This window comes from Rhodococcus gannanensis (genome assembly GCF_042681175.1).
GTDB lineage: Bacteria > Actinomycetota > Actinomycetes > Mycobacteriales > Mycobacteriaceae > Rhodococcus_G > Rhodococcus_G gannanensis.
The window spans coordinates 57,150-101,671 of sequence record NZ_JBHUFB010000021.1 but is presented as its reverse complement, the minus strand read 5'-3'; the positions used below and the strand labels follow the sequence as shown (position 1 = coordinate 101,671).

The 44,522-nt window shown below is 70.0% G+C and carries 35 protein-coding genes, 1 tRNA gene and 1 rRNA gene (1 of these 37 only partly in view); 20 read left to right on the top strand and 17 right to left on the bottom strand.

Annotated features, from left to right (window positions below; genetic code table 11):
* The first annotated feature begins 165 nt into the window (after positions 1-165).
* A 5S ribosomal RNA gene (rrf, locus tag ACFSJG_RS25420) occupies positions 166-282 on the top strand.
* A 320-nt stretch (positions 283-602) separates the two neighbouring features.
* On the opposite strand, the gene ACFSJG_RS25415 is transcribed toward rrf, so the two are convergent.
* Both ACFSJG_RS25415 and ACFSJG_RS25410 read right to left on the bottom strand, forming a co-directional pair.
* Entirely contained in the window at positions 603-959 is a 357-nt protein-coding gene (locus ACFSJG_RS25415) for an MmcQ/YjbR family DNA-binding protein (protein ID WP_378488020.1), read from the bottom strand.
* Between the two features lie 60 nt (positions 960-1,019).
* The gene (locus ACFSJG_RS25410; RefSeq protein ID WP_378488019.1) at positions 1,020-2,579 is read right to left on the bottom strand and encodes an adenylate/guanylate cyclase domain-containing protein; all 1,560 of its coding nucleotides are present in this window, start codon (positions 2,577-2,579) and stop codon (positions 1,020-1,022) included.
* A gap of 58 nt (positions 2,580-2,637) precedes the next feature.
* Between ACFSJG_RS25410 and nucS the strand changes: the two genes are divergently transcribed.
* Together nucS and ACFSJG_RS25400 are read left to right on the top strand one after the other, a co-directional pair.
* Positions 2,638-3,312 carry an endonuclease NucS gene (nucS, locus tag ACFSJG_RS25405; protein ID WP_378488018.1) on the top strand — a complete coding sequence of 225 codons (675 nt, stop codon included), beginning with the start codon at positions 2,638-2,640 and terminating at the stop codon, positions 3,310-3,312.
* Between the two features lie 59 nt (positions 3,313-3,371).
* Entirely contained in the window at positions 3,372-3,674 is a 303-nt protein-coding gene (locus ACFSJG_RS25400; RefSeq protein WP_378488017.1) for an ATP/GTP-binding protein, read from the top strand.
* Here the strand turns inward: ACFSJG_RS25400 and ACFSJG_RS25395 are convergent.
* Together ACFSJG_RS25395 and mce are read right to left on the bottom strand one after the other, a co-directional pair.
* Positions 3,655-4,635, bottom strand: a complete 981-nt coding sequence (locus tag ACFSJG_RS25395; RefSeq protein ID WP_378488016.1) for a coiled-coil domain-containing protein — start codon at positions 4,633-4,635, stop codon at positions 3,655-3,657. The two genes, ACFSJG_RS25400 and ACFSJG_RS25395, sit on opposite strands and share 20 nt — an antisense overlap.
* 112 nt (positions 4,636-4,747) lie before the next feature.
* Positions 4,748-5,221 carry a methylmalonyl-CoA epimerase gene (gene mce / locus ACFSJG_RS25390; protein ID WP_378488015.1) on the bottom strand — a complete coding sequence of 158 codons (474 nt, stop codon included), beginning with the start codon at positions 5,219-5,221 and terminating at the stop codon, positions 4,748-4,750.
* A 92-nt stretch (positions 5,222-5,313) separates the two neighbouring features.
* On the opposite strand from mce, the gene ACFSJG_RS25385 reads away from it, so the two are divergent.
* From ACFSJG_RS25385 to ACFSJG_RS25375, 3 genes are all read left to right on the top strand, one after another.
* Positions 5,314-6,504 carry an acetyl-CoA C-acetyltransferase gene (locus ACFSJG_RS25385; protein WP_378488014.1) on the top strand — a complete coding sequence of 397 codons (1,191 nt, stop codon included), beginning with the start codon at positions 5,314-5,316 and terminating at the stop codon, positions 6,502-6,504.
* A 105-nt stretch (positions 6,505-6,609) separates the two neighbouring features.
* On the top strand, positions 6,610-6,993 hold the full coding sequence (locus ACFSJG_RS25380) for a DUF3817 domain-containing protein (RefSeq protein ID WP_378488029.1): 384 nt from the start codon (positions 6,610-6,612) through the stop codon (positions 6,991-6,993).
* Between the two features lie 134 nt (positions 6,994-7,127).
* Positions 7,128-8,021, top strand: coding sequence for a co-chaperone YbbN (locus ACFSJG_RS25375; RefSeq protein ID WP_378488028.1), 894 nt, complete (start codon positions 7,128-7,130; stop codon positions 8,019-8,021).
* Between the two features lie 29 nt (positions 8,022-8,050).
* Here ACFSJG_RS25375 and ACFSJG_RS25370 read toward each other — a convergent pair whose 3' ends face one another.
* The 3 genes from ACFSJG_RS25370 to ACFSJG_RS25360 are packed head-to-tail and all read right to left on the bottom strand — an operon-like array spanning position 8,051 to position 13,682.
* Entirely contained in the window at positions 8,051-9,481 is a 1,431-nt protein-coding gene (locus ACFSJG_RS25370) for a neutral zinc metallopeptidase (RefSeq protein WP_378488013.1), read from the bottom strand.
* A complete protein-coding gene (gene glgB / locus ACFSJG_RS25365) occupies positions 9,478-11,679 on the bottom strand; it encodes a 1,4-alpha-glucan branching protein GlgB (protein ID WP_378488012.1) in 2,202 nt (733 codons plus the stop codon). Before glgB ends, ACFSJG_RS25370 begins: the two co-directional genes overlap by 4 nt.
* Positions 11,676-13,682: a maltotransferase domain-containing protein gene (locus ACFSJG_RS25360; RefSeq protein ID WP_378488011.1), complete on the bottom strand. Its 2,007-nt coding sequence runs from the start codon at positions 13,680-13,682 to the stop codon at positions 11,676-11,678. The genes glgB and ACFSJG_RS25360 overlap by 4 nt, the downstream gene beginning before the upstream one ends.
* A 117-nt stretch (positions 13,683-13,799) precedes the next feature.
* Between ACFSJG_RS25360 and glgP the strand changes: the two genes are divergently transcribed.
* Positions 13,800-16,388 carry an alpha-glucan family phosphorylase gene (gene glgP, locus ACFSJG_RS25355; protein WP_378488010.1) on the top strand — a complete coding sequence of 863 codons (2,589 nt, stop codon included), beginning with the start codon at positions 13,800-13,802 and terminating at the stop codon, positions 16,386-16,388.
* A 19-nt stretch (positions 16,389-16,407) separates the two neighbouring features.
* Here the strand turns inward: glgP and ACFSJG_RS25350 are convergent, their stop codons facing one another.
* From ACFSJG_RS25350 to ACFSJG_RS25340, 3 genes are all read right to left on the bottom strand, one after another.
* Positions 16,408-17,835, bottom strand: a complete 1,428-nt coding sequence (locus ACFSJG_RS25350) for a phytoene desaturase family protein (protein ID WP_378488027.1) — start codon at positions 17,833-17,835, stop codon at positions 16,408-16,410.
* Between the two features lie 13 nt (positions 17,836-17,848).
* On the bottom strand, positions 17,849-19,882 hold the full coding sequence (locus ACFSJG_RS25345; protein WP_378488009.1) for an ATP-dependent DNA helicase: 2,034 nt from the start codon (positions 19,880-19,882) through the stop codon (positions 17,849-17,851).
* Between the two features lie 92 nt (positions 19,883-19,974).
* The gene (locus ACFSJG_RS25340; RefSeq protein WP_378488008.1) at positions 19,975-20,598 is read right to left on the bottom strand and encodes an isochorismatase family protein; all 624 of its coding nucleotides are present in this window, start codon (positions 20,596-20,598) and stop codon (positions 19,975-19,977) included.
* Between the two features lie 115 nt (positions 20,599-20,713).
* Between ACFSJG_RS25340 and ACFSJG_RS25335 the strand changes: the two genes are divergently transcribed.
* Positions 20,714-22,120, top strand: a complete 1,407-nt coding sequence (locus ACFSJG_RS25335) for a DHA2 family efflux MFS transporter permease subunit (RefSeq protein WP_378488007.1) — start codon at positions 20,714-20,716, stop codon at positions 22,118-22,120.
* Here the strand turns inward: ACFSJG_RS25335 and ACFSJG_RS25330 are convergent.
* A complete protein-coding gene (locus ACFSJG_RS25330) occupies positions 22,117-23,448 on the bottom strand; it encodes a nicotinate phosphoribosyltransferase (RefSeq protein ID WP_378488006.1) in 1,332 nt (443 codons plus the stop codon). The two genes, ACFSJG_RS25335 and ACFSJG_RS25330, sit on opposite strands and share 4 nt — an antisense overlap.
* A gap of 130 nt (positions 23,449-23,578) precedes the next feature.
* Between ACFSJG_RS25330 and clpS the strand changes: the two genes are divergently transcribed.
* The 7 genes from clpS to rdgB all read left to right on the top strand — a co-directional run bounded on the left by clpS (position 23,579) and on the right by rdgB (position 28,603).
* Positions 23,579-23,887, top strand: coding sequence for an ATP-dependent Clp protease adapter ClpS (clpS, locus tag ACFSJG_RS25325; protein WP_378488026.1), 309 nt, complete (start codon positions 23,579-23,581; stop codon positions 23,885-23,887).
* 67 nt (positions 23,888-23,954) lie between these two features.
* Positions 23,955-24,530 (top strand): oxidative stress transcriptional regulator AosR, encoded by a 576-nt coding sequence (gene aosR, locus ACFSJG_RS25320; protein WP_378488005.1) that lies wholly within the window; start codon positions 23,955-23,957, stop codon positions 24,528-24,530.
* Positions 24,527-25,597: a P1 family peptidase gene (locus ACFSJG_RS25315; protein WP_378488004.1), complete on the top strand. Its 1,071-nt coding sequence runs from the start codon at positions 24,527-24,529 to the stop codon at positions 25,595-25,597. Before aosR ends, ACFSJG_RS25315 begins: the two co-directional genes overlap by 4 nt.
* A gap of 44 nt (positions 25,598-25,641) precedes the next feature.
* Positions 25,642-26,280 carry a rhomboid family intramembrane serine protease gene (locus ACFSJG_RS25310; RefSeq protein ID WP_378488003.1) on the top strand — a complete coding sequence of 213 codons (639 nt, stop codon included), beginning with the start codon at positions 25,642-25,644 and terminating at the stop codon, positions 26,278-26,280.
* 130 nt (positions 26,281-26,410) lie between these two features.
* Positions 26,411-27,169 carry a cyclic nucleotide-degrading phosphodiesterase gene (locus tag ACFSJG_RS25305; protein WP_378488002.1) on the top strand — a complete coding sequence of 253 codons (759 nt, stop codon included), beginning with the start codon at positions 26,411-26,413 and terminating at the stop codon, positions 27,167-27,169.
* 38 nt (positions 27,170-27,207) lie between these two features.
* Complete coding sequence (gene rph / locus ACFSJG_RS25300; protein WP_378488001.1) at positions 27,208-27,990, top strand: ribonuclease PH; 783 nt, start codon at positions 27,208-27,210, stop codon at positions 27,988-27,990.
* A complete protein-coding gene (rdgB, locus tag ACFSJG_RS25295) occupies positions 27,983-28,603 on the top strand; it encodes an RdgB/HAM1 family non-canonical purine NTP pyrophosphatase (protein WP_378488000.1) in 621 nt (206 codons plus the stop codon). The genes rph and rdgB overlap by 8 nt, the downstream gene beginning before the upstream one ends.
* 245 nt (positions 28,604-28,848) lie before the next feature.
* Here rdgB and ACFSJG_RS25290 read toward each other — a convergent pair whose 3' ends face one another.
* The 3 genes from ACFSJG_RS25290 to ACFSJG_RS25280 form a co-directional block, all read right to left on the bottom strand.
* Entirely contained in the window at positions 28,849-29,208 is a 360-nt protein-coding gene (locus ACFSJG_RS25290; protein ID WP_378487999.1) for a DUF3817 domain-containing protein, read from the bottom strand.
* Positions 29,205-29,606, bottom strand: a complete 402-nt coding sequence (locus ACFSJG_RS25285; RefSeq protein WP_378487998.1) for a transcriptional regulator — start codon at positions 29,604-29,606, stop codon at positions 29,205-29,207. The genes ACFSJG_RS25290 and ACFSJG_RS25285 overlap by 4 nt, the downstream gene beginning before the upstream one ends.
* Positions 29,607-29,729: 123 nt before the next feature.
* Complete coding sequence (locus ACFSJG_RS25280) at positions 29,730-30,371, bottom strand: dihydrofolate reductase family protein (RefSeq protein ID WP_378487997.1); 642 nt, start codon at positions 30,369-30,371, stop codon at positions 29,730-29,732.
* Between the two features lie 187 nt (positions 30,372-30,558).
* Here ACFSJG_RS25280 and ACFSJG_RS25275 point away from each other — a divergent pair, with 187 nt between their 5' ends.
* Positions 30,559-30,915, top strand: a complete 357-nt coding sequence (locus ACFSJG_RS25275; RefSeq protein WP_378487996.1) for an iron chaperone — start codon at positions 30,559-30,561, stop codon at positions 30,913-30,915.
* A gap of 86 nt (positions 30,916-31,001) precedes the next feature.
* Here ACFSJG_RS25275 and ACFSJG_RS25270 read toward each other — a convergent pair.
* Positions 31,002-31,083: transfer RNA gene (locus ACFSJG_RS25270), tRNA-Leu, on the bottom strand.
* A 412-nt stretch (positions 31,084-31,495) separates the two neighbouring features.
* On the opposite strand from ACFSJG_RS25270, the gene ACFSJG_RS25265 reads away from it, so the two are divergent.
* Positions 31,496-40,792: a fatty acid synthase subunit beta domain-containing protein gene (locus tag ACFSJG_RS25265; RefSeq protein WP_378487995.1), complete on the top strand. Its 9,297-nt coding sequence runs from the start codon at positions 31,496-31,498 to the stop codon at positions 40,790-40,792.
* Positions 40,793-41,206, top strand: coding sequence for a holo-ACP synthase AcpS (acpS, locus tag ACFSJG_RS25260; protein WP_007528648.1), 414 nt, complete (start codon positions 40,793-40,795; stop codon positions 41,204-41,206).
* A gap of 89 nt (positions 41,207-41,295) precedes the next feature.
* Here the strand turns inward: acpS and ACFSJG_RS25255 are convergent, their stop codons facing one another.
* Both ACFSJG_RS25255 and ACFSJG_RS25250 read right to left on the bottom strand, forming a co-directional pair.
* Positions 41,296-41,958, bottom strand: coding sequence for a catalase family protein (locus ACFSJG_RS25255; RefSeq protein ID WP_378487994.1), 663 nt, complete (start codon positions 41,956-41,958; stop codon positions 41,296-41,298).
* Between the two features lie 41 nt (positions 41,959-41,999).
* Positions 42,000-42,710 carry a TetR/AcrR family transcriptional regulator gene (locus ACFSJG_RS25250; RefSeq protein WP_378487993.1) on the bottom strand — a complete coding sequence of 237 codons (711 nt, stop codon included), beginning with the start codon at positions 42,708-42,710 and terminating at the stop codon, positions 42,000-42,002.
* Between the two features lie 237 nt (positions 42,711-42,947).
* Here ACFSJG_RS25250 and ACFSJG_RS25245 point away from each other — a divergent pair, with 237 nt between their 5' ends.
* The gene (locus tag ACFSJG_RS25245) at positions 42,948-44,264 is read left to right on the top strand and encodes an SWIM zinc finger family protein (protein WP_378487992.1); all 1,317 of its coding nucleotides are present in this window, start codon (positions 42,948-42,950) and stop codon (positions 44,262-44,264) included.
* Positions 44,261-44,522, top strand: the beginning of a protein-coding gene (locus ACFSJG_RS25240) for a hypothetical protein (protein ID WP_378487991.1). Its footprint extends 3,068 nt past the window's final position; the window shows 262 of its 3,330 coding nt (coding positions 1-262); the start codon lies at positions 44,261-44,263; its stop codon lies beyond the right edge, outside the window. Before ACFSJG_RS25245 ends, ACFSJG_RS25240 begins: the two co-directional genes overlap by 4 nt.

The window sequence follows — 44,522 nt, the reverse complement described above, 5'->3', positions numbered from 1 at the left end:
ACTGGTGTAGGTGACTGGTACTAATAGGCCGAGGACTTACCACAAAGAAGCTACGCGTCCACTGTGCGGTATCTGAAACAACACACGTTGTATCGGATGGAGAATCCATCACATCTTTCGGGTGTGGATGGTTTTCTCTGAATCCGTGTGACAGTTTCACAGAGTTACGGCGGCCATAGCGGAGGGGAAACGCCCGGTCCCATTCCGAACCCGGAAGCTAAGCCCTCCAGCGCCGATGGTACTGCACTCGACAGGGTGTGGGAGAGTAGGACACCGCCGTACATAACATCAGGGGAAGCCCCGGAACCAGGAATGGTTCCGGGGCTTTCCTCGTTTCCGCCCCACCCATGCAGGCCGCGGCCGGACGGATCGGCTGAACGCCACTTTCGTCTCGTCCGCCCGTATGAACGGCACGTTCAGCCGGCAGCACGGCACCCCACCGGATCGCCGGCGGTTCGGGTCGGTGGTGGGTGACTCCGGCCGGCGGCCACCGGTCGGTTCGGCTGAACGTCACCTTCACCTCCTCCAACCGCGTGAACGCCACGTTCAGCCACACGCGACGAGGTGGGCTGTGGCAGGAGCAGGGACAGCAACGGCTACTTCTACTCCTCGTACAGGTACCCGTACTCGTGTGACTCGACCAGGTGGCGGGGAGCCGTCAGGCACCAGGCCTCGGTGACCAACTCGAGGAGCTCGTCGGCCTCGATGCCCTCCAGGTGCACGACCACCCACCCGAACTGGCCGGCAGTGAACTGAACCTCGAACACGTCGGGACGTTCGGCGACCAAGGCGGCCTGCTCGTCGAGCGTGGCCTTCAGGCCCACGGTCCGGGTCTTCTCCCACACGTAGCCGTAGCCCTTGCCGCCGACCTTGAGCGAGATCCACTGGCCCGCATCGACCTGCTGGGTCTCGGGCAATGTGTCCAACATCGACAGGAACTCGTCCACGGTCACGGCCATACGTCACGTCTACCACGAGGCGCCGACAACCGAGACGGGTCGGTACGTCGACCACCTTGGTCAGGCAGTCACCGCGGGGATGGGAGTTGCGAGCCGCGTCGGCGACGACCGCCCGCGCAGGACGATGGAGTCGCCGAGTTCCCACTGTCGCGACACCTCGGGCGCTGCGGCGGACATCGCGCGTTCGGAGGCGACCAGAGCGCCCGGCATGGACTTGGCGAGTTCGCACAGCCGCGCGGCCTCGTTCACGGGATCGCCGATCACGGTGTATTCGAAGCGATCGCGGGCACCGATGTTGCCTGCGACGGCAACTCCTGCAGCGACGCCGATCGCTGCGTTGCAGTCCGGCACCTCGAGAATCAGGCGGTCTCTGATGCGGCGGGCGGCGGCAAGGGCGCTGCCCTCGGGGTCCTCCACCTCTGCCGGTGCCCCGAACACGGCGAGTGCGGCGTCACCTTCGAACTTGTTGATCAGCCCGTCGTGCGCATCGACTTCGTCGACTACGACCGCGAAGAACCGGTTCAGAAGGTCGACCACCTCCTTCGGTGGCCGTGTCGCGGCGAGTTCCGTCGACCCGACGAGGTCGATGAAGAACACCGCGACCTCGCGTTCCTCGCCGCCGAGTTCGGGATTGCGGGCGATCGCGGCTGCTGCGACATCCCGCCCGACATGCCTGCCGAACAGTTCCTGGATGCGAGCGCGCTCTCGGAGGCCGTCGGCCATCCGGTTGAAGCCGCTCTGCAGCTCTCCGAGCTCCGTGCCGTCGTAGACGACCACTGATGCGTCCAGATCCCCGTGCTCGATGCGCGACATGCCGGCGCGGACCGCGCGGATCGGTGCAACGGTGGCGCTCAGTCCCAGGAGGGTCAACGCGAACCCGAACACGAGGGTGACACCGCCGAGCGCCAGCACCGACACGGCGACCTGAGTTGGCTGAACGTCCTCACGGATCAGGCTGAAGATCGCGACGAGAATGAGTCCGGTGACCGGCACACCTGTACCGAGCACCCAGGCCAGCAGGCCGCGTCCGGCAACGCCCGCGATCCGCACCCGGCGCGGGTCGCCGTATTCGAGCGCACGCGCGGCCGTCGGGCGCAGGGAGAACTCACTGAGCAGATAGCTGAAAGCACAGACGGTGACCGCGCCCATCGTGATCGTGAACGCCACCTTGGGGATCGTCTGCACGTCGACGAGTGCGTAGGCGGTGGTGAACACCACCAGGCCGCCCGACCACAGCACGATCTGGATGACGGTGAGTCGCCACGGCATGGACAGCGCCGCTGCGGCCTCGCGACGCGTCGGCACCCTGTCCTCGACCGCCCAGCGCAGGTCGCGAATGCCGACGACGGTTCCCCACGTGGCGCCGACCACGAGCGCGAGGCCGATGTAGAGGGGCGCGATCACCGCGTTGACGATCACGTAGTCCCATGTGATCACCTTGGGGCCGGGGATCACGACGATCAGGAGCGCTGCCACGACTCCGGCGCCGATCGCGTTCGACAGCAACAGCGAGGAGGTGAGCAGGACCTGTACCCGCACGCGGCGTAGCCGCGCGCTCTCATCCGGGCGGCCGAGGATCGGCGAACCGAGAGGCGAGGGCGTACGCGGCGATCCGTTCATGGTGTGCCTCACCCTAGCGGTGCCGTGCCGCCGAGCCCGGGTGCTCTAGGGTGGTCGGGTGCGCCTCGTGATTGCCAGCTGTCAGGTCGACTATGTAGGGCGACTCACCTCCCACCTGCCGAAAGCGCGCAGGTTGCTGCTGGTGAAGTCGGACGGGTCCGTCAGCATCCACGCTGACGACCGTGCCTACAAGCCGCTGAACTGGATGAGCCCGCCGTGCTGGCTGGTCGAGGAGGGACGCGACGACGGCACGACGCTGTGGGTGGTGACCAACAAGGCCGGCGAGGAACTGCGCATCACGATCGACGAGGTCGAGCACGACTCCTCACACGAACTCGGTGTCGATCCGGGACTCGTCAAGGATGGCGTCGAGGCGCACCTGCAGGAACTGCTCGCCGAGCACGTCGACACCCTGGGTGAGGGATACAGCCTCGTCCGGCGCGAGTACATGACCGCCATCGGTCCCGTCGACCTTCTGGTCAGGGACGGTTCGGGCGCAGCTGTCGCGGTGGAGATCAAGCGTCGCGGGGAGATCGACGGTGTCGAGCAGCTGACCCGGTACCTCGAGCTGCTCAATCGTGATCCGTTGCTCGCACCGGTGACCGGTGTCTTCGCGGCCCAGCAGATCAAGCCGCAGGCGCGGACGCTCGCCGAGGATCGCGGAATTCGGTGCCTCACCCTGGATTACGAGGCACTTCGCGGAATCGAGAGCACCGAGTTCCGCCTGTTCTGAGCGTCCCCGTGAACCCGGTGGCCCGATCGAGCCGCCAGGCCACGTCCTAGAGTGGAGCCATGCCCCGGCGCAACAACAAACGCAGTCCAGGCGCCCCGTCGCCGGTCGGCCTCGGCGGGCCGCGTGTCGAGTCAGGCCCCGCCGGATACGGCGACGAGCAGTACCTGGTGCGTCAGATTCCGGGCGCCCGGGCCACCAAGGCCTACCGCTGCCCAGGCTGCGACCACGAGATCCGGCCCGGTGTCGCGCACCTCGTGGCGTGGCCGGCCGACGGTCTCGGCGGCGCCGACGACCGCCGGCACTGGCACACCGGCTGTTGGAACGGTCGGGGATCGCGGAGCGTCACCCGACGTTGGTCGTGACCTGCTCCCCGGCGGACTCGTCGTCGATCGACTCGTCCTCCGGCAGTTCCTCGTCCGACGGCAGTTCGTCGTCCGTGCGATCGGTGCTCCGGCCGCGCTGTGACTCGGCCTTGCCGTCGAGGAGTTCGCCCTCGCGGTTGACCGAGGCGAGCATCGCCGGAACAGAGTCGAGCTGGCCGCGAATTCCGAGCAGCTGGGCCAGGATTCGCCCGCGCAGCACGCGCAGTTCCTCCGCGAGCTCCTTGGCGTGGGCGATCCGCTTGTCGGCCTGTTCGGTCGCGGTCTGGAGGCGGCGACGCGCCTCGTTGGTGGCGTCCGTCAGACGGCGCTCGGCCTCGGCCTTGCTCGACGCCTCGAGTTCCTCGACGGCGGCGACGACCTTGGTGCGACGCTCGCTCATGGTGATCTCGAAGTCCTGCTGGATGCTGGCGCGCTTGGCGTCCGACTCTGCCTCGAGGCGAGCGGCCTCCGATTGCGCGGCCTCGACGGTGCGTGCGGCCTCGGTGCGGGCGCGCGCCATCGTCTGCTCGTGCTCGGTTTCCATCGCGGAGCGGCGGTCGTTGGTTTCGGCCAGCTTGGCTTCGTACTTGCCGCGCAGCGCCGTGGCTTCCTGCTCGGCGATGGAGATCATCTCGGCAGCATCGGCCTGCGCCTTGGCGCGGACCTCCGACGACTCGTCGGACGCGAGGCGGAGCATGCGGGAGATGCGCTCGCTCATGCCTTCGGCGGTGGTCGGCGGCACCGACAGGCGATCGACGTCCTTGCGCAGCGAGTCGATCTCGTCGCGAGCGTCTTCGAGCTGATGGGCGAGGTCGCGGGCCTGCGCAGCAGCAGCGTCACGGTCGGTGGCGGTCACCCGCAATTCCGTGTCGAAGCGGTCGAAGTATCGCCGAACCTCGTCCTTGTCGTATCCCTTGCGGACGATGGTGAACGGCATCCCGCCGTCTTGCTCGTAGGCCATGCGTACCAATTTACCGCCGGTCGCGCCGCTGAGGGACTGCGCGTGTTGGTTGTGATATGCGACACCGTGCGCCCACCGAGGCGGGCGCACGGAGGAAGCGTCCTCGCGGTGTCTAGTGAGCCGGGTGCGCGGCGGGTTCGACCAGTTCGACGAGCACGCCGCCGGCATCCTTCGGGTGCATGAAGTTGATGCGGGAGTCCGCGGTGCCGCGCTTCGGGGCGTCGTACAGGAGGCGGACGCCACCGGCGCGCAGCCGTTCCGAGATCGCGTCGATGTCGGTGACGCGGTAAGCCATCTGCTGGATGCCGGGACCGTTGCGGTCGATGAACTTCGCGATGGTGGAGTTCTCGTTCAGCGGCGCGAGGAGCTGGATCGCCGGGGCGCCTGCCGGGCTGCCCGGAACGGAGAGCATCGCCTCACGGACGCCCTGCTCCTCGTTCACCTCCTCGTGGGTGGAAACGAGGCCGAGGTGCTCGGCGTACCACGCGATCGCGACGTCGAGGTCGGGAACGGCGATGCCGACGTGGTCGATCGCGACCACCAGGTCGGATGCCAGCGGTGATCCTGCAGGAGCGGAGTTCGTCATGGTCCGACGTTAGCGTTACCGTTTTCGTAGTTCTCTGTCGGCTGTGACTTCGATCGCCGCCGACGCCAGTACGTCATCGTTGGAGGCCAGTCGTGAGCACTTCTGTCATCGTTGCCGGAGCCCGTACCCCCATGGGTCGGCTGCAAGGATCACTGAAGGACTTCTCCGGGTCGGACCTCGGCGGCATCGCCATCAAGGGCGCCCTCGACAAAGCCGGCATCACCGGCGACCAGGTCGACTACGTCATCATGGGCCAGGTCCTCACCGCAGGCGCCGGCCAGATCCCCGCCCGCCAGGCCGCCGTCGCCGCCGGCATCCCCATGTCGGTACCAGCGTTGACCATCAACAAGGTGTGCCTGTCCGGCATCAACGCCATCGCCCTCGCCGACCAGATGATCCGCGCCGGCGAATTCGACATCGTCGTCGCCGGCGGCCAGGAATCGATGACCCAAGCCCCCCACATGCTCGAAAAGTCCCGCCAGGGCTTCAAGTACGGCGACGTCACCCTCCGCGACCACATGGCCTACGACGGACTCCACGACATCTTCACCGACCAGGCCATGGGCCTGCTCACCGAATCCGCCAACACCGACACCACGTTCGTCAGCAGGGAAGAGCAGGACGCATTCGCCGCCGCCTCCCACCAGAAGGCCGCCGCCGCCTGGAAGAACGGACTCTTCGACAACGAGGTCGTCCCCGTCCCGGTCCCGCAACGCAAGGGCGACCCCATCGACTTCCGCGAAGACGAAGGCATCCGCGCCGACACCACCACCGAATCCCTCGGAAAACTGCGCCCCGCATTCGCCAAGGACGGCACCGTCACCGCCGGATCCGCCTCCCAGATCTCCGACGGCGCCGCCGCCGTCATCGTCATGTCCAAGGCCACAGCCGAGCGGCTCGGCCTGACCTGGATCGCCGAGATCGGCGCCGCCGGGCAGGTCGCAGGCCCCGACTCCACCCTGCAGTCCCAGCCCGCGAACGCCATCGCCGCCGCCTGCGCCAAGGACGGCATCACCCCGGCCGATCTCGACCTCGTCGAGATCAACGAAGCCTTCGCCGCCGTCGGCATCGCGTCGACCCGAGAACTCGGCATCGACCCCGACAAGGTCAACGTCAACGGCGGCGCCATCGCCCTCGGCCACCCCCTCGGCATGTCCGGCGCCCGCATCGCCCTGCACCTCGCACTCGAACTGCAGCGCCGCGGCGGCGGCACCGGCGCCGCAGCCCTCTGCGGTGGCGGCGGCCAGGGCGACGCCCTGATCCTCCGCGTCCCCACCCCCTGACCCACGCCGACGGCTGTGTCATTACTCCGGTTGGGGTTGTGGCGCAGCGCGGCGGGTCGTGATGTCTCCCACACCAACGACGGATCGTCGTAGATGCCCGGCACAATGGCGGGCATGGCGAACATCTTCGATCTGAGCACTCCGGCCAAGCGTTTCCGATTTGTCGCGATTCTGGAGGCGTTCACCTGGGCCGGTCTGCTGATCGGCATGGCGTTCAAGTACATCCCCGAGAACGGCAACGAGATCGGCGTGAAGATCTTCGGCCCGTTCCACGGCGGCGTGTTCGTCCTCTTCGTGCTGATCTCGTTCCTCACCGCGCGGGCCCTGAAGTGGAACCTCGTCACTCTCGGCCTGGCCCTGATCTCCAGCATCCCGCCGTTCGCGACCGTGCTGTTCGAGTGGTGGGCCGCGCGCACCGGCAAGCTGGGCGAGCTGTCCGCCGGGACCGAACCCGCCGTCGCCGACGCCCGAACCGCCGACCTCGTCTGACGATCCCGACCACACGACGCCCTCGGGGAGCCACTGCTCCCTGAGGGCGTCGTCGTGTCTGTGACAAACTGGCAAACGTGACTCGACCAGGTTCCCGTCAGCCCGCACGCCCCTCCGCAGCGATGGCCGCAGCCATGTCCGGCGCGGTCGACCTGTCCGCGCTCAAGGATCGCCCGCAGGCGCCGCCCGCAGGCGCGGGACAGCCTGCGCCCGGAGGTTCGCCGTCCGGCTTGGCTCCGGTCGTCGAGGTGACCGAGGAGACCTTCGAGGCCGAGGTTCTCGAACGGTCGATGCAGGTTCCGGTGCTCGTGTACCTGTGGTCGCCCCGAAGCGAGGCGAGCGTCGCGTTCGCCGACGATCTCGAGCCGCTGGCCGCGGAAGGGGACGGGACCTGGGTGCTCGCCAAGGTCGACGTCGACGGCAACATGCGGATCGCCCAGGCGTTCGGTGTGCAGGGCATCCCGACCGTCGTCGCGGTCGCGGGCGGTCAGCCGCTCGCCGACTTCCAGGGTGTGCAGCCCGTCGATCAGGTTCGCGGCTGGTTGGGGCAGGTTCTCGCGGCAACCGCGGGCAAGCTGACGGGGCCGCCGCCCGTCGAGGGCGCCGAGCCGGAGCCCGAGGATCCGCGTTTCGTCGCAGCCGAGGACGCGCTCGCCGAGGGCGATCTCGACGGCGCGGAAGCCGCGTACCAGGCGATCCTGGATGCCGAGCCTGCGAACACGCAGGCATTGGCCGCGCTGCGGCAGGTGCGTTTCCTGGCGCGCGTGCAGTCCGTTGCTCCGGATGCCGTCGCCGTGGCCGCTGCCGATCAAGCCGATGTCGAGGCGCAGCTCGCAGCGGCGGACGCCCTGCTGTACACCCAACAGCCGGAGGAGGCGTTCGGTCTGCTGATCGACGCGATCAAGCGGTACGCGGGCGACGACAAGACGGCGGCGCGGACCCGACTGCTGGAACTGTTCGAGCTCTTCGACCCGGCAGACCCGATCGTGGTCTCGGCGCGTCGCAAGCTCGCGTCCGCCCTGTACTAGCAGCTGCGCTGCACAGGCGCCGGAACGCGTTATCCGTAGCGGTTGGTGCAGACGTCGGCGCCGCCGAGCACGCCCGCCTGAAACGCGTCGACGCGGGCGAACCCACTCGGGACGGTCTCTCCGTCGACGTCGCTGGCCATCAGCCCGTCAGTGAGCAGGCCGGACACGGCCTCGTCGAGGTCGCCCGGGGACAGGGCAGGGGTTCCGCCGGCGGCTGTTGCCGCCGTCCACACCCCGGTCAGGCACGCCGTGTGCAGCGCCGTCGACGGTTCCGTGAGCGGATATCCATCCTCCTGCTGGACCGCGAGGGCGTACCGGGACGCGACGAGGCCGAAGGCGCTGAAGTCACCCCGGATGTCCACCGCCAGCTCGTCGACGCCCTGGCCGGCCGCGCCCACGTCGTACGGTGTCCCGCGGTCGATCAGCTCCGGCATCGACACACCGATGGTCCGGGTGGCCGGGCAGTACGAGACGGGCTCGGTCGCCGTGACGTCCGGGCATCCCGTGTCCGCACCGGAGTACACCACGGTCGGTTGCTCCGGCAGTCCGAAAACCGAGTTCAGTGAGTCGACGATCATTCCGACGGACTGTTCGGTGACAGGCATGTCGCCGGACTCGCCGGACCGGGTGAACGCCTGCGGGAGCTGTTCCCGACGGCCGGCAACCTCCGCCTCGTCGATCGTGGTGCATCCGCGGGCTCCGAGGGTGAATCCGGTCTGGAACGCAGTGATCCGTTCGAAAGCGTTGCCGTGCACCGCCTCCGGATCATTGGGATCGGTGTCGCGGACGGCGACCATGGCCGCCATGACCGCGTTCAGACCGTTGGATGTGTTGAGTGTGAAGCGATTCGACCCACCGGCCGCGACGTGCCGCATGTACGCCCCGGCGAAGCAGTCCGCCTGCTGCTCGAGGACGAGAGTGGGGGAGTCGGCGCCCGCCAGCCCCGAGTCGTGCTGGATGGCGTGGCCGTACTCGTGGGCGATGACCATGACGACGGCCATCGGTCCGAAGGTGTCCGTCAGGGTCGGAAGCAGGATCGCGCGGTCCCACCCGATCGAGCCGTCGCGCGTGCAGTACGCCGCGTTGACCACGCCGTGGGTGCTCTCGCCGCAGAACCTGCCCGACCCGTCGACGTTCGGGTCCCAGGACGTCAGATCCGTCACCGGCCGGAAGTGGCCCGCGAACACCGCGGGGTACTCGGTCGACCAGAAGTCGGCGAGATCGGCGATCGCCGCGGAGGCAAGGGCATCGGCGTCGGAGCCGTCCGCGCCGTGAACGGACGGGATCGCGTGGGGGGCGTCCGGACGGGGACCGCTCGGGCCGTCGGTGGCGGGCAGCCCGGCGACTGCGAAGGGGTCGGCGTAGATCGACACCGCCTCGCCGGTGACCACCCGCGCACAGCCCGCGAGCGCCACAACCGCTGCCGCCGCGGCGACAGCTGCCCGGACCGTGCGCCTCACGTCGGCTCCAGGCGAAGCCAGATGGCGCTGTTCGCCGGCAAGGTCACCTCCGCGGAGGCGGGCCTGCCGTGCCACGGTGACGTCGTGGCGGTTACCTCGCCGAAGTTCCCGCGCCCCGACCCGTCGTAGTCGGTGGCGTCGGTGTTGAGGACCTCTCGCCACCGTCCCGGTTCCGGCAGTCCGACGCGGTACCGGTCGTGCGTCGTGCCCGCGAAGTTGAAGAGGCAGGCCACGATCGAGCCGTCGGTTCCGTATCGCAGGAAGCTCAGCACGTTGTTCTCGGTGTCGTTGGCGTCGATCCACGAGTAGCCGCCCGGGGACGCGTCGAGCGTCCACAGCGCGGGGGACTCTCGGTAGACCGCGTTCAGGTCGCGCACCATCGCCAGGATGCCACGCTGCAACGCGCCCGTGTCCGGATCGTCGAGCTGGCTCCAGTCGAGCCCACGCTCCTCGGACCACTCCGTGCGTTGACCGAACTCCTGACCCATGAACAACAACTGCTTACCCGGATGGGACCACATGTAGGCGAGAAGTGCCCGGACCCCCGCGGCCTTGGCGCCGTCGTCGCCCGGCATGCGGGTCCACAGGGTGCCCTTGCCGTGCACGACCTCGTCGTGGCTGATGGGGAGGAGGAAGTGCTCACTCCACGCGTACATCAGCGAGAAGGTGATCTCGTGGTGGTGGAAGCTGCGGTGCACGGGATCGTGCCCCAGATACCCGAGGGTGTCGTGCATCCAGCCCATGTTCCACTTCATCGAGAATCCGAGACCACCGACTGTGGTGGACCGGGTGACACCCGGCCAGGCCGTCGACTCCTCCGCGATGGTCACCACCCCGGGGTGATGCTTGTGCACGGTGGCGTTCATCTCCTGCAGGAAGGAGACGGCCTCGAGGTTCTCCCGGCCGCCGTGGATGTTCGGTGTCCACTCGCCTGCCGGCCGTGAGTAGTCCAGGTACAGCATCGAGGCGACGGCGTCGACGCGGAGCCCGTCGACGTGGAACTGGTCGATCCAGAACAGTGCGTTGGCGACGAGGAAGTTCCGCACCTCGGGACGTCCGAAGTCGAAAACGTACGTCCCCCAGTCGAGTTGCTCGCCACGGCGGGGATCGGCGTGTTCGTAGAGGGGCTCGCCGTCGAACCGCGCCAGCGCCCACTCGTCCTTGGGGAAGTGCGCGGGGACCCAGTCGACGATCACGCCGATCCCCGCGCCGTGCAGGTGGTCCACGAAGGCGCGGAAGTCGTCGGGCGATCCGAACCGCGCGGTCGGGGCGTAGTACGACGTGACCTGATAGCCCCACGAGCCGCCGTAAGGGTGCTCGGCCACGGGAAGCAGCTCGACGTGCGTGAAGCCGCACCCCAGGACGTGCTCCGTCAACTGCTCCGCGAGCTCGCGATAGTCGAGTCCGGGCCGCCACGAACCGAGGTGGACCTCGTAGACGCTCATCGGTTCCTGGTTCGGCTCGCGGCGTGCTCGTGCCGCGATCCACTCGGCATCGGTCCACACGTGTGAGGACCGCGCGACGCGAGACGCCGTCGCGGGTGGTACCTCGGTGGCGAACGCCATCGGATCAGCCTTGTCGCGCACCGACCCGTCTCGGCAGTGCACCCGGAACTTGTACAGGTCGCCGGGACCGATCCCGGGAACGAACACCTCCCACACCCCGGTGGACCCGAGCGCCCGCATCGGGGTCCGGCCTCCCCAGCCGTCGAAGTCGCCCATCACCGTGACCCCGAGTGCGTTCGGTGCCCACACGGCGAAGGAGGCACCCGTGACCTCACCGTCGGGTGTCGTGTAGCTGCGGGGGTGAGCGCCCAACACGTCCCACAGCCGCTCGTGTCGCCCCTCGCTCAGCAGATGCAGGTCGAGATCGCCGAGGGTGGGCAGGAATCGGTATCCGTCGGCGACGACCTCGGTGTGGCCGCCGGGGTACTCGACGACGAGTCGGTAGTCGACGAGGTCCTCGACGGGAACCACCCCGGCGAACACCCCGTCTCCGAGGTCGGTGAGCACGTGGTCGGTCGTGCCGACGCGGGCCGCGACCGACACCGCGTGCGGGCGCAGTGCGCGGATCACGGTCCCCCCGGGGTGGGCGTGCGCGCCGAGGATCGCGTGCGGGTCGTGATGGGTGCCCGCGACCAGACGGGCGAGATCGTCCGGGTCGGGGGACGCGCCGACGCGCGACGTTCGGGGGCTCACGAGGCCGGGGGGCGGTGCGCGAGATGCAGCCGCTCGGGGTAGGGGACGGGGGGAAGCGCGAGTACGTGTGCGACTGCGCGCCACGGCTCGAGGCGCACGAAATTGGTCTGCCCCCAGTCGTACTGCTCGCCGGAGACCTCGTCGAGGACGGTGATGCGGTCGTGCCAGTCGCGGCCGAGGGCGGGCATGTCCAGCCAGATGGTGCCGTCCTCGGCGCCGTACGGGTTGAGGTTCACGACGGTCAGAACCGCGTCGCCGGTCGCCGGGTCGAACTTCGAGTAGGCGATCATCGAGTCGTTGTCGACGTGATGGAAGGTGAGGTTGCGCAACTGTTGCAACGCCGGATGCGCCCGTCGGATCCGGTTGAGGAGGGTGATCCACGGTTCGAGCGACTCGCCGCGCGCGCGGGCGCCGTCGAAGTCGCGGGGGCGGAGCTGGTACTTCTCCGAGTCGAGGTACTCCTCGCTGCCGGTCCGCAACGGAACGTGTTCGTACAGTTCGTATCCCGAGTAGACGCCCCAGGTCGGGGCGAGCGTCGCGGCGAGCGCGGCCCGCAGTGCGAACATTCCGGGACCGCCGACCTGCAGGGACTCGTGCAGGATGTCCGGTGTGTTGACGAAGAGATTCGGCCGCGCCTCGTCCGCCTTCGCTGCGAGCTCGATCCCGAAGTCGATCAGCTCCTGCTTGTACACCCGCCACGTGAAGTACGTGTAGGACTGCGTGAATCCTCGCTTGGCCAGTCCGTACATCCGTGCGGGGCGGGTGAACGCCTCGGACAGGAACAGCACCTCCGGGTCGGTGGACTTGACCTCGGCGATCAGCCACTCCCAGAAGTCTGGCGGCTTGGTGTGCGGATTGTCGACGCGGAAGATCTTGACGCCCTTCGAGACCCAGAACCGGACCACCCGCAGGACCTCGGTGTAGATGCCGTCCCGGTCGTCGTCGAAGTTGACCGGGTAGATGTCCTGGTACTTCTTCGGTGGGTTCTCGGCGAACGCGATCGTCCCGTCCGGGAGGACCGTGAACCACTCCGGATGCGTTGCGGCCCAGGGATGGTCGGGAGCGCACTGCAGCGCGAGGTCGAGCGCGACTTCCATCCCGAGTTTGGCGGCGCGGGCGACGAACGCCCGGAAGTCCCGCATCGTTCCGAGTTCGGGATGGATCGCGTCGTGCCCGCCTTCGGCAGCGCCGATCGCCCACGGCGACCCCACGTCGTCCGGGCCAGGGGTGAGGGTGTTGTTCGGTCCCTTCCGGTTCACCCGGCCGATCGGGTGGATCGGCGGGAGGTATACGACGTCGAAACCCATCGCCGCGATCCGAGGCAGGTCGTTCGCCGCCGTCGCGAAGGTGCCGTGTCGCGGCCGCCCCTCCGCATCCCACCCCCCGGTCGACCTGGGGAAGAACTCGTACCAGGAGCCGAACAGTGCACGGCTGCGGTCGACGAGAACGGGCAGTGCGCGACCGCGGGTGACGAGGTCCCGGAGGGGGTGGGCGCGCAACAGCTCGCTCACCCCGGGTGCGAAGGCAGGGGCCACCCGCTCCGGCAGATGGGCACTGCTGCGCAGCGCCGCGGCGACGGCGAGGCAACGGGGCCGCTCGCCCCGCGGCACGGCGCGGGCCACCCGTTCGAACAGGCGGGCGCCGATCTCCAGATCGTTCGCCAGTTCGGCCGGACCCTGACCGGCCGCGAGCTTCGCTTCGACGGCCAGACGCCAGGTCGTGACCGGATCGCTCCACCCCTCGATCCGGTACGTCCAGGTGCCCGGGCACGTCGGGGTGAACACGGCGGCGAACGTGTCCGGCAGCGGGCCCGGCGCCATCGGAATGCGGATGCTGCGGGTGAAGCCGGGGCCCCGGACCGCGAGAGTGGCGGCGACGGCGTCGTGGCCCTCACGCCACACCGTGGCGGACACGGGGAACGTCTCGCCGACGACGGCTTTCGCCGGGTAGCGCCCTCCCGCGATCTCGGGGACGACGTCGTCGATACCAATCCGCCCGGTCATGTCCGAGACATTACGGGTATCCGCCGGTTGCGCGCTCGCGGTGCCGACGCCGCCGGGCCTCACGGCGGGGTCGCGCACGACAGGACCGAAAGCTTCGTGATCTGTAGTCTTCGCCGGGTGAAAGCCTTGCGTCGGTTCACCGTCCGCGCCCACCTGCCCGCCCGGCTGTCCGCACTCGGGCAGCTGTCGACCAATCTGCGCTGGTCCTGGCATCCGCCCACGCAGGACCTCTTCGCGCGCATCGACCCGGAACTGTGGTCGCTGGTGCGTCACGACCCCGTTCGGATGCTCGGTGAGGTGGCGCCGGGGCGTCTCGACGAGCTCGCGGGGGACGAGGATTTCGTCGCCGAGCTCGACCGCCTCGAAGCCGATCTCGGCGACTACCTGGACCGTCCGCGCTGGTACCAGAACCAGCAGGCCAAGGGCGTGGACCTGGCCAGTGGGATCGCGTACTTCTCAATGGAGTTCGGCGTGACCGAGGTGCTGCCGAACTACTCCGGCGGCCTCGGCATCCTCGCGGGCGACCACCTCAAGGCGGCGTCCGACCTGGGTGTGCCGCTGATCGGTGTCGGACTGCTCTACCGGTCCGGATACTTCCGCCAGTCGCTGACCGCGGACGGCTGGCAGGCCGAGCACTACCCGTCGCTGGACCCGCAGGGCCTGCCCCTGCGGTTGCTCACGGAACCCGAGTCGGGGGCGGCCGTCCTGCTGCACGTCGCGATGCCCGGTGACCGCGTGCTGCGGGCGCGGGTGTGGATCGCGCAGGTCGGCCGGGTGCCGCTGCTGCTGCTCGACTCCGACATCGCCGAGAACGACGCCGAGCTGCGCGGGGTCACCGACCGGCTCTACGGCGGCGACCAGGACCACCGCATCAAGCAGGAGATCCTGGCGGGGATCGGTGGGGTGCGAGCGGTCCGCGCCTACACCCGGTCGATGGGGCTCGCCGACCCCGAGGTCTTCCACATGAACGAGGGGCACGCGGGATTCCTCGGCGCCGAGCGCATCCGCGAACTGGTCACCGGAACGGGTCTGGACTTCGACGAGGCACTCGCCGCGGTACGTGCTGCGACCGTCTTCACCACCCACACTCCTGTCCCCGCAGGCATCGACCGCTTCCCGCTCGACCTGGTGAGGCACTACTTCGCCGGGCGCGACGGCGGGAACGACTCGGCGTTGCTGCCGGGCGTCGGAGTCGACCGCATCCTCGCCCTCGGAGGCGAGGCCGATCCGTCGGTGTTCAACATGGCGCACATGGGGCTGCGCCTCGGCCAGCGGGCGAACGGCGTCTCCCGGCTGCACGGCATCGTCAGTCGCGACATGTTCAACGGGCTGTGGCCGGGATTCGACGCGGACGAGGTTCCGATCGGGTCCGTGACGAACGGTGTGCACGCGCCGACGTGGGCGGCCCGCGAGTGGATGGACCTGGCGCGCCGCGCGGTCGGACCGGAGCTCGTCGAGGAGGCGCGCGGCTGGGAGCAGCTGCAGGACATCGGCGCCGACGAGCTGTGGGCCACCCGCAACGCGCTGCGGGCGCAACTCGTCGACGAGGTTCGCCGACGGGTGCGTGCGTCCTGGGTGGAACGTGGTGCCACCGAGGCCGAACTGGGTTGGACGGCGGAGGTTTTCGACCCGAACGTGCTGACCGTCGGGTTCGCGCGCCGTGTGCCGACCTACAAGCGGCTCACCCTCATGCTGCGTGACCCGCAGCGGCTCCGGGCGCTGCTGCTCGACGAGGAGCGGCCGGTGCAGCTGGTCGTGGCGGGGAAGAGTCACCCCGCGGACGAGGGCGGCAAGGCGCTGATCCAGCAGGTCGTGCGGTTCGCCGACGAGTACGACGTCCGGCACCGGATCGTGTTCCTGCCCGATTACGACATGTCGATGGCGCGGTACCTGTACTGGGGTTGCGACGTGTGGCTCAACAACCCGCTGCGTCCGCTGGAGGCGTGCGGCACGTCGGGGATGAAGTCGGCGCTCAACGGCGGCCTCAATCTGTCGATCCGCGACGGCTGGTGGGACGAGATGTTCGACGGCGAGAACGGCTGGGCCATCCCGACGGCCGACGGCGTGCAGGACGAGACGCGCCGCGACGACCTCGAGGCCAACGCCATGTACGACCTGTTGGAGCAGTCGGTGCTGCCGAAGTTCTACGGCCGCGGCGCCGACGGGGTGCCGGTGCGCTGGGTGGAGATGGTGCGCCACACGTTGCAGACCCTCGGTCCGAAGGTGCTGGCGTCCCGCATGGTTCGCGACTACGTCGTCGAGCTGTACGCGCCCGCCGCGGCGGCCGCGCGGACGGTGGTCGCGGACGGGTACGCGGGCGCGAAGCGGCTCGCGCTCTACCGTGCGCAGGTCGCGGCGAAGTGGCCGGGCGTGCAGGTGGTGCAGGTGGACAGTTCCGGCCTGCCCGACACCCCGGTGATCGGAGCCGAGCTGACGCTGCGCACCTACGTCCGGCTCGGTGGGCTCGACGCCTCCGAGGTGACCGTGCAGGCGGTGCTCGGCCGGGTCGGGCCCGAGGAGGACCTCACCGACGTGGTGACCGTCCCGATGACCCACGTCGGTTCCGACGAGCTCGGCGAGGAGTATGTCGTGGACACGGTGCTGCCGCTGTCGGGTGCGGTCGGCTACACGGTGCGGGTGCTCCCGCATCACGAGCTGCTCGCCGGGGACGCCGAACTCGGGTTGGTGGCGACGCCGGCGGGGTAGTGGGGGCACGACGGCGCCGTCACCCGGAGAAGCGTTCGCCCGACCGTAGTGCGGCCTCGGCGGCGTTGAAACCGCACATCCCGTGGACACCGCCGCCGGGAGGTGTCGACCCCGAGCACAGGTACACGCCGGGAACCCCGGTGCGATACGGATTCCACGCGGTCCGCGGCCGCACGAGCACCTGCATCGGGGAGTTGGCGCCGCCGAGGATGTCGCCGCCGACGTAGTTCACGTTCGACGCCGCCAACTCGGCCGGGCCGCGGACCGCGGTCGCGACCACACGGTCGCGGAACCCCGGCGCGAACCGTTCGATCCTGTCGGTGACGGCCGCCGTCGCGTCGCCCGAGAAACCATGGGGGACATGGGTGTACGAGTACACCGGATGCACGTTGCCCGACGAGCGGCCGGGGTCGGCGACGTACTGCTGACCGACCAGGACGAACGGGCGAGCCGGCATCCGGCCCGCGGTCACCGCGCGTTCCGCGGCGGCGATCTCCTCGAACGTCCCGCCCAGGTGCACCATCGCCGCGCGCTCGCACTCGGGGTCGAGCCACGGCACCCCGCCCTCGACCGCGAAGTCGACTTTGAACGCGCCGGGGCCGTGCCGGAAACGCCGCAGTGAACGCACGATCCGTGGCGGGACCCGATCGCCGAGGATGTCGACCGCCTGCGCCGGCGCGACGTCGAGCAGCACCACGTCGGCGGGCGGTACGTCGGCGACCGTGCGCACCCGGATGCCGGTGTCGACGGACCCGCCGAGGTCGGCGAGCATCGCGGCCAACGCGTCGGTGATCGCGCGCGACCCGCCCTCGGCGACCGGCCACCCGTACCGGTGCCCGGCCGCAGCGATGAGTAGCCCGACGGCCGAGGTCAGCGGGCGGTCGAGCCGGTGGTAGGCGTGCGCGGCGATCCCGCCGTACAGTGCGCGGGCGTGCTCCGTCCGGAACAGGCGTGCCGTGACGGTCGCAGGCAGTACGGCCCGGGCGCCGAAGGACCCCAGCCGCAGGGGATGTCGCGGAACCCGGCCGAGGGGGAGCATGACGTCGCCCGCCAGCTCGTCGAAGTGCGCTGCGAGGCCGCCGACCAGCCGGCGCCAGCGGTCGCCGTCGACGACACCGAGCCCCGCAGCTGTCACGTCCACCGACCGGTGCAGCAGGGCGGCCGGGCCGTCGTCCACCGGGTGCGCGCAGTCGATCGGCGCGCGGAGCCAGCGCAACCCGTACCGTTCGAGGTCCAGTTGCCGCCAGAACGGCGACCCGGCGCCCATCGGATGCAGGGCGGAGCACTCGTCGTGGAGCAGTCCCGGGATGGTGAGTTCCGACGAGCGGGTGCCGCCGCCGATCGAGTCCGCGGACTCGAGGACCTGCACGTGCACTCCGTGTCGGGCCAGGTGGACCGCGGCCGCGAGTCCGTTCGGGCCACTCCCGACGACAACCGCGGTCCGCACGGTCATGGCCCGGTCAGCCTGCCGCGAGACGTTCGAGTGCCTTGCGGGCCACGTCCGGGTTGGACGTCTCCCAGAACGGCGGAAGCGAGGCGCGCAGGTAGCCGCCGTACCGCGCGGTCGCCAGCCGCGAATCGAGCACAGCGACCACACCCTTGTCGTCGGTGCTGCGCAGCAGGCGCCCGACCCCCTGCGCGAGGAGCAGGGCGGCATGATTCGCCGCGACCGCGAGAAAGCCGTTGCCGCCGCGTGATTCGACCGCGCGCTGACGGGCCGCCAGCAGGGGGTCGTCGGGGCGGGGGAACGGAATCCGGTCCAGGATCACCAGCGACAGCGACGGGCCGGGGACATCCACGCCCTGCCACAGCGACAGCGTGCCGAACAGTGACGTCGCCTCGTCCTCCGCGAACTTGCGGACCAGCTGCCCCGTCGAGTCCTCGCCCTGGCACAGGATCGGGGTGTCGAGGCGCTGACGCATCTCGGCGGCCGCGGCCTTCGCCGCCCGGGTCGACGAGAACAGCCCGAGGGTGCGGCCGCCGGCGGCGCCGACCAAGGCCTCGATCTCGTCGAGGACCCGCGGCGTGAGGCCGTCGCGGCCCGGCGGCGGAAGGTGCTTGGCCACGTAGAGGATTCCGGACTTCGCATGGTCGAACGGCGATCCGACGTCGAGGGCGTTCCACTTGACGGTCGACTCGTCGGACGGTGCCTCGGTGCCGGTGGCCATCGCGGTGTCGCTACGGGAGGGAGCCTGCGCCGGCAGTCCCCAGTCCACGGCGAGCCCGTCGAACGAGCCGCCGACCGTCAGGGTCGCGGACGTCAGCACCACCGTCGACTCGTCGAACAGCCTGGACCGCAGCAGGCCGCCCACGGACAGCGGCGCGATCCGCACCAGCTTCCCGCGGCGCTCCTCGTCGGCGAGCCACACGACGTCCCGCCTCTTGGCCGGATCCGGCTCGTCGTAGGCCGTGAGCACCCGGACCGCGCTGTCGTGCACCTCGTCGACCGCTGCGAGTGCCGCGGTCCGGGCCGCCGCGGACTCGGGGTCCATCGTCGCCTGGCCCGGGCGGGACGGGCCGATCGCCGTACGGACCGCCCAGGCCGAGTCCCGGACCAGCGCCAGCGCCTGTCCCGCGCCGTCGGGGAGGTGCTCCCACCGTCCCGCGGGCAGTTCGTCGAGGACCGCGGTCCACGCCTCGGCGGATGCCTCCAGCCGGTCGACGTCCTGCTCCTCGACGAGCTTCACGCAGCGCCGGGCCGCGGCGCTGATCGTCGTGGGTGACAGCTCGGCCGTCGCGACACCGGTGACGCGGTCCACCAGTTCGTGGGCCTCGTCGATCACCACGACGTCGTGCTCGGGCAGCACCGCGATCCCCGAGATCGCGTCGATCGCCAGCAGGGCGTGATTGGTGACGACCACGTCGACACGGGCGGACTCGAGGCGTGCCCGTTCCGCGAAGCAGTCCTCGCCGACCGGGCAGCGGGCCTTGCCGAGGCACTCGCGGGCCGTGACGCTGACCTGCCGCCAGGCCTGGTCGCTGACACCGGGGACGACCTCGTCGCGGTCTCCGGTCTCGGTGTCGGACGACCACGCCGTCAGCCGCTTGACCTCCCGGCCGAGCCGCGACACCGCGAACGCGTCGAACAGCTCGGCATCCGCGGCAGGATCCTCCGCCATCCCGTTGTGCACCTTGTTCATGCACAGGTAGTTGTTGCGGCCCTTGAGGATCGCGAACTTCGGTTCCCGGCCGAGCGGCTTCTTCAGTGCCTTCGCCAGTCGCGGCAGGTCGCGGTCGACGAGCTGGCGCTGCAGCGCGATCGTCGCCGTCGAGATGACGACCGTGCGACCCGACTCCACCGCGTGCCGCACACTCGGCACCAGGTAGGCGAGGGACTTGCCGGTGCCGGTACCGGCCTGCACCGCGAGGTGTTCGCCCGACTCGATCGCATGCGCGACCGCCGACGCCATCGTCAGCTGGTTCCGCCGTTCGGCGCCGCCGAGGGAGCGCACCGCCTCGGACAGCAACTCGGGGACGGTGGGGAGTTCAGGCACCCGACAAGGCTACGCGGCGATCCGTCGTCCGAGCCGCCGACCTGCCGCATCCCGGGTCCGCCGGCGGTCGGGGCCCGCCGACACGGCCGTGGTCAGCGTCCGGTGCGCGGGCGACCGGCCGGTCGCCGCGGCATGGGCACTGCCGACGTACCGACGAGCGTGACCCCCACGTCCTGCATGGCGCCGAGGGCGGTGCGCACGGTGTCCGGCGACACCGCTGCGGTGTAGTCGAGCAGGACTCGGGTGTCGAAGCCCTCCCGCACCGCATCCATCGCGGTCGCGCGCACGCAGTGGTCGGTGGCGATGCCCACCACGTCGACCGCGTCGATGCCGTGGTCCTGCAGCCAGTCCGACAGCGTGTCGCCGTCCTCGGAGGCCCCCTCGAAACCCGAATACGCCGCGGCGAAGGCGCCCTTGCCGAACACCGCCTGCACCGACGACAGGTCGAGGTCCGGGTGGAAGTCGGTTCCGGGCGTCCCCACCACGCAGTGCGGCGGCCAGCTGTCCACGAAATCGGGCTTCTCCGAGAAGTGGGGGCCGGGGTCGATGTGCCGGTCGGCGGTCGCGACGATCGCCGCGTACCGCGGCCGGTGTGGCGATGCCAGATACTCCGTGATCGCCTCGGCGACCGCGGCGCCGCCCGACACCGCGAGCGATCCGCCCTCACAGAAGTCGTTCTGCACGTCCACGATCACCAGGGCCCTTTTTCCGGTCATACCACCCATACTCCCCTCGTCCCCGCCACTGCGGTGCCGCAGGTCCCCGGTTCGGTGCCGCCGACTCGTTCGCTGGTGCACGATGCACAGTCGTAGCCGTCTGTGAGGAGGCGTCATGACCGACACCACGACCGCGCCGGAGATCCCGCGGTCGGCGATCGTCACCGCGATGGTGCTGATCGTCGGCGGCCTGGCCGTGATCTTCGACGCGACGATCGTGAGCATCGCCCTGAACACGCTCGCCGAGGACCTCCGGGTGAGCGTGTCGACCATCCAGTGGGTCAGCACCGGCTACCTCCTCGCACTCGGCGTCACGATTCCGGTGGTCGGCTGGGCCCAGGCCAGGATCGGGGGCAAACGGCTCTGGATGATCGGGCTGATCGTCTTCCTCGTCACGTCCGTCGCGTGCAGCCTCGCGTGGAATGCCGCCAGCCTCATCACCTTTCGTGTGCTCCAGGGCGTCGGAGGCGGCGTGATGATGCCGCTCATGGCGACGCTGGCGATCCAGCAGGTGCCTGCCGGCGCGAACCTCGGACGGCTCATGGCCACCGTCAGCCTGCCCGCGGCGCTCGGGCCGATTCTCGGTCCGGTCGTCGGCGGCATCATCCTCACCTGGGGAAGCTGGCCCTGGCTCTTCTGGGTCAACGTGCCGTTCTGCCTCGTCGGACTCGCCCTCGCCTGGCGATTCCTGCCCGCAGACGGGCCTCCGAGTCGGGTGAAACTCGACACGGTCGGCCTGCTGCTGGCCTCACCGGGTCTCGTCGGGATCCTCTACGGCCTGTCCAACGTGAACAAGGACGGCGGATTCGCGCGCATCGACGTCTGGCTGCCCACCGTCGTGGGTGTCGTTCTCCTCGTCGCCTTCGCACTGTGGGCTCTGCGTCGCCCCGACACCGCGCTCGTCGACGTCAGTCTGCTCGGTCGCCGGGCGGTGGGGTCGTCGTCCGCGGTGCTGTTCCTGTCCGGCGCCTCGCTGTACGGCTCGATGCTGCTCCTGCCGTTGTTCTTCCAGGTGATCCACGGTTCCGATCCGCTCGGTGCGGCTCTCCTGCTGATCCCACAGGGTGTCGGGGCGTTGCTCAGTCGCACCGTGGCCGGTCGCTACACCGACCTGATCGGCGCCCGCATCGTCGCGATCGTCGGCTTCGTCGTCATGGGTCTCGCGACCGTGCCGTTCGCGCTGGCCGATGCCGATACCGGCACGGTGTGGCTGATGGTCGTACTGCTGATCCGCGGCCTCGGAATGGGTGCGGTGATGATCCCGGTGATGTCGGTCGCGTTCGTCGGTCTCGACCGCGCCGAGGTGCCGCACGCCAGCATCATCACGCGCCTGGCCCAGCAGGTCGGAGGTGCTTTCGGCACCGCCCTACTCGCGGTGATCCTCGAATCGTCGATCGGTGGGGCGTCCACGGTGGAGGGTCGGGTGCACGCCTTCGGCACGGCCTTCTGGTGGGCCGTGGGCTTCACCGTCGTCGCGACCGCGATCTGCTTCGCCCTGCCGTCCCGCAGATCGGTGAACTAGTCGACGAAACGGGTCGGTACGGCCGCCTCGCCGTTCGACAGCTTGAGGCCCTCCCACGGCAGGCTCACGAGGTTCGCGGCCAGCAGGTCCCGGGCGTCCGTCAGTCCCGGCAGATCGGGGGCGCGTTCGCCGCCGCGGACCATCGGGACCATCAGTGGTCTGCCCACGAGTTCGGCACTCTCCGGTGCGGGCGACCCCATCGGATGGACGACCTCCTCGACGATCGTCCCGGTGGGCCGCGCCAACCGGATCGCCGACTTCGTGCCACCGCGGGACGCCTTGTGGCTGCTGCGCTTCGCGACCGGTAGACCGTCGACCTCGACCAGCTTGTAGACCATGCCCGCAGTCGGGGCGCCCGACCCCGTGACCAGGGACGTGCCGACGCCGTAGGTGTCGACGGGTTCCGCACGGAGGGCCGCGATCGCGTACTCGTCGAGGTCGCCGGACACCACGATCTTCGTGTTCACCGCACCCAGCGAGTCGAGTTGCGCGCGCACCTGACGGGCCCACACCCCGAGATCACCCGAGTCGATGCGGACGCCGCCGAGTTCCGGACCGGCCACCTCGATCGCGGTTCGCACTCCCTCCGTGATGTCGTAGGTGTCCACGAGCAGCGTCGTCCCCACACCCAGGTGAGCGATCTGACCGCGGAACGCCGCGGCCTCGTCGGGTCCGGCCGCGGTGGTGTGCAGCAAGGTGTACGCGTGCGCGCTGGTGCCCGCGCCGGGGGCCCCGTAGCGGCGAACCGCCTCCAGATTCGACGTCGCGTCGAAGCCGGCGAGATAGGCCGCACGGGAGCAGGCCACCGCGGCCTCCTCGTGTGCCCGCCGTGACCCCATCTCGATCAGCTTCCGGCCACCCGCCGCGCCGACCATCCGGGCGGCCGCCGACGCGATCGCGCTGTCGTGATTGAGGATCGACAAGATCAGCGTCTCCAGCAGGACGCACTCCGCGAACGTTCCCCGGACCGAGAGGATCGGCGAGCCGGGGAAGTACAGCTCGCCTTCGCGATAGCCGTCGACGTCGCCACCGAACCGGTAGTCGCGCAGCCATGCGATCGTGTCGTCGTCGAGGAAGCGCGAGACGATCGCGAGTTCCGGCTCGCCGAAGCGGAAACGGGCGATCGCATCGAGTACACGCTCGACACCTGCGACGACGCCGTACCGTCGGCCGTTCGGGAGTTTGCGGGCGAACACCTCGAAGCTGCACCGGCGGTGACCGGACCCGTCCGCGAGCGCTGCTGCGAGCATCGTCAGCTCGTACTGGTCGGTCAGCAGGGCGGTGCTGGTCGCGGGTACGGACCACTCGGAGTTCGTCACCGCGCCCACACTACGAGCAGGCCCGCAGGTGGTGGTGTGTGCCGTCGTGGATTGACGACTCGGTGTTCAATTGGTCCGGATTGCGTCGTAGTCTGGAGGTATGGCTCCGCGTCCGTACACCACGCTGATGGCCGTGCCGATGGCAAGCATGCCGCTCCCGGCGCCGGCCGTCGTGCCCGAGCAGGCCGAGGTGACCGACGAGGACGAGGCGCTCAATCGTCCCTGGGTGACAGTGGTGTGGGACGACCCGGTCAACCTCATGCACTACGTGACGTTCATCTTCCAGAAGCTGTTCGGCTACAGCAAGGCCAAGGCCACGGACCTGATGATGCAGGTGCACAAGGAGGGCAAGGCAGTCGTGTCGTCCGGGTCGCGAGACAAGATGGAGCACGACGTCCAGCGTCTGCACGCCGCCGGTTTGTGGGCGACGATGCAACGGGACAGCTGACGGCGTCACCGGATCACGAGTCATCCCGAATCCCCGTCACGCAGGAAGGGCCACCAGGTAATTCGACGTGCGCACATGGAGCCGAAAGAACTCGTTGAGCGGAGTGAAGATCCGATCCGAGATGGACGGTCGTGAGGCCTCCGTCCTGCGTTCCCTGGTGACCTCGGTCCTCGGCCTTCTCGAAGACCGGTCCGCATCCGCGCCGACCGACGATCTCGCCGAACTCACCGGCCTGCGTACCGGGAACCCGACCGCGCCGACCGATGCGACCGTCGCGCGCCTTCTGCCCGACTTCTTCGGGTCCGGCCGCGACGCCGTCGATCCCGATTCCCGCGACGCGAACGACAACGGGGCGCTCCGCAGCCTCTACGAGCCCGACATCATCGACGCCAAGGTCGCGGCGGGCTCGACGATCCTGCGGACCGTCCCCGTCGAGGGCGGCAAGATTGTGCTCACCCCCGAACAGGCCGAGCAGTGGCTGTACGGCCTCAACGACATCCGGCTCGCGCTCGGCACCACGATCGGCATCGACGCGGACACCCCGGAGGAGCTCGACCCGGACGATCGACGCGCGCCCCACCTCGACGTCTACCACTGGCTGACCTGGATGCAGGACTCGCTCGTGCAGGTCCTCCTGCCGTGAGCACGGCCAGCCGGCACCGCGGCGCACTCACCGACGTCGCCGGCCTTTTCGTCGGCCACCATCACGAACTCGACGACGACGCCGCCCTCGGAAAGGGACGCGCGACCGGATGCACGGTCGTCCTGGCACCCGGCGGAGCCACCGCGGCCGTCGACGTCCGTGGCGGTGGACCGGGCACCCGCGAGACCGACCTGCTGGACCCGAGTCACAGCGTGCAGAAGGTCGACGCAGTTCTCCTGACCGGTGGCAGCGCGTACGGGCTCGCGGCCGCGGACGGCGTGATGCGGTGGCTCGAGGAGCGCGGCCGCGGCATCCCGATGGACACGGACGGCCACGTCGTACCGATCGTGCCGGGTGCCGTGATCTTCGACCTCCCGGTCGGCGACTGGTCGGTGCGTCCGACGGCCGACCACGGTTATCTGGCCGCCGACGCCGCCGGCGTGGACGTGGCGCGCGGATCGGTCGGAGCGGGCACCGGTGCCCGCGCAGGAGTCCTCAAGGGCGGCGTCGGAACGGCGAGCGTCGTCCTGGGCGCGGGACCGGCCGCGGGCGCGACCGTTGCCGCCCTGGTCGTCGCCAACCCCGTCGGATCGGTGTTCGACCCCGCCACGGGACTGCCGTGGGGGATCGGGGAATCCGACGCGGCCCGGTGGGGGCTCCGACGACCCGACGCCGCAGAACTCACTGCCGCACGTGCCCTGGGCGACAAGGGCACGGTCCTCAACACGACGATCGGGGTCGTCGCAACCGACGCGCCACTCGGGAAGGCCGCCTGCCGTCGTGTCGCCGTCGCCGGCCACGACGGGATGGCGCGCGCAATTCGTCCCGCGCACTCGCCGCTCGACGGCGACACGCTCTTCGCGCTCTCGACGGGCACCCGCGCGCTCACTCCGCCCGAATCTCCGGTACCCGAGGCTTTTCCACCCGACCTGCCCGCCCTCGCCGCGCTCTGCGAGGCGGCCGCCGACATCGTGGCGAGCGCGATCGTGGACGCCGTGCTCTCTGCGACGACCGTCGCCGGGATACCCGGCTACCGCGACCTGTTCCCGTCGGCGTTCGACGTCTGACCGAGCGCCCGCCGCGTGTCCGTCGCGCTGGGTACGCTCGGGACATGACCCGCCCGTCCCTCCCGGTCCCCGGCTCGTCGAACGTCCCGGCCACCACCGGCCGCCCGCAGTGGCAGCAGGCGGCGATCGCGATCAGCGCGTTCGTCGTCGGACTGTACGTCCTCGAGTTCGTCGACATGATCCTGGGGAACAGGCTGGACGGGGGCGGTGTGGAACCGCGGACCCTCGACGGGTTGTGGGGCGTGGCCTTCGCCCCGGTCCTCCACTACGGCTGGGGACATCTCGTCGCGAACACCATTCCGCTGTTGGTGCTCGGCTTCTTCGTGATGCTCTCCGGAATCGGGCGTGGCCTCGCCGCGACGGGCATCATCTGGGTCGTCGGCGGACTGGGAGTCTGGCTCACCGGTGGCAGCGGCACCCTCCATCTCGGTGCGTCCGTCCTGATCTTCGGCTGGCTCACGTATCTGATCACCCGAGGCCTGTTCACCCGGCACTTCGGGCAGTTGGCGCTCGGAGTCGTGGTGCTCTTCTTCTACGGAGGGATGCTCTGGGGCGTGCTCCCGAGCCAGCCTGGTGTGTCGTGGGAGGGCCACCTCTTCGGTGCCGTAGGCGGTGTCCTGGCGGCGTGGGTACTCGCGTCCGATGTCCGTTCGGCGCGCGCCGCGAAAGTGGTGACGCAGTAGCCCCGACAGTGCCGCCGCGGACACTTCGGCCCAGGGTGTGATAGCAGGCGCACCGCCTCCGACGCTGCGGCTTCGTCTCGAATCGGGCTGACCCTTTTTCGAGACCGGTCGGTCGTGGCAGCATGACCCTATGCGCATGACCGTCCTGGGCTGTTCGGGCAGTGTCGGTGGACCCGACTCGCCCGCATCGGGCTACCTGCTCACCGCACCGGACACACCGCCGGTCGTCATCGACTTCGGTCCCGGCGTGCTCGGTGCACTCCAGCGGTACGAGGACCCGGGATCGGTGTCGATCTTCCTGACCCACCTGCACGCCGACCACTGCCTCGACCTGCCTGGTCTGCTGGTGTGGCGTCGGTACCACCCGAATCCGCCGACCGGCCGCGCGATCATCTACGGCCCCACCGACAGCCATCACCGGATCGGCGTCGCCTCGGCCGAGTGCGCAGGCGACCTCGACGACATCTCCGACACCATCGACTTGCGCACGTTCGCCGACGGCCAGGTCATCGAGTACGGCACGCTGACCGTGAAGTCGGTGCGCGTCTTCCACCCACCGGAGGCGTACGGGCTGCGGTTCACCGACCCGGACGGGCGCACCCTCGTCTACACCGGCGACACCGGCATGTGCGACCAGGTCGTCGAACTGGCACGGGACGCCGACGTCCTGCTCTCCGAGGCGTCGTGGACCCATTCCCCGGATCGACCCGAGGGAATTCACCTGTCCGGCACCGAGGCGGGCCAGATCGCCACCCGCGCCGGAGTGAAGGAACTGCTCCTGACCCACATTCCGCCGTGGACGTCCAGGGAGGACGTCATCGCCGAGGCGAAGGCCGCGTTCGCCGGCCCCGTGCACGCCGTCAGCGCCGGAGACGTCTTCGACATCTGAGCGGCTGCGCCGTCCGGCGGCCGACTAGGCTCACCCGGGTGAGCAGACGACTGGACGGCAGGGCGGACGACGAGCTCCGCGAAGTGAAGATCACCCGAGGGTTCACCAGCCACCCGGCGGGATCGGTGCTCGTCGAATTCGGGAACACCCGGGTGATGTGTACTGCCAGCGTCGAGGAGGGGGTCCCGCGCTGGCGTAAGGGCTCCGGTCTCGGCTGGCTGACCGCCGAGTACGCGATGCTGCCCGCAGCCACCCACACCCGCAGCGGCCGCGAGTCGGTCAAGGGCAAGGTCGGTGGCCGCACCCAGGAGATCAGCCGCCTCGTCGGCCGGTCCCTGCGGGCATGCATCGACCTCGCCGCGATCGGCGAGAACACCATCGCCATCGACTGCGACGTCCTACAGGCCGACGGCGGCACCCGCACCGCGGCCATCACCGGTGCCTATGTCTCCCTCGTGGATGCCGTGACCTACCTCCGGGCGGCCGAGTTGCTGTCCGATCCGCAGCCGATCTCGTGCGCGATCGCCGCCGTGAGCGTGGGCGTCGTCGACGGGCGCGTCCGGCTCGACCTGCCCTACGAGGAGGATTCGCGGGCGGAGGTCGACATGAACGTCGTCGCCACCGACACCGGGACCCTCGTGGAGATCCAGGGCACCGGCGAGGGCGCCACATTCCCGCGCACCACCCTCGACAAGATGCTCGACTCGGCGCTCGCCGGCTGTGAGCAGCTGTTCGCGATCCAGAAGACGGCGCTCGACCTGCCGTACCCGGGTGAGCTGCCCGAACCGAAGGCGCCCGAGAAGAAGAAGTTCGGTGGCTGACCCGGCCGTCGTGCGCGTTCTCGTCGCCTCCCGCAACGCCAAGAAGCTCAAGGAATTGCGGCGCGTCCTGGAGTCGGCGGGGGTCGAGGGCATCGAACTCGTCGGGTTGAACGAGGTCCCGGAGTTTCCCGAGACCCCGGAGACGGGCGCGACCTTCGAGGAGAACGCGCTCGTCAAGGCTCGTGACGGCGCCGCCGCGACCGGACTGCCGTGCGTGGCCGACGATTCGGGTCTCGAAGTGGACGCGCTCAACGCCATGCCCGGTGTCCTGTCGGCTCGGTGGGCAGGCAGTCACGGTGACGACGCCGCGAACACGGCGCTGGTGTTGGCCCAGCTGTCGGACACTCCGGACGGCCGTCGTGGTGCCGCGTTCGTGTCGGCATGCGCGCTGGTCGTCCCCGGCGGGGTGGAGCGGGTGGTCCGTGGCACCTGGCCCGGGTCGATCGCCCGTGCTCCGCGTGGTGACGGCGGCTTCGGCTACGACCCCGTGTTCGTGCCCGAGGGTGACGACCGTTCGGCCGCTGAACTGACTCCGGAGGAGAAGGACGCGGCCTCGCATCGAGGTCGTGCGCTCGCGCAGTTGGTGCCCGACATCGCGGCGCTGGTTTCCTGACCACGTCCCGGCGACGACCGGGTTGTGGCACGATCGCCGCGACCGCCACAGCAAGGTGGCTCCACAGGAGAGGTGAGCGAATGTCGCCGATGATGGTTCCGCAGACACCGTGCCAATGGCTGACCTACATCGTCGCGATGATCACCGGGCAGCCGGTGATCATGGGCGGCGGCACCGGGTCCTGACGAACTGACAAGGATCGGCCCCCGCAGTGCGGGGGCCGATTCTGTGGGCGGGCCGCGGTGTCAGACCCCGAAGTCGCGCTTGACCTGCTGCGTCCGCTGGTGCTCGACGAAGAACGACAGGAACGGAATCGTGCCCGCGAGCAGCGTTCCGACGGTCCGGCCGACGGGCCAGCGCACCTTCACCGCGAGGTCCATCGTGAGGATCAGGTACACGAAGTACACCCAGCCGTGGACGATCGCGATCCAGCTGGGCAGGTCCTCGACCTTGAAGATGTACTTGGCGACCATCTCGGCCGTCAGCACAAGCAGCCAGATGCCGGTCGCGTAGGCGAGCACGCGGTACCGCAGCAGCGCGCCCGCGATCTTCTTGGTGTCGCGGGCGGGGACGGTGGTGGCGGTGTCGTCGGGGGCCGTGCTCACGTGCTGCTCCTATCGGCCTCGCCGGCTCGGAGCTGCGCGAGGTAGTTGTTGTACGCCTGGTGGGCCTCGTCGCCCGGATCGTCGGCGTCGAGGGATTCGGCGACGGCAGTGGTGCGTTGCGGCAGCAGGTCCGCCGGGATCTCGCGCTGCTCCTCGCCGTGGACGATCCGCTGCTGGTCCTCGGGGTCGGAGTCCTCGAGCTGCACGAAGCGGCGGTACGCGTAGACGACGAAGGCTGCGAACAGTGGCCACTGGAACGCGTAGCCGAGATTCTGCCCGTTTCCGCCGACGGCTTCGAAACGTGTCCACTGCCAGTAGCCCAGCGCCAGGCATGCGGCCGCCGCGACGATGACGAACACGATCAGTGCTGGTCGACGGCGAGAGGATGTACGGGCCACACCACGACGGTACCGGAGTAGGGGTGGTGTGAAACCGCCGGTAGGGGAGTCGGCGGTCACAATCGGACGACCGCAGGACCTGCGTCGTGAGCCTGCTCGGCGGCGCCGAGCAGGCCCACGAGGTCACCGTCGCCAGAAGAGATGGTGCGTCACCCCGCTCGGGCTGGGTACGACGTCGAGATGGAACCTGTCGAGGAGCTCGTCGGGTGAGTCCCAGAGCCGCAGCCCGGATCCGAACCGCACCGGTGACACCGCCACGTGCATGGTGTCGACGAGGTCTGCGTCGAGGAACTGCCGGATGGTCGTGACGCCGCCACCGAGGCGGACATCCTTGCCGGCGGCCGCCGCCCGGGCCTGCTGGAGGACGGTGGCGGGGTCGCCCTCGACGAAGTGGAAGGTGGTGTCGGAGAGGGCGAAGGACGGACGCGCGTGGTGGGTCATCACGAACACCGGAGTCCGGAACGGGGGCTCGTCGCCCCACCAACCGCGCCATTCGTGGTCGTCCCACGGCCCGCGGTGAGGGCCGAACTTGTTGCGCCCCATGATCTCGGCTCCGATGTTGCGGGCATAGTCGCGCGTCAGGTAGTCGTCGAGTCCGCGACTGCCGCCGGGGTCGGTGCGCATGGGCCAGCTGGCGGTGGCGCCCGCCCAGGTGAACATGGCACCGGGGTCGAGTCCGAACGGGCGTTCCAGGCTCTGGTGCTCTCCGGCGCCGATCCCGTCGCTCGAGACGTTGAAGTTCTGGACTCTCAGCAGCTGTTCCACTCGGTTCTCCCCATTGTCGCGACGGCTGATGCAGAAGTGCAGACCGAGAACGGCCCGGAAACTCATCGCCGCGGCGAGTCACGATCGGGTGGTGGCCACCGCGACGATGACGACGACGAGTGGTCCCGTCGGCGGGGATGATGGCAGTCCCCGCCCCTGATCGTCCCGAAGCAAGCGAGGTGCCACCATGACGACGATTACCGACCACTCCGCCTACATCACCGCGGCGCCCGAACCCTTCAGGCCTTCGCTGGACCGGTTGCGCGCACTGCTGACCCGCGCCCTCCCGGACGCGACCGAGATCGTGGCGTACAACATGCCGGGGTTCCGGATCGGCGACGCGGTCGTCGCGAGCTATGCGGCGTTCAGCAAGCAGTGCGGTCTGTACCTCCAGCCGGGCGCCATCTCCGAGCATGCCGAAGAGATCGCGGCGGCGGGCCTGAAAGCGACCAAGACCGGGATCACCTTCACTCCGCGGTCACCGATCCCCGACGACCTCGTCGAGCGATTGGCGCGTGCGTCTCGGAAGGATGCCGGAGTCTGACGACTGCGCGGGCGCCGGACCGGAGGCGCTTGGACGAGAACGGCCCCGACCCGAGAGTTCCCCAGGTCGGGGCCGCTGCTGTGTTGTGCGCGAGGGGGGACTCGAACCCCCACGTCCGAAGACACCAGGACCTAAACCTGACGCGGCTGCCAATTACGCCACTCGCGCGTGCCGGATCAGAGTACGCCACGCGGTCGATACCGGCGGCACTGCCGACCGTCCGTGCGACCCGATCGGTTCCGGCTGCCTCGAAGGTAAAGCCGCCGGCGCGCCCGACCACAGTAGATAACGGATTCATAACGATCAACGTGAGGGATTCCTCAGGTTTCCTACTCGTGAGTACTCGGCACTGCCAGCGCATTTCTTCCTTACCGAAAAGTCACTTGGACGACCGTATTGTGAGCGACGTCACGCCTACTACCTGGTAGGACATCGCACCTGGACAGTAAACGTGAGGAACCCCTCATGATTGTGTGCGACTCTGGTGCCACCCCCGAAGGAACCATCCGCGGGCGCAGCGGCGCGCTCGACGGTGAGTTTGTGACGTCGGCGGGTTCCGACCAGGAGAGGACCATCCAGCGTGACGATCGACGAGAGCACACCTCTGGGCAGTGGCGACGGAGCCGGTGGATCCCGCTTCGCGCAGACTCGGGCGGACGCCGCGAAGTCGCCCCTGCGTGACCGCATCGCCGCCGGCGAACCGTACGCACTCGCATTCGGCGGACAGGGTGCCGCCTGGCTCGACTCCCTCGAAGAGCTGATCCGCGACAACGGCCTCGAGCCCGACCTCACCGCGCTGGTCAACGAGGCCGCCGCGCTGGTCGCCCCCGTGGCGCAGGACCTCCTCGTGGTCCGGTCCATGGGCTTCGACCCGATCGGCTGGATTCTCGAGCGCGACGTCGCCGACGAGGACGCCACCGACGCCGGACCTACCGCCGAGGCGCTGACGTCCGCCTCCGTGTCGATGCCCGGTGTGCTGCTGACGCAGCTCGCCGCGCTCCGCGCACTCCGACTCCAGGGTCTCGACCCCGCGCAGGTCGCCCCCGTCAAGGTCATCGGACACTCCCAGGGCGTCGTCGCGGCGGACTCCGTCGCCGACGGCGGCGACTCCGACGGCGAGCTGCTGGCCATCGCGCAGCTCATCGGTGCGGCCGCGGTGCTGGTCGGTCGTCGCCGCGGCATCATCGGCAGCGGCGAGCGCACGCCGATGCTCGCCGTCTCCGACGTCGACCCCGCCCGCATGCAGGCCGTCGTCGACGAGATCGCAGGCGCAGTGGCACCCGAGAGCGCCCCCGTCATGGCGATTCGCAACGGCCGCCGCCGCGTAGTCGTCTCCGGACCGCCGGCGCAGCTCGCCCGCGTCCAGCAGCGCGCCGAGCAGATCGCCGCCGAGGAATCGGCCGAGCGTGAGGCGAAGAAGCGCGGCGGCGACGTGTTCTCCCCGATCTTCGAGCCGGTCTCCGTCGAGGTCGGCTTCCACCACCCGGCCTTCGCGGACGCCGTCGACACCGTCGGTGCCTGGGCCGCTCGCTGCGGCCTCGACGTCGAGCGCGCAGCCCGCCTGGCCCGCGCCTGCCTGACCGACCCCGTCGACTGGGTCGCCGAGGTGGATGCCGCGGTCGCCGCTGGTGCCTCCTGGATCCTCGACCTCGGACCCGGTGAGCTGCTCACCCGCATGACCACCGGACCGCTGCGCGGCAGCGGCGTCGGCATCGTCGCCGCATCGACCCGCGCAGGCCAGCGCAGCCTGCTCACGCCGGGCGCCGCGCCCGAGCGCCCCACTCCGTGGACCGCCTTCCGCCCGACGCTGGTCACCCTGCCCGACGGCAAGGTCGCGGTGGAAACCTCGTTCACCAAGCTGACCGGCCGCTCGCCGATTCTGCTCGCGGGCATGACCCCGACGACCGTCGACCCGAAGATCGTCGCCGCGGCCGCGAACGCAGGCCACTGGGCCGAGCTCGCCGGCGGCGGCCAGGTCACCGAGAAGATCTTCGCCGACCACGTCGCCGAGCTGTCGACGCTGCTCGAGCCCGGTCGCGCGGTGCAGTTCAACTCGATGTTCCTCGACCCGTACCTGTGGAAGCTGCACGTCGGCGGGAAGCGACTGGTCCCGAAGGCCCGCGCCGCCGGTGCGCCATTCGACGGTGTCGTCGTCACGGCAGGCATCCCCGAGCTCGAGGAAGCCGTCACGATCATCGGCGACCTGCAGGACGCCGGGATCACGCACGTCGCGTTCAAGCCGGGCACCGTCGCGCAGATCAAGTCGGTCATCCGGATCGCCGCCGAGGTTCCCGACTTCCCGGTCATCGCCCACATCGAGGGCGGTCGCGCCGGTGGCCACCATTCGTGGGAGGACCTCGACGACCTGCTGCTCGCCACCTACGCCGAGCTCCGGACCCGCCCCAACCTCGTGGTGTGTGTCGGTGGCGGCATCGGAACGCCCGAGCGGGCCGCCGACTACCTGACGGGCCGCTGGTCCGAGCAGCTCGGTTACCCGGCGATGCCGGTGGACGGCATCCTCGTCGGCACCGCCGCGATGGCGACCCTCGAGGCGACCACCTCGGCAGACGTCAAGCAAATGCTCGTCGACACCCCCGGCACCCCCGACTGGGTCGCCGCGGGCACCGCGACGGGCGGCATGGCCTCCGGCCGCAGCCAGCTCGGCGCCGACATCCACGAGATCGACAACGCGGCCTCCCGCACGGGCCGCCTGCTCGACGAGGTCGCCGGTGACGAGAAGGCCGTCGCGAAGCGTCGCGACGAGATCGTCGCCGCCCTCGACGTCACCGCGAAGCCCTATTTCGGCGACGTCGCCACCATGACCTACGAGCGCTGGCTGCGCCGGTACCTCGAGCTGGCCGTCGGCATCGACTCCGCGAAGGAGTTCGACTGCGGCACCGACTGGGCGCAGGCGTACGCCGACGCCACCGAGTCGGTGTGGCTCGACATCACCTGGCGGGACCGATTCGCGCAGATGCTGCAGCGTGCCGAGGCTCGTCTGCACCGCAACGACCGCGGCCCGATCGTCACCCAGTTCGCGGACGAGCTCATCCTCGAACGTCCCGAGGCCGCGCTGTGCACCCTTGCCGCGTGCTTCCCGGACGCCGCGACCACCGTCCTGCACCCGGCCGACGTCGCGTTCTTCGTCGCGCTGTGCAAGACGCCGGGCAAGCCGGTGAACTTCGTGCCCGTCGTCGACAAGGACGTGCGTCGCTGGTGGCGGTCCGACTCGCTGTGGCAGGCGCACGACCCGCGTTACTCCGCGGACCAGGTCTGCATCATCCCCGGTACGGTCGCCGTCGCGGGGATCACCCGCGCCGACGAGCCCGTCGGTGACCTGCTCGACCGCTTCGAGAAGGCGACCACCGACGAGCTGCTCGCCGCCGGAACCGCGCCGGTCGCGGTCGCGGGTCGTCGCCGCGCCGACGCCGATGGACTGTTCGGTGTCGTGCTCGCCGCCCCGGACGTGCTCTGGGCCGGCCGGATGACCCGCAACCCGGTCCACCGCCTCGGTGACGTGGACGCCTGGACCGTCTCCGCAACCGACGCCGCGCACGCCACCACCGGCGCGACCCTGCGGCTGCTCGACGGCGACCGGGTCGAGCTCCGGGTGCCGCTGACCGGTGATCGTGCGGTCACCATCGCGCTCACCGTTCCCTCGTCCACTCGGGACGGCGGCGCACCCGTCGTCACCGCCGGGGACGCCGAGGCCGCCATGTCGGCGCTGCTCGGAGTCGCGGCGGGTCAGGATCTGCCGACCGTCAAGGACGGAACCGCCCGCCTCAACGTCGCCTGGATCCCCGATCTGGTCGCCGACCACTCGGGCGTCACCGCGTCCGGTCTGCCGGTGTCGCTGATGCCGGGTGTCACCGCCGTGCCCGACGTCCTCGTCGGCGCCTGCTGGCCCGCGGTGTTCGCGGTGCTCGGCGCCGCTCAGACCGCGACCGGCATCCACGCCATCGAGGGCATGCTCGATCTCGTCCACCTCGACCACGCCGCCCAGCTGGTCGACGCCATCCCGGCGGACGCCGCGGTCCTCACGGTCAAGGCCGAGGGCGGCGCTGTCGTCGACACCGATCTCGGTCGTGTCGTCGAGGTCCGGGTCGAGGTCGGCGCGATGCGCGGCGAGCAGGGCGCCAACGCCCCCGTGTTCGCCACGATGGTCGAGCGGTTCGCGATCCGCGGCCGCACCGGCACCGCCGAGCTGGCCGATCCGGAGCGCGCCGGTGGCTCGCTCACCGACGCCGCGGTGGACACCCCCCGCCGCCGTCGCCGCCAGACCACGATCGTCGCGCCGCGGCACATGGCCGCGTTCGCACAGGTCTCGGGCGACCACAACCCGATCCACACCTCCGACAACGCTGCGTTGCTCGCCGGTTTGGGCAGCCCGATCGTGCACGGAATGTGGCTCTCCGCCGCCGCCCAGCAGGTCGTCATCGCCGTCGATCCCGAGGCCACGGTCCCGGCACGCCGCCTGACGGCGTGGACGGCCCGCTTCCTCGGCATGGTCCGCCCGGGTGCGCTGATCGACGTCCGCGTCGACCGGGTCGCACACGACGCCGGTGCCGAGATCGTCGAGGTCGGCTGCCGCGTCGACGGTGAGCTGGTGATGGTCGCGACCGGCCGCACCGCAGCGCCGAAGACGGTGTACGCGTTCCCCGGTCAGGGCATCCAGCGTCCTGGCATGGGCCTCGACGCCCGCGCCCGGTCGAAGGCCGCCCGCGACATCTGGGATCGCGCCGACAAGCACACCCGCGAGGCGCTCGGCTTCTCGATCCTCGCGGTGGTCCGGGACAACCCGACCGTCGTCAAGGCTCGCGGCGTCACCCACAAGCACCCGGACGGCGTGCTGCACCTGACCCAGTTCACCCAGGTCGCGATGGCGACCCTCGGTGTCGCGCAGGTCGCGGAGCTCCGCGAGTCCGGAGCGTTCGTCGAGGGTTCCTACCTGGCCGGTCACTCGGTCGGGGAGTACAACGCGCTCGCCGCCGTCGCAGGCGTGCTGCCGCTCGAGGCGGTCCTCGAGGTGGTCTTCCAGCGCGGCTCCGCCATGCACGCCCTGGTTCCGCGTGACGCGCAGGGCCGATCCGACTACCGGATGGGCGCGATCCGCCCGTCGCAGTTCGGTGTCGACGACGCCGATCTGGAGGCCTTCGTCGCCGGAGTCTCGGAGCAGACCGGCGAGTTCCTGCAGATCGTGAACCTCAACCTGCGCGGCTCGCAGTACGCGATCGCCGGCACCGTCGCGGGCCTCGACGCCCTCGAGAAGGAGATCGACCGCAAGCGCGCCGAGGTCGGTGGCAAGCGGGCGTTCATCCTGGTCCCCGGTATCGACGTGCCGTTCCACTCGAACGTCCTGCGCGGCGGCGTCGACGACTTCCGCGAGCGCCTGCTGGCGCTGCTGCCGGAGGAGATCGACCCGGCCATCCTGATCGGGCGCTACATCCCGAACCTGGTGCCCAAGCCGTTCAACCTGGGCCGTGAGTTCATCCAGGAGATCGCGGACCTGGTGCCGTCCGAGCAGCTCGCCGCGGTCCTCGCCGACTTCGACACCTGGTCGGCGCAGCCTGTCGCGCTGACCCGCGTCGTGCTCGCCGAGCTGCTGGCCTGGCAGTTCGCCAGCCCGGTGCGGTGGATCGAGACTCAGGACCTGCTGTTCTCGGAGGAGGCCGACGGCGGCCTCGGTATCGAGCGGTTCGTCGAGATCGGCCTCGCCGCCACCCCGACGGTCGCCAACCTGGCGTCGCAGACCCTCAAGCTGCCCGGTCGCGTCGGTGGCCCGGTCGAGGTGCTCAACATCGAGCGCGAGGCCGGCGTCGTCTACTCCACGGACACCGATCCGGCGCCCGTCGAGGACGACGAGCCGGAGGCCCCCGTTGCGGAGACGGCACCCGCGGCCGCCGCTGCTCCGGCACCCGCCGCCGCTCCCGCGGCTCCGTCCGGTGGCCCGCGTCCCGACGACATCGCGTTCGCGGCGTCCGACGCCACCAACGTGCTGATCGCGTTGTGGACCAAGCTGCGTCCCGACCAGATCGGTCCCGCCGACACCATCGAGGCGCTCTGCGACGGCGTGTCCTCACGTCGTAACCAGCTGCTCGTCGACCTCGGCTCCGAGCTGTCGCTCGGCGCGATCGACGGCGCCGCGGATGCCGACATGGGTTCGCTGGCCGTCACGGTCAACAAGCTGGCCCGCACCTACAAGCCGTTCGGCCCGGTGCTGTCCGACTCGCTGAACGACCACCTGCGCAAGGTGTTCGGTCCGTCCGGTAAGCGTCCGGCGGCCATCGCCGACCGCGTCACCAAGGTGTGGGAGCTCGGCGCGGGCTGGGCCAGCCACGTCACCGCCGAGGTCGCACTCGGCACCCGCGACGGCTCGTCCGTCCGCGGCGGCGCGATGGGCGGTCTGCACGAGGGTGCGCTGTCCGACGGCGCTGCGGTCGACGCGGTCGTCGACGCTGCCGTGCAGTCGGTGGCGGCTCGCCGCGGTGTCGCGGTGTCCATGCCCGCCGCAGGTGGCGGCGCCGGTGGCACGGTCGACGCCGCCGCGCTGGGCGAGTTCACCGAGCACATCACCGGACGCAACGGCGTTCTCGCCTCCGCGGCCCGGCTGGTGCTCGAGCAGCTCGGCCTGAACGAGCCGGCGGCCGCCGCGTCGGGCGATGCCGACAGCGAGTTGGTCGACCTGGTCTCCGCCGAGCTCGGCTCCGACTGGCCGCGCCTGGTCGCGCCGGCGTTCGACGCCCGCAAGGCCCTGCTCCTCGACGACCGGTGGGCCACCGCCCGTGAGGACCTCGCCCGGTTGTGGATCGGCGATCACGCTGCCGTCGTCTCGGTCACCGACGCCGATTTCACCGGTGCCGGACCGGCGGTCGCCGCGCACGCCGACTGGTGGAAGCGTCGCGCCGAGGCCGAGGGCCGCGAGGAGCTAGTCGGCGTGTACGCGACGATCGCCGAGGCCGCACAGGTCAAGGACGCGTTCAGCGGACAGTGGTCGGATCAGGTCGCCGTCGTCACCGGCGCCAGCAAGGGCTCAATCGCGGCGTCGGTCACCGGCCGGCTGCTGCGTGGCGGTGCGACCGTCTTCGTCACCACCTCCCGCCTCGACGAGGAGCGGGTCGGCTTCTACCGGAAGCTGTACCGCGAGAACGCCCGCGCGGGCGCGTCGCTGTGGGTGGTTCCCGCCAACATGGCGTCCTACACCGACGTCGACGCCCTGATCGACTGGATCGGCCAGGAGCAGACGGAGACCGCGGGCGGCGCGAAGAAGCTGGTCAAGGAGGCCGCAACTCCGACGATGCTGTTCCCGTTCGCCGCGCCGCGCGTGATGGGCGAGCTCTCCGACGCAGGCGCTCGCGCCGAGATGGAGATGCGGGTCCTGCTGTGGTCGGTCGAGCGGCTCGTCGCCGGACTGTCCCAGATCGGATACGACCGCGACGTCGACACCCACCTGCACGTGGTGCTGCCGGGCTCCCCGAACCGCGGACTGTTCGGCGGTGACGGCGCCTACGGCGAGTCGAAGGCGGCGCTCGACGCCCTCGTCGGCCGCTGGAACGCCGAGCGCAGCTGGGCAGAGCGGGTCACGCTGGTCCACGCGCTGATCGGATGGGTCCGCGGCACCGGCCTCATGGGCGGCAACGACCCGATGGTCGACGCCGTCGAGGCCAAGGGCGTGCGCACCTGGTCGACGGACGAGATGGCCGAGCAGCTGCTCGGCGCCTGCACCCCGGAGACGGTGAAGCAGGCGGCGGTCGCTCCGGTCTCGCTCGACCTCACCGGCGGACTCGGTGACGCACAGCTCGACCTGGTGGCCCTGTCGCGGGCGGCTGCCGAGGCCGCCGAGGCCGAGGACACGGAGGAACTCGCCGAGGAGACCATCGCCGCGCTGCCCGCTCCGCCGCGGGTCGTCGACGAGCTGCCCGCCCCGACATGGCCGGAACTCGACGTCGCCCCGTCCGACCTGGTGGTCATCGTCGGTGCCGGCGAGCTCGGCCCCTACGGCTCCGCACGCACCCGCTTCGAGATGGAGGTCGACGAGCAGCTCTCGGCGGCAGGCGTTCTCGAGCTTGCGTGGAACACCGGTCTCATCGGCTGGGAGCAGGATCCGAAGCCCGGCTGGTACGACGCCGAGACCGGTGAGCTCGTGCCGGAGGAGGAGATCGCCGACCGCTACCACGACATCGTCGTCGAACGCTGCGGCATCCGCCGCTACGCCGACGAGGGTGCGATGGTCGACAACACCATGCCGCTGATGACGTCGGTGTTCCTCGACAACGACCTGACCTTCGTGGTCGGCTCCGAGGCCGAGGCGCAGGCGTTCGTGGACTCCGACCCGGAGCACACGATCGCGTCGCAGCAGCCCGACAGTGGCGACTGGCAGGTCACCCGCAAGGCAGGCACCGAGATCCGGGTGCCGCGCAAGGCGAAGCTGACCCGCACCGTCGGCGGCCAGATCCCGACCGGTTTCGACGTCACCAAGTGGGGCATCCCCGCGGACATGGCGGGCTCGGTGGACCGGGTCGGCCTGTGGAACCTGGTCACCACGGTGGACGCTTTCCTCACGGGCGGCTTCACCCCGTCGGAGCTGCTGCGCTGGGTGCACCCGTCGACGGTTGCCAACGTGCAGGGCACCGGTATGGGCGGCATGACGTCGATGCGCTCGCTCTACATCGACACCCTGCTCGGGGAGTCGCGGCAGAACGACATCCTGCAGGAGGCGCTGCCGAACGTCATCGCCGCGCACGTCATGCAGTCGTACGTCGGCGGCTACGGCGCGATGGTGCACCCGGTCGCGGCGTGCGCCACGGCTGCGGTCTCCGTCGAGGAGGGCGCCGACAAGATCCGCCTCGGCAAGGCGACCTTCGCGGTCGCCGGTGGCTTCGACGACCTCGGCATCGAGGGCATCGTCGGGTTCGGTGACATGTCGGCCACCGCGAAGTCGGAGGAGATGGCCGCGAAGGGCATCAGCGACCGCCGGTTCTCGCGGGCCAACGACCGTCGACGCGGCGGGTTCGTCGAGTCGGCCGGTGGCGGCACCATCCTGCTGGCGCGTGGCGATGTCGCGCTGGAGATGGGCCTGCCGGTGCTGGGTGTGGTCGCGTGGGCGGGTTCGTTCGCCGACGGTGTCCACACCTCCATCCCCGCTCCCGGTATCGGTGCCCTCGGCGCCGGTCGTGGCGGGCAGGACTCGCAGCTCGCGCTGTCGCTGAATGCGCTCGGTGTCACCGCCGACGACATCTCGGTGATCTCCAAGCACGACACCTCCACGGCCGCGAACGACCCGAACGAGGCCGAACTGCACGAACGTCTGGCGGCGGCCCTGGGTCGAAGCGAGGGCGCCCCGCTGTTCGTCGTCTCGCAGAAGACGCTGACCGGTCACGCCAAGGGCGGCGCCGCGGCGTTCCAGCTGATCGGCCTGTGCCAGGTCCTCAGCCAGGGCATCGTGCCGCCGAACCGCAGCCTCGACTGCATCGACGACAAGATGGCCGAGTTCTCGCACCTCGTCTGGCCGCGGGAGCCGCTCAAGTTCGGCGGGCAGTTCCCGCTCAAGGCCGGTCTGCTCACCAGCCTCGGCTTCGGTCACGTCTCCGGACTGATCGCGGTCGTGCACCCGCAGGCGTTCGTCGAGGCGGTCCCCGCGGACCGTCGGGCGGCCTACCTGGAGCAGGCGCGGAAGCGGACCGTCGACGGTCAGCGTCGCCTCGCGGCAGCGATGTGCGGTGGCGCGGACCTGTACGAGCGTCCCGCGGATCGTCGCTTCGGCGGGGATTCGGTGCCGGCGAAGGCAGCCCGGGAACTCGAGGCGAACGTGCTGCTCTCCGAGGCCGCGCGCCTCGGCGACCGCGACGTCTACACCTCCGGACTGCCGGGGTGCCAGTAGATGGCAATCCTCGGAATCGGTTTCGACCTGGTGACGGTCTCCGAGTTCGCGGAACAGCTGTCCCGGCCGGGAACTGCGATGAAGAGCAGTTTCCGGCCCGGGGAGCGCCGTTACTGCGAGGCCAAGGCCGACCCGGCACGGCACTACGCCGTCCGGTGGGCGGCGAAGGAAGCGGTCATCAAGGCGTGGGCGTCCTCGCGGTTCGCCCGGCCGCCGTCAGTCGGTGACAACGCCTACGTGCAGGTGGAAGTCGTCAACGACGCCTGGGGCCGGCCGTCGATCAAGTTGCACGACGAGGCGGCGCAGTTCCTTCCGGGCGCGATCATCCACCTGTCCCTGACCCACGACGGGGACATGGCGGGTGCGATGGTCGTGATCGAGGAACCGGACCTCGTGGCACCGGTGGCGCGCTGACTCCACGACGACGCAGCGGGCCCGGCGGTGGAAACGTCCATCGCCGGGCCTGCGGCGTCGTGCCTGTCCTCGCCTTCCTCAGTGAGGAGTCAGGCGTCCACGGAGTGCCGACCGGATCGGCTGCCCGAGTAGGCCGCGCGGCGTGCATCGGCGACCCACTCGGGCCACATCTCGAGCCCGTCGGGGTGGTGAAGAACAGGGTCGAAGTCGGGCTGTTCCTCGTCGTCGCCGATGGACACCGGAGTTTCGAGCGACAACCGGCCGGCCGCCGTGGTGTCGGACCGGGAACGTGCCAGTGACAACGTGAAGTGCAGCGGGTCGGCAGTGGACAACGCGTTCAGCGATGCGGTGCGCGGTTGGCCGGCATCCGGGGAAGCGAGAACCCAGGTGCGGGAGTCGTTGTCAGGGGTGCGAAACGCGTTGAGGCTGCTGTACTGCGCGGTGGACCAGCTCAGTGCTGGGCAGGGGAGGAACCGGGTGACCGGGTCCGTCGACGCGAGAAGCAGGTCCCAGGGTCGCGCTGCGAGATGCAGCCTGATGGAGAGTCCGAGGATGTCCGGCACGGACCCGGGAAGTCCGACGCCCCGGGAGAGCCGGACGGTGACCGGTACACGTCCTTGAACGGGCCACCAATGGGAACCCAGTTCCGCATGGCCCTGAGCCACCACACCATGGGCGTGGAACACCCGAGCGCGGCGCAGCGTCGACGCAAGGCTGAAGGGCACTCGGAGTGCGCTGTCGATGTAGTTCATGACAGTCGCGATACCCGAATCCACGTGGTTTCAACCCGGCGTCAGCGTTCCTGGCTGGCGCGTGACTCCTTCTCTGCGACCAGGAGGTAGGCGGCCATCAGCCGCTTCAGCTCGGCGACCGCCTCCGAATGGGCCTGGCCGTCCTGAACGGAGAAGTTGAGCATCGAGTAGACGACGTGGACGAGCACCTCCGCCATCATGATCCGGCGGTCCCAATCGGTGCGCGGCGTCAGCGGCGCGAGCATCGTCGCGATCTTCTCGGCGAGCTGCTTCTCGCTGATCTTGCCGGTCGCCCGGGTGGACGGCGTCGACTGCATCGCCAGCCACACCTCCCGACGCGACGGGTCGGACGTCCACAGCATCGCCAGGTGGTCGACGAAGTTGTCGAGGAACCGCAGCCAGTCCAGCGACGGGATGACGCCGTCGAACTGTTCGAGCTCGTCGCGGACCGAGGCGAAGTCCTGACGGTTCAGCTCGCACACGATGACGTACTTGTTCGCGAAGAACTGGTACAGGGTGCCGATCGGGACGTCGGCGCGCGAGGCCACTTCCTCGCAGGTGAACGACTCGAACCCGACCTCGGTCAGGAGGTCGCGGGACGCGGAGAGCAGGGCGTCGAACTTGCGGCGACTGCGTTCCTGCGTCGGCAGTTTGCGGGGGAGGAGTTCCAGGGGTTCCGGCACTTCGTCCGTGCCGACGACAGCATCGAGCGCCGGGTCCGCGCGTCGCGGGGCTCTGGTGCTCGACTCCACGCGTTCCACCCTAGCCCGCGTCGCCCACGCAATCGACGAACCCCGGAATCTGGTGTTTCTCGCGGTACCGGAAACCGCGCCGTCCGCCGCCCTGTCGGCGACAGGGGAGACCGCGGATCTGGCAGAAAGTGGCGTTCGTTCGGGTGATCGAGATGAACGGGCCGTTCAATCAGTCGGGTGTGGAGGTGGGTGGGTGGGGTGCGCCGGGGTGTCGGAGGGCGTCGATACCCTCGCGCGGTGCCCACGTTCACCGGTGCCTCCACACTCACCGACACCACGCTCGGACTCGCTCTCGGCCCCGCGCTGACACCCGACGGAGCCACGCTGCGCGCCGGCTTCTTCCACGGGTTCGCGACCCGGCCGCAGGTGCTCGCACGAGGGCTGCTGGTGCTGGCCGACGTCACCGCCACGCGCTACGTGAACTACACGCCCGCATCGCTGCGTGATCCGGTCCTGACGGCGAACGGGGATCGGCTTCGCGCCGAGTGCTTCTCGGCGTGCAACGGGGTGTACGCGCGTCTGGACCTGCTCGGCGACGGCTTCGACGGCGGCGACATCGGACTCGGCACAACGAATGTCGACATCGGGACGACGATGCGACGGCAGCTCTCCGCGATGCGCCGCAGCGACCTGCTGCACCTCGACGTCGGTGTCGCGGGAATGGCCCTGTCGCAGCCGGGCACGACGAGCGTCGAACGTCCCGTCGACATGCCCGACCGGTGGATTCGCGCCCTCGGCAACACCGCCGAGATGCATCGTGGACTGCGTCGCGCCCTCGACTGCGACGCCGCTGCTGCGCGCCGGTTCCTCGCGGCGCTGCCACCGGTCACGGGTGTCGCTCGCAGCGGGTGGTTGACCGCGGACCGCAGTGGTGTGCGGATCGCGACCCGACCGGCGCGCGACGCGGTACACGTCGCGGGGTTGCATCGGCTCGCGGCGGCGAAGCGCCTCCTGCCGCACGTCCAGGGACTCACCCTGTACGGACCTGCAGATCCGGTGCCGGGCCCGGTGGCGGTCGAAGTGCACCTGCCCGCCGGCCGGCTGACCCTCGGGCTGACGGAGGAACCGTGGCGCGGCCACTCGGGGGAGGGTGCGCTGCTGCCCGCGTTGGCGGCGCCGACGGTGATGGAGGACGCCGAGCTGATCTCTGCGATCCTCGCGTTCGATCCCGTCGTCGACGTGTCCCGGCTGGCTCGGGAGTCCGCACTCGACGACGGTGCGGTCCGCGACGCCCTCGCCGTCCTCGCCTCGTCGGGGCGGGTCGGCTGGGATCTTCACGACAACGCGTGGTTCCACCGCGAACTGCCCGACGACCCGGACCGTGCCCTCGCCGACAACCCCCGTCTCGTGGCGGCGCGGGCCCTGGTCGACGACGGCGCGGTCACGGACGACGGTGGCGAGGTGTGGACGGTCCGCACCGCACGCGGCGACCACCGTGTCACGCGGTCGCCGGACCGGTGCACCTGCACCTGGTACCTGCGGCACGCCGGCCGCCGCGGACCGTGTAAACATCAACTCGCCGTACGTATCACCCGGAAGGACGCACTGACGTGACCGTCACACCGGCACTCGCCGACGCGATCGAGATCTTCTCCGACCTCGGCTGGCGGGGTGCGGCGATCGAGGATGCCCCCACACTGTCGCTGGGTACCGCGGAGCAGCGCCGGGCAGCCCTCGCCGGGCTGCGATCCGGCGCCTGGGGCGAATTCGGGCGGATCCGGGAGAACACCTACGGCTACATCAGCTGGGTCGACGTCGACGAGGCGGCGCTCGCGCTGTTCGCGATCAGGCTGGGTGTCGACGCGCAGCGTT

Coding starts and splice junctions, on each gene's coding strand:
- ACFSJG_RS25415 (WP_378488020.1), bottom strand. CDS start 959: ATGGCCGTGACCGTGGACGAGTTCCTGTCGATGTTGGACACATTGCCC.
- ACFSJG_RS25410 (WP_378488019.1), bottom strand. CDS start 2,579: ATGAACGGATCGCCGCGTACGCCCTCGCCTCTCGGTTCGCCGATCCTC.
- ACFSJG_RS25400 (WP_378488017.1), top strand. CDS start 3,372: ATGCCCCGGCGCAACAACAAACGCAGTCCAGGCGCCCCGTCGCCGGTC.
- ACFSJG_RS25395 (WP_378488016.1), bottom strand. CDS start 4,635: ATGGCCTACGAGCAAGACGGCGGGATGCCGTTCACCATCGTCCGCAAG.
- mce (WP_378488015.1), bottom strand. CDS start 5,221: ATGACGAACTCCGCTCCTGCAGGATCACCGCTGGCATCCGACCTGGTG.
- ACFSJG_RS25380 (WP_378488029.1), top strand. CDS start 6,610: ATGGCGGGCATGGCGAACATCTTCGATCTGAGCACTCCGGCCAAGCGT.
- ACFSJG_RS25375 (WP_378488028.1), top strand. CDS start 7,128: ATGTCCGGCGCGGTCGACCTGTCCGCGCTCAAGGATCGCCCGCAGGCG.
- ACFSJG_RS25360 (WP_378488011.1), bottom strand. CDS start 13,682: ATGACCGGGCGGATTGGTATCGACGACGTCGTCCCCGAGATCGCGGGA.
- ACFSJG_RS25340 (WP_378488008.1), bottom strand. CDS start 20,598: ATGACCGGAAAAAGGGCCCTGGTGATCGTGGACGTGCAGAACGACTTC.
- ACFSJG_RS25335 (WP_378488007.1), top strand. CDS start 20,714: ATGACCGACACCACGACCGCGCCGGAGATCCCGCGGTCGGCGATCGTC.
- clpS (WP_378488026.1), top strand. CDS start 23,579: ATGGCAAGCATGCCGCTCCCGGCGCCGGCCGTCGTGCCCGAGCAGGCC.
- ACFSJG_RS25310 (WP_378488003.1), top strand. CDS start 25,642: ATGACCCGCCCGTCCCTCCCGGTCCCCGGCTCGTCGAACGTCCCGGCC.
- ACFSJG_RS25305 (WP_378488002.1), top strand. CDS start 26,411: ATGCGCATGACCGTCCTGGGCTGTTCGGGCAGTGTCGGTGGACCCGAC.
- ACFSJG_RS25275 (WP_378487996.1), top strand. CDS start 30,559: ATGACGACGATTACCGACCACTCCGCCTACATCACCGCGGCGCCCGAA.
- acpS (WP_007528648.1), top strand. CDS start 40,793: ATGGCAATCCTCGGAATCGGTTTCGACCTGGTGACGGTCTCCGAGTTC.
- ACFSJG_RS25255 (WP_378487994.1), bottom strand. CDS start 41,958: ATGAACTACATCGACAGCGCACTCCGAGTGCCCTTCAGCCTTGCGTCG.